The sequence below is a fragment of the Kitasatospora sp. NPDC056184 genome (assembly GCF_042268405.1).
GTDB lineage: Bacteria > Actinomycetota > Actinomycetes > Streptomycetales > Streptomycetaceae > Kitasatospora.
This window is the reverse complement of sequence record NZ_JBHJUI010000003.1, coordinates 212,733-268,904: the sequence shown is the minus strand read 5'-3', so window position 1 is coordinate 268,904 and position 56,172 is coordinate 212,733. Positions and strand designations below refer to the sequence as shown.

Annotated in this window: 55 protein-coding genes (2 of these 55 running past the window's edge); 40 read left to right on the top strand and 15 right to left on the bottom strand. The window is 73.6% G+C overall.

Annotated elements, in window-relative coordinates:
• On the bottom strand, positions 1-1,235 hold the 5' portion of the coding sequence (locus ACFC0B_RS08920; RefSeq protein WP_376084027.1) for a DUF2252 domain-containing protein. Its footprint begins 94 nt before the window's first position; only the first 1,235 of its 1,329 coding nucleotides appear in the window; its start codon is at positions 1,233-1,235; its stop codon lies off the left edge, out of view.
• Between the two features lie 188 nt (positions 1,236-1,423).
• Here ACFC0B_RS08920 and dnaE point away from each other — a divergent pair, with 188 nt between their 5' ends.
• Positions 1,424-4,969: a DNA polymerase III subunit alpha gene (gene dnaE / locus ACFC0B_RS08915; protein WP_376084025.1), complete on the top strand. Its 3,546-nt coding sequence runs from the start codon at positions 1,424-1,426 to the stop codon at positions 4,967-4,969.
• A gap of 60 nt (positions 4,970-5,029) precedes the next feature.
• Here the strand turns inward: dnaE and ACFC0B_RS08910 are convergent, their stop codons facing one another.
• Positions 5,030-5,917, bottom strand: a complete 888-nt coding sequence (locus ACFC0B_RS08910; protein ID WP_376084023.1) for a LysR substrate-binding domain-containing protein — start codon at positions 5,915-5,917, stop codon at positions 5,030-5,032.
• A gap of 72 nt (positions 5,918-5,989) precedes the next feature.
• Here ACFC0B_RS08910 and ACFC0B_RS08905 point away from each other — a divergent pair, with 72 nt between their 5' ends.
• The 6 genes from ACFC0B_RS08905 (at position 5,990) to ACFC0B_RS08880 (ending at position 12,317) form a co-directional block, all read left to right on the top strand.
• Positions 5,990-6,880: a dihydrodipicolinate synthase family protein gene (locus tag ACFC0B_RS08905; protein ID WP_376084021.1), complete on the top strand. Its 891-nt coding sequence runs from the start codon at positions 5,990-5,992 to the stop codon at positions 6,878-6,880.
• A 151-nt stretch (positions 6,881-7,031) separates the two neighbouring features.
• On the top strand, positions 7,032-8,060 hold the full coding sequence (locus ACFC0B_RS08900) for an aspartate-semialdehyde dehydrogenase (protein WP_376084020.1): 1,029 nt from the start codon (positions 7,032-7,034) through the stop codon (positions 8,058-8,060).
• 252 nt (positions 8,061-8,312) lie between these two features.
• Positions 8,313-9,584, top strand: coding sequence for an NYN domain-containing protein (locus ACFC0B_RS08895; protein ID WP_376084018.1), 1,272 nt, complete (start codon positions 8,313-8,315; stop codon positions 9,582-9,584).
• A gap of 79 nt (positions 9,585-9,663) precedes the next feature.
• Positions 9,664-10,662 (top strand): ABC transporter ATP-binding protein, encoded by a 999-nt coding sequence (locus ACFC0B_RS08890; protein WP_376084016.1) that lies wholly within the window; start codon positions 9,664-9,666, stop codon positions 10,660-10,662.
• Positions 10,659-11,471 carry an ABC transporter permease gene (locus ACFC0B_RS08885; RefSeq protein WP_376084014.1) on the top strand — a complete coding sequence of 271 codons (813 nt, stop codon included), beginning with the start codon at positions 10,659-10,661 and terminating at the stop codon, positions 11,469-11,471. The genes ACFC0B_RS08890 and ACFC0B_RS08885 overlap by 4 nt, the downstream gene beginning before the upstream one ends.
• 81 nt (positions 11,472-11,552) lie before the next feature.
• A complete protein-coding gene (locus ACFC0B_RS08880) occupies positions 11,553-12,317 on the top strand; it encodes a hypothetical protein (RefSeq protein WP_376084012.1) in 765 nt (254 codons plus the stop codon).
• 64 nt (positions 12,318-12,381) lie between these two features.
• On the opposite strand, the gene ybaK is transcribed toward ACFC0B_RS08880, so the two are convergent.
• From ybaK to ACFC0B_RS08865, 3 genes are all read right to left on the bottom strand, one after another.
• The gene (ybaK, locus tag ACFC0B_RS08875; RefSeq protein WP_376084010.1) at positions 12,382-12,876 is read right to left on the bottom strand and encodes a Cys-tRNA(Pro) deacylase; all 495 of its coding nucleotides are present in this window, start codon (positions 12,874-12,876) and stop codon (positions 12,382-12,384) included.
• Between the two features lie 25 nt (positions 12,877-12,901).
• Entirely contained in the window at positions 12,902-13,630 is a 729-nt protein-coding gene (locus ACFC0B_RS08870) for an LON peptidase substrate-binding domain-containing protein (RefSeq protein ID WP_376084008.1), read from the bottom strand.
• Between the two features lie 66 nt (positions 13,631-13,696).
• Positions 13,697-15,277, bottom strand: a complete 1,581-nt coding sequence (locus tag ACFC0B_RS08865; protein WP_376084006.1) for an oxidoreductase — start codon at positions 15,275-15,277, stop codon at positions 13,697-13,699.
• A gap of 103 nt (positions 15,278-15,380) precedes the next feature.
• Between ACFC0B_RS08865 and hisD the strand changes: the two genes are divergently transcribed.
• The 8 genes from hisD to hisF are packed head-to-tail and all read left to right on the top strand — an operon-like array spanning position 15,381 to position 21,152.
• A complete protein-coding gene (gene hisD, locus ACFC0B_RS08860) occupies positions 15,381-16,688 on the top strand; it encodes a histidinol dehydrogenase (RefSeq protein ID WP_376084005.1) in 1,308 nt (435 codons plus the stop codon).
• Positions 16,685-17,785, top strand: a complete 1,101-nt coding sequence (locus tag ACFC0B_RS08855) for a histidinol-phosphate transaminase (protein ID WP_376084003.1) — start codon at positions 16,685-16,687, stop codon at positions 17,783-17,785. The genes hisD and ACFC0B_RS08855 overlap by 4 nt, the downstream gene beginning before the upstream one ends.
• 5 nt (positions 17,786-17,790) lie before the next feature.
• On the top strand, positions 17,791-18,384 hold the full coding sequence (hisB, locus tag ACFC0B_RS08850) for an imidazoleglycerol-phosphate dehydratase HisB (RefSeq protein ID WP_376084002.1): 594 nt from the start codon (positions 17,791-17,793) through the stop codon (positions 18,382-18,384).
• Entirely contained in the window at positions 18,381-18,533 is a 153-nt protein-coding gene (locus tag ACFC0B_RS08845) for a hypothetical protein (RefSeq protein WP_376084000.1), read from the top strand. The genes hisB and ACFC0B_RS08845 overlap by 4 nt, the downstream gene beginning before the upstream one ends.
• Before the next feature lie 33 nt (positions 18,534-18,566).
• Positions 18,567-19,202: an imidazole glycerol phosphate synthase subunit HisH gene (hisH, locus tag ACFC0B_RS08840; RefSeq protein WP_376083998.1), complete on the top strand. Its 636-nt coding sequence runs from the start codon at positions 18,567-18,569 to the stop codon at positions 19,200-19,202.
• A 20-nt stretch (positions 19,203-19,222) separates the two neighbouring features.
• Positions 19,223-19,948, top strand: a complete 726-nt coding sequence (gene priA / locus ACFC0B_RS08835) for a bifunctional 1-(5-phosphoribosyl)-5-((5-phosphoribosylamino)methylideneamino)imidazole-4-carboxamide isomerase/phosphoribosylanthranilate isomerase PriA (protein WP_376083996.1) — start codon at positions 19,223-19,225, stop codon at positions 19,946-19,948.
• Positions 19,945-20,385, top strand: coding sequence for a Rid family hydrolase (locus tag ACFC0B_RS08830; protein WP_376083994.1), 441 nt, complete (start codon positions 19,945-19,947; stop codon positions 20,383-20,385). Before priA ends, ACFC0B_RS08830 begins: the two co-directional genes overlap by 4 nt.
• Complete coding sequence (gene hisF / locus ACFC0B_RS08825; protein WP_376083992.1) at positions 20,382-21,152, top strand: imidazole glycerol phosphate synthase subunit HisF; 771 nt, start codon at positions 20,382-20,384, stop codon at positions 21,150-21,152. Before ACFC0B_RS08830 ends, hisF begins: the two co-directional genes overlap by 4 nt.
• On the opposite strand, the gene ACFC0B_RS08820 is transcribed toward hisF, so the two are convergent.
• The 4 genes from ACFC0B_RS08820 to ACFC0B_RS08805 form a co-directional block, all read right to left on the bottom strand.
• Entirely contained in the window at positions 21,112-21,879 is a 768-nt protein-coding gene (locus tag ACFC0B_RS08820; protein WP_376083990.1) for a Crp/Fnr family transcriptional regulator, read from the bottom strand. The two genes, hisF and ACFC0B_RS08820, sit on opposite strands and share 41 nt — an antisense overlap.
• Before the next feature lie 58 nt (positions 21,880-21,937).
• Positions 21,938-22,723, bottom strand: a complete 786-nt coding sequence (locus tag ACFC0B_RS08815) for a VOC family protein (protein ID WP_376083988.1) — start codon at positions 22,721-22,723, stop codon at positions 21,938-21,940.
• Positions 22,724-22,846: 123 nt separating this feature from the next.
• Positions 22,847-23,485, bottom strand: coding sequence for a TIGR03085 family metal-binding protein (locus tag ACFC0B_RS08810; RefSeq protein ID WP_376083986.1), 639 nt, complete (start codon positions 23,483-23,485; stop codon positions 22,847-22,849).
• 29 nt (positions 23,486-23,514) lie between these two features.
• Positions 23,515-24,147, bottom strand: a complete 633-nt coding sequence (locus ACFC0B_RS08805) for a hypothetical protein (protein ID WP_376083985.1) — start codon at positions 24,145-24,147, stop codon at positions 23,515-23,517.
• 167 nt (positions 24,148-24,314) lie between these two features.
• Between ACFC0B_RS08805 and hisI the strand changes: the two genes are divergently transcribed.
• The 20 genes from hisI (at position 24,315) to ACFC0B_RS08705 (ending at position 46,148) form a co-directional block, all read left to right on the top strand.
• Positions 24,315-24,686, top strand: coding sequence for a phosphoribosyl-AMP cyclohydrolase (hisI, locus tag ACFC0B_RS08800; protein ID WP_376083983.1), 372 nt, complete (start codon positions 24,315-24,317; stop codon positions 24,684-24,686).
• Between the two features lie 96 nt (positions 24,687-24,782).
• Positions 24,783-26,297: an anthranilate synthase component I gene (locus ACFC0B_RS08795; protein ID WP_376083982.1), complete on the top strand. Its 1,515-nt coding sequence runs from the start codon at positions 24,783-24,785 to the stop codon at positions 26,295-26,297.
• A gap of 53 nt (positions 26,298-26,350) precedes the next feature.
• A complete protein-coding gene (locus ACFC0B_RS08790) occupies positions 26,351-26,797 on the top strand; it encodes a hypothetical protein (protein ID WP_376083980.1) in 447 nt (148 codons plus the stop codon).
• Between the two features lie 20 nt (positions 26,798-26,817).
• On the top strand, positions 26,818-27,456 hold the full coding sequence (locus ACFC0B_RS08785; RefSeq protein ID WP_376083978.1) for a TIGR02234 family membrane protein: 639 nt from the start codon (positions 26,818-26,820) through the stop codon (positions 27,454-27,456).
• Positions 27,457-27,618: 162 nt separating this feature from the next.
• Entirely contained in the window at positions 27,619-27,867 is a 249-nt protein-coding gene (locus tag ACFC0B_RS08780; RefSeq protein WP_376083976.1) for an HGxxPAAW family protein, read from the top strand.
• Positions 27,868-27,953: 86 nt separating this feature from the next.
• Complete coding sequence (locus ACFC0B_RS08775) at positions 27,954-28,400, top strand: DUF2752 domain-containing protein (RefSeq protein WP_376083975.1); 447 nt, start codon at positions 27,954-27,956, stop codon at positions 28,398-28,400.
• A gap of 189 nt (positions 28,401-28,589) precedes the next feature.
• Positions 28,590-29,396 carry an indole-3-glycerol phosphate synthase TrpC gene (gene trpC, locus ACFC0B_RS08770; RefSeq protein ID WP_376083973.1) on the top strand — a complete coding sequence of 269 codons (807 nt, stop codon included), beginning with the start codon at positions 28,590-28,592 and terminating at the stop codon, positions 29,394-29,396.
• Between the two features lie 10 nt (positions 29,397-29,406).
• A complete protein-coding gene (trpM, locus tag ACFC0B_RS08765) occupies positions 29,407-29,556 on the top strand; it encodes a tryptophan biosynthesis modulator TrpM (RefSeq protein WP_376083971.1) in 150 nt (49 codons plus the stop codon).
• 55 nt (positions 29,557-29,611) lie between these two features.
• A complete protein-coding gene (trpB, locus tag ACFC0B_RS08760) occupies positions 29,612-30,871 on the top strand; it encodes a tryptophan synthase subunit beta (RefSeq protein WP_376083970.1) in 1,260 nt (419 codons plus the stop codon).
• A 2-nt stretch (positions 30,872-30,873) separates the two neighbouring features.
• Entirely contained in the window at positions 30,874-31,683 is an 810-nt protein-coding gene (gene trpA / locus ACFC0B_RS08755; protein WP_376083968.1) for a tryptophan synthase subunit alpha, read from the top strand.
• A 219-nt stretch (positions 31,684-31,902) separates the two neighbouring features.
• Positions 31,903-32,211, top strand: a complete 309-nt coding sequence (locus tag ACFC0B_RS08750; RefSeq protein ID WP_376083966.1) for a hypothetical protein — start codon at positions 31,903-31,905, stop codon at positions 32,209-32,211.
• Between the two features lie 88 nt (positions 32,212-32,299).
• Complete coding sequence (locus ACFC0B_RS08745; RefSeq protein WP_376083964.1) at positions 32,300-32,791, top strand: MauE/DoxX family redox-associated membrane protein; 492 nt, start codon at positions 32,300-32,302, stop codon at positions 32,789-32,791.
• Between the two features lie 67 nt (positions 32,792-32,858).
• A complete protein-coding gene (locus ACFC0B_RS08740; protein ID WP_376083962.1) occupies positions 32,859-33,722 on the top strand; it encodes a DsbA family protein in 864 nt (287 codons plus the stop codon).
• 164 nt (positions 33,723-33,886) lie between these two features.
• A complete protein-coding gene (lgt, locus tag ACFC0B_RS08735) occupies positions 33,887-34,891 on the top strand; it encodes a prolipoprotein diacylglyceryl transferase (protein WP_376083960.1) in 1,005 nt (334 codons plus the stop codon).
• A gap of 169 nt (positions 34,892-35,060) precedes the next feature.
• Positions 35,061-35,783 (top strand): VIT1/CCC1 transporter family protein, encoded by a 723-nt coding sequence (locus tag ACFC0B_RS08730; RefSeq protein WP_376084383.1) that lies wholly within the window; start codon positions 35,061-35,063, stop codon positions 35,781-35,783.
• Between the two features lie 449 nt (positions 35,784-36,232).
• Positions 36,233-40,834: a glutamate synthase large subunit gene (gene gltB / locus ACFC0B_RS08725; protein ID WP_376084381.1), complete on the top strand. Its 4,602-nt coding sequence runs from the start codon at positions 36,233-36,235 to the stop codon at positions 40,832-40,834.
• Positions 40,827-42,287: a glutamate synthase subunit beta gene (locus ACFC0B_RS08720; RefSeq protein ID WP_376083958.1), complete on the top strand. Its 1,461-nt coding sequence runs from the start codon at positions 40,827-40,829 to the stop codon at positions 42,285-42,287. The genes gltB and ACFC0B_RS08720 overlap by 8 nt, the downstream gene beginning before the upstream one ends.
• 449 nt (positions 42,288-42,736) lie before the next feature.
• Entirely contained in the window at positions 42,737-43,603 is an 867-nt protein-coding gene (locus tag ACFC0B_RS08715; protein ID WP_376083956.1) for a helix-turn-helix domain-containing protein, read from the top strand.
• A gap of 88 nt (positions 43,604-43,691) precedes the next feature.
• A complete protein-coding gene (locus ACFC0B_RS08710; RefSeq protein WP_376083954.1) occupies positions 43,692-45,149 on the top strand; it encodes an aldehyde dehydrogenase family protein in 1,458 nt (485 codons plus the stop codon).
• A 144-nt stretch (positions 45,150-45,293) separates the two neighbouring features.
• Complete coding sequence (locus tag ACFC0B_RS08705) at positions 45,294-46,148, top strand: SAM-dependent methyltransferase (protein ID WP_376083952.1); 855 nt, start codon at positions 45,294-45,296, stop codon at positions 46,146-46,148.
• Positions 46,149-46,164: 16 nt separating this feature from the next.
• Here ACFC0B_RS08705 and ACFC0B_RS08700 read toward each other — a convergent pair whose 3' ends face one another.
• Positions 46,165-46,719 (bottom strand): Uma2 family endonuclease, encoded by a 555-nt coding sequence (locus ACFC0B_RS08700; protein ID WP_376083950.1) that lies wholly within the window; start codon positions 46,717-46,719, stop codon positions 46,165-46,167.
• Between the two features lie 91 nt (positions 46,720-46,810).
• Here ACFC0B_RS08700 and ACFC0B_RS08695 point away from each other — a divergent pair, with 91 nt between their 5' ends.
• The 3 genes from ACFC0B_RS08695 (at position 46,811) to ACFC0B_RS08685 (ending at position 49,365) form a co-directional block, all read left to right on the top strand.
• The gene (locus tag ACFC0B_RS08695; protein WP_376084379.1) at positions 46,811-47,242 is read left to right on the top strand and encodes a MarR family winged helix-turn-helix transcriptional regulator; all 432 of its coding nucleotides are present in this window, start codon (positions 46,811-46,813) and stop codon (positions 47,240-47,242) included.
• Positions 47,243-47,330: 88 nt separating this feature from the next.
• Entirely contained in the window at positions 47,331-48,422 is a 1,092-nt protein-coding gene (locus tag ACFC0B_RS08690; protein WP_376083948.1) for an NAD(P)/FAD-dependent oxidoreductase, read from the top strand.
• Positions 48,423-48,450: 28 nt separating this feature from the next.
• The gene (locus tag ACFC0B_RS08685) at positions 48,451-49,365 is read left to right on the top strand and encodes an LLM class flavin-dependent oxidoreductase (protein WP_376083946.1); all 915 of its coding nucleotides are present in this window, start codon (positions 48,451-48,453) and stop codon (positions 49,363-49,365) included.
• Positions 49,366-49,444: 79 nt separating this feature from the next.
• Here the strand turns inward: ACFC0B_RS08685 and ACFC0B_RS08680 are convergent, their stop codons facing one another.
• On the bottom strand, positions 49,445-50,374 hold the full coding sequence (locus tag ACFC0B_RS08680) for an AraC family transcriptional regulator (RefSeq protein ID WP_376083944.1): 930 nt from the start codon (positions 50,372-50,374) through the stop codon (positions 49,445-49,447).
• 43 nt (positions 50,375-50,417) lie between these two features.
• Positions 50,418-51,344 (bottom strand): NADP-dependent oxidoreductase, encoded by a 927-nt coding sequence (locus ACFC0B_RS08675; protein ID WP_376083942.1) that lies wholly within the window; start codon positions 51,342-51,344, stop codon positions 50,418-50,420.
• Between the two features lie 193 nt (positions 51,345-51,537).
• On the opposite strand from ACFC0B_RS08675, the gene ACFC0B_RS08670 reads away from it, so the two are divergent.
• A complete protein-coding gene (locus ACFC0B_RS08670) occupies positions 51,538-52,374 on the top strand; it encodes a MerR family transcriptional regulator (RefSeq protein ID WP_376083940.1) in 837 nt (278 codons plus the stop codon).
• The gene (locus tag ACFC0B_RS08665) at positions 52,371-53,342 is read left to right on the top strand and encodes a BtrH N-terminal domain-containing protein (protein ID WP_376083938.1); all 972 of its coding nucleotides are present in this window, start codon (positions 52,371-52,373) and stop codon (positions 53,340-53,342) included. The genes ACFC0B_RS08670 and ACFC0B_RS08665 overlap by 4 nt, the downstream gene beginning before the upstream one ends.
• Positions 53,343-53,348: 6 nt before the next feature.
• Here ACFC0B_RS08665 and ACFC0B_RS08660 read toward each other — a convergent pair whose 3' ends face one another.
• From ACFC0B_RS08660 to ACFC0B_RS08650, 3 genes are all read right to left on the bottom strand, one after another.
• Positions 53,349-53,777: a hypothetical protein gene (locus ACFC0B_RS08660; protein WP_376083936.1), complete on the bottom strand. Its 429-nt coding sequence runs from the start codon at positions 53,775-53,777 to the stop codon at positions 53,349-53,351.
• Between the two features lie 85 nt (positions 53,778-53,862).
• On the bottom strand, positions 53,863-55,689 hold the full coding sequence (locus tag ACFC0B_RS08655; protein ID WP_376083934.1) for a bifunctional metallophosphatase/5'-nucleotidase: 1,827 nt from the start codon (positions 55,687-55,689) through the stop codon (positions 53,863-53,865).
• 198 nt (positions 55,690-55,887) lie between these two features.
• On the bottom strand, positions 55,888-56,172 hold the 3' end of the coding sequence (locus ACFC0B_RS08650; RefSeq protein ID WP_376084377.1) for a LuxR C-terminal-related transcriptional regulator. The gene runs 333 nt beyond the window's last position; only the last 285 of its 618 coding nucleotides appear in the window; its start codon lies off the right edge, out of view; the stop codon is at positions 55,888-55,890.

Sequence of the window (56,172 nt, the reverse complement as noted above, 5' to 3'; positions counted from 1 at the left end):
AGCATCGCCGTGAAGCCCGCCTCGTCGCGGGCTATCGCCTCGTGGATGGCGTGCTCGGTGGAGAACGGGACCAGGGTGTGGCCGCTGGAGGACTCGTCGGCGGCGGCGTGCATGGTGGCCGTCGCCCGGCCGAGGTACTCGGTGACCGCCAGGAGGTCGGGCAGCTCGTTGAGGTCGCGCCAGTCGAGGTCGGTGGCGTACGGGGACACCTCGGCGACCAGCTGGCCGCGGCCGCGCAGGGTGGTGTGGCCGAGCCAGGGGTCGCTGTGGGCCTGGAGGGCGCGCTGGGAGATCACCGTGCGGTGGCCCTCGTGCTCGAAGTAGCCGGCGATCGCGGGGTCGGTGACGTGGCGGGAGACGGCCGGGGTCTGGCCCTGCTTCATGTAGATGATCACGTCGTTCTCAAGGGCGTCGGTGTGGCCTTCGAGGAGGACGTTGTAGGAGGGGAGGCCGGCCGAGCCGATGCCGATGCCGCGGCGGCCGACCACGTCCTTCACCCGCAGGGCGGCCGGGCGCAGCCGGGAGGCGGGCGGCAGGGTGGCGAGGTACTCCTCGAAGGCGGCGAGGACCTCGGCCTTGGTGGGCTCGTCCAGTTCGATCGCCCCGCCGCCGAGGCGGAAGCGGCGGTCGTAGCCCTCGATCACGGTGTCGCCGTCCAGCAGGGAGACCCGGGTCCGGAGGCGGGCCCGCTGGAGGGTGGCCAGGATCGGCCCGTCGGCGGTGTCCAGGGTGTACGGGGCGGCGTCGCCGGAGGTGAGGTGGGAGGAGATCCGGTGGCGGTACGCGTCGGCGAAGGAGGTGACCAGTTCGGTGATGGTCGCGTCGGAGAGCGCTTTGGCGTAGCCGATCAGCGCGAGGGAGGCGGCGAGGCGCTGGACGTCCCAGGTGAAGGCGCCGACGTAGGCCTCGTCGAAGTCGTTGACGTTGAAGACGAGGCGGCCCTCGGCGTTGAGGTAGGTGCCGAAGTTCTCCGCGTGCAGGTCGCCGTGGATCCAGACCCGGCTGGTGCGCTCGTCGAGGAAGGGCTCGCCGAAGGAGGAGAACGGCGCGCTGGTGAGGTCCGCGTAGTAGAGGGCGGCGGTGCCCCGGTAGAACGCGAAGGCGGAGGCGGCCATCTTGCGGAACTTCACGCGGAAGGCCGCCGGGTCCTGGGCGAGCAGGTCGCCGAAGGCCGTGTCGAAGACTCCGAGTACGGTCTCGGCACGGTCGGTGACGGCGGGCTGTGAGTGGGACATGGGCGTTCCTTCGGGGCGCGGCGGGTGGCCGGGGACAGCTGTGTCCGGAGGCTAGAGTAGGAACGTGAACGTGTGAGTGCTGGTCCGGGCCCTGGTCGTGGCTCGGGCCGCATCTGTTTCCGGACACCCCTTGTGACCTGCGCGTTCGCCGGCCCACCTGTCTGCACCGAGTCTACGGAGGCCCCGCCTTGAGCGATCAGCCGTTCGCGCATCTGCACGTCCACACCGAGTACTCGATGCTGGACGGCGCCGCCCGGCTGAAGCAGATGTTCAAGGAGGTCGAACGGCTGGGGCAGACCCATGTCGCGATGACCGACCACGGCAACATGTACGGCGCGGCCGAGTTCCACAAGCAGGCCACCGCCGCCGGCATCACCCCGGTGATCGGCATCGAGGCGTACGTCGCCCCGGAGTCCCGCTCGAACACCAAGCGCATCCTGTGGGGCCAGCCGCACCAGAAGAAGGACGACGTCTCGGCGTCCGGTGCCTACACCCACAAGACCATCTGGGCCCGGAACAAGGAGGGCCTGCACAACCTCTTCAAGCTGACCTCGCGCTCGTACTCCGAGGGCTGGCTGGTCAAGTGGCCCCGGATGGACAAGGAGCTGATCTCCGACCTGTCCGGCGGCCTGATGGCCACCACCGGCTGCCCCTCCGGGGAGCTGCAGACCCGGCTGCGCCTGGGCCAGTTCGACGAGGCGCTGCGGTCGGCCGCCGAGTACCAGGAGATCTTCGGCAAGGAGAACTACTTCCTGGAGCTGATGGACCACGGCCTCGACATCGAGAAGCGGGTCCGCGACGGGCTGATCGAGATCGGGAAGAAGCTCGGCATCCCGCCGGTCGTCACCAACGACTCGCACTACACCACCGAGGCCGACGCCGGCGCCCACGACCTGCTGCTCTGCGTGCAGACCGGCAAGAACCTCTCCGACCCGGACCGCTTCCGGTTCGACGGCACCGGCTACTACATCAAGTCGGCCGCCGAGATGTACGCGCTGGACCAGTCGGACGCCTGGCAGGAGGGCTGCCGCAACAGCCAGCTGCTGGTGGCCTCGCGGGTCGACACCGAGGGCATGTTCCAGTTCCGCAACCTCATGCCGCGGTTCCCGATCCCGGAGGGCTTCGAGTCCGAGTCGGACTTCTTCAAGTCCAAGGTCTGGGAGGGCATGGACTGGCGCTTCCCGGACGGGTACGACGAGGAGCACAAGAAGCTCGCCGAGTACGAGATGGACACCATCATCCAGATGGGGTTCCCGGCGTACTTCCTCGTGGTCGCCGACTTCATCATGTGGGCGAAGAGCCAGGGCATCGCGGTGGGCCCGGGCCGTGGTTCGGCGGCCGGCTCGCTGGTCGCGTACGCCATGGGCATCACCGACCTCGACCCGATCCCGCACGGCCTGATCTTCGAGCGCTTCCTCAACCCCGAGCGCATCTCCATGCCCGATGTCGACATCGACTTCGACGAGCGCCGGCGCGGTGACGTGATCCGGTACGTGACGGAGAAGTGGGGATCCGACAAGGTCGCCATGATCGTCACCTACGGCACCATCAAGGCGAAGGCCGCCATCAAGGACTCCTCGCGCGTCCTCGGCTACCCGTACGCGATGGGCGACCGGATCACCAAGGCGATGCCGCCGGACGTCATGGGCAAGGGCATCCCGCTGTCCGGCATCACGGACAGCAGCCACCCGCGCTACAGCGAGGCCGGCGAGATCCGCGGGCTGTACGAGACCGACCCCGACGTGCGCAAGGTGATCGACACCGCGCGCGGCATCGAGGGCCTGATCCGCCAGCCCGGTGTGCACGCGGCCGGCGTCATCATGTCCGCCGAGCCGCTGACCGACCACATCCCGGTCTGGACCCGGCACACCGACGGCGTCACCATCACGCAGTTCGACTACCCCACCTGTGAGGGCCTCGGCCTTCTCAAGATGGACTTCCTCGGCCTGCGCAACCTGACGATCATGGACGACGCCGTCAAGGCGATCGAGAAGAACAAGGGCGTCAAGATCAATCTTCTTGAGCTGCCCCTGGACGACAAGCCGACCTACGAACTGCTGGCGCGCGGTGACACGCTCGGCGTCTTCCAGCTCGACGGCGGCCCCATGCGCTCGCTGCTGCGCCTGATGAAGCCCGACAACTTCGAGGACATTTCGGCGGTCCTGGCGCTCTACCGGCCGGGTCCGATGGGCGTCAACTCGCACACCAACTACGCGCTGCGCAAGAACGGGCAGCAGGAGATCACCCCGATCCACCCGGAGCTGGAGAAGCCCCTGGAGGAGGTGCTCCGGCCCACCTACGGCCTGATCGTCTACCAGGAGCAGGTGCAGAAGGCCGCGCAGATCCTGGCCGGCTACTCGCTCGGCCAGGCCGACCTGCTGCGCCGCGCCATGGGCAAGAAGAAGAAGGAGATCCTGGAGGCCGAGTTCGTCCCGTTCCAGAAGGGCTGCCGGGAGCGCGGCTACTCGGACGCGGCGATCCAGGCGGTCTGGGACGTCCTGGTCCCCTTCTCCGGCTACGCGTTCAACAAAGCGCACACGGCGGGCTACGGGCTCGTCTCCTACTGGACGGCGTACCTCAAGGCCAACTACCCGGCCGAGTACATGTCCGGCCTGCTGACCTCGGTGAAGGACGACAAGGACAAGTCGGCCGTCTACCTCAACGAGTGCCGCAAGATGGGCATCAACGTCCTGCCGCCGGACGTCAACGAGTCGGACGCGGACTTCACCCCGCACGGTGACACCACCGTCCGGTTCGGCCTGACCGCCATCCGCAACGTCGGCGGCCCGGTCGTCGAGTCGATGATCCGGACCCGGAAGACCAAGGGGAAGTTCTCCTCCTTCCCGGACTTCCTGGAGAAGGTGGAGTCGGTGGTCTGCAACAAGCGGACCGTCGAATCGCTGATCAAGGCCGGTTCCTTCGACTCGCTCGGGCACACCCGCAAGGGCCTCACCGCGCAGTTCGAGCCGATGATCGACAACGTCGTCGGCATCAAGCGCAAGGAGGCCGAGGGGCAGTTCGACCTCTTCGGCGGCGACGCGACGAGCGACGAGCCGAGCTTCGGGCTGGACGTGGTGTTCTCCGAGGACGAGTGGGAGAAGTCCTTCCTGCTCACCCAGGAGCGGGAGATGCTCGGCCTGTACGTCTCCTCGCACCCGCTGCACGGCATCGAGCACGTGCTCGCCGACAAGGCGGACTGCGCGGTCGCGGACCTCGCGGAGCGGCCGGACGGGACGATCGTCGTCATCGGCGGCATCATCTCGGGCCTCCAGCGGAAGATGACCAAGCAGGGCAACGCCTGGGCGATCGCGACCGTCGAGGACCTCGCGGGCTCGATCGACTGCATGTTCTTCCCGGCCAGCTACCAGCTGGTCTCCTCGCAGCTGGTCGAGGACGCGGTGGTGTTCGTCCGCGGCAAGCTGGACAAGCGGGAGGACGTGCCGCGGCTGATGGGCATGGAGCTGACGGTTCCGGACCTGTCGAACGCGCACGCCGACGCGCCGATCATCATCAACATCCCGACCGGGAAGGTGACGCCCCCGCTGGTGGCGCGGCTCGGCGAGGTGCTGAGCAGCCACCGGGGGACCACGGAGGTGCGGGTCCGGCTGGAGGCGCGGAGCAAGACGACGGTGCTGCGGCTCGACCGGCACCGGGTGAAGTCGGACCCGGCGCTGTTCGGGGACCTGAAGCAGCTGCTCGGCCCGAGCTGCCTCGCGGGCAACGGGGCCGGCTAGCGGATCCCCGCGGGGGCGCCCGTACCCGGCCTACGGCGGTCGGGTACGGGCGCTCCGCCGTCACACGGAGTTGCGCAGCGGGGCCGGCACGGCGGTGTGCAGGGCGGAGACGAAGGCGGAGATCGCCGGGTGGGCGCCGGCGCCCGCGCGGAAGGCGGTGCGGGTGCGGCGGTACATCGGCAGCCGGGTGAGGACGACCCCCGGCGGGGGCCGGTCGGTGCCGAGGTGGGGGACCAGCGCCACCCCCTGACCGGCCGCGACCAGGGCGAGCACGGTCGCGAAGTCGTCGATCTGGTGGCGGATCCGGGGCGCGAAGCCCGCGGCCTCGCAGGCCCGGACGGCCATGGTGTGGCACAGCGTGCCCGGCGGGGAGAGGATCCACGGCGCGGCCCGCTGGTCGGCGAGGCTGCCGGGGGCGCGGGCCGCCAGGTACATCGGCTCGGTGAAGATCGGCCGGGTCACCGCCAGGCCGGGCTCCGCGTCGGCGGGCACCAGGTCGTACTCGTGCACCAGGGCCACGTCCAGCTCGCCCGCGCGCAGCGCCGCCGCGACCGCCGCCGGGTCCACCTCGGTGACCATCGGCTCCAGGCCCGGGTGCCAGCCGGCCAGTTCGGCGAGGACGGCGGGGATGATCGCCCGGGCCGCCGACGGGTAGGTGCCGATCCGCAGCGGCCCGGCCAGCCCCTCGCGGGCGTGGGCGAGTTCGGCGTCCGCCTGTTCCAGCCGCTCCAGCACGGCCTCGGCGTGCCGGACCAGGTTGCGCCCGGCCGGGGTGAGGGTGACCCGGCGGCCGGTGCGTTCCAGCAGCGGGACGCCGGCCTCCTTCTCCAGGACGGACAGCTGCTGGGAGACCGCCGAAGGGCTGAAGCTGAGCGCCTCGGCGACGGCGGCGATGGTGCCGAGGTGGGCGAGTTCGCGCAGCAGGCGCAGGCGTCGGACGTCGAGCATCGGCTCAGCTTACGAGAAGCTTCGGAAACATGAACTGGACCTGCGGGATCGGCGGGCCGCAGGATCGTGGGCATGGAACTCAAGGGCATTTTCGTCCCGCTGGTCACGCCGTTCGCGGCCGACGGCTCGGTGGCGCTGGACGCGCTGGAGAAGCTGGCCGGCTCGGTGCTGGACGAGGGCGCGGCCGGGCTGGTGGCGCTCGGCACCACCGGCGAGCCGGCCGCGCTGACCGCGGACGAGCGGCGCGCGGTCACCGGGGTCTGCGCGGAGGTCTGCGCCGCGCGCGGCGTGCCGCTGCTGGTCGGCGCGGGCGGGCCGGGCACCGCCGCGGCGGCCGAGGAGCTGGCCGGGCCGGCCGGGCGGGTGCCGGGGGTGGCGGGCGCGCTGGTGACCGTGCCGTCCTTCGTCCGGCCGGGCGAGGCCGGGACGGTCGCGCACTTCCGGGCGCTGGCCGAGGCCAGCCCGGTGCCGCTGGTCGTCTACCACATCCCCTACCGGACCGGGCAGGCGCTGTCGGGCGCCGCGCTGCTGGAGCTGGCCGCGCTGCCGAACGTGGCGGGCGTCAAGTACGCCACCGGAGGGGTGGACCAGGCGGCGGTCGAGCTGCTGGCCGCCGCGCCGGCCGGGTTCTCGGTGCTGGGCGGGGACGACGCCGTGCTGGCGCCGCTGCTGGCGCTGGGCGCGGACGGCGGCATCCTGGCCTCCGCGCACCTGGCCACCGCGCGCTTCGTCGAGCTGGCCGAGGCCTGGCGGGCCGGGGACGCGGCGCGCGCCCGGGCGCTCGGCCACCGGCTGACCGGGCTGGCGGTGGCGGCCTTCGCGGCGCCGAACCCGGCGGTGGTCAAGGGCGTGCTGCACGCGCAGGGGCGGATCCCGACGCCGGACGTCCGGCTGCCGCTGCTGCCGGCCGGTCCGGCGGAGGTCGAGCGGGCGCTGGAACTCGTCAGTGGTCTGGACCACTGAGGACCACAGGATGGAATGCCGGCCGTCCGCCGCCGGTGACAAGGCATGATGGGCGGGGCGCGTCCGAGCGTTCGCGTCGCCCGCCCGGCGGGATGGGTCGGACGCGGCCGAGGTGCGGCTGTGAGCAGCAAGATCAACGAGGAGTAGTCGGATGAAGATCGGCATTGTCGGGGCCACCGGCCAGGTCGGCGGCGTGGTCCGCGAGATCCTGGCCCAGCGCGACCTCCCGGTGGAGCAGCTGCGGCTGTTCGCCTCGGCCCGCTCGGCCGGGCGCACCCTCCCCTGGAAGGGCACCGAGGTCACCGTCGAGGACGCGGCCACGGCCGACTACACCGGCCTGGACATCGTGATCTTCTCGGCCGGCGGCGCCACCTCCAAGGCGCTCGCCCCCAAGGCCGCCGCGGCCGGCGCCGTCGTCATCGACAACTCCTCCGCCTGGCGCCGCGACCCCGAGGTCCCGCTGGTCGTCTCCGAGGTCAACCCCGAGGCGATCGCCGACCGCCCCAAGGGCATCATCGCCAACCCGAACTGCACCACGATGGCCGCCATGCCCGTGCTGCGCCCGCTGCACGAGGAGGCCGGCCTCGCGGCCCTCGTCGTCTCCACCTACCAGGCCGTCTCCGGCAGCGGCGTGGCCGGCGTGGCCGAGCTCCAGGACCAGGCGGCCAAGGTCGTCGACGGCGCCGCCGCGCTCGCCCACGACGGCTCGGCGGTCGAGTTCCCCGAGCCCAAGGTCTACCGGCGCCCCATCGCCTTCAACGTCGTCCCGCTGGCCGGCTCGATCGTCGAGGACGGCTCCAACGAGACCGACGAGGAGCAGAAGCTCCGCCACGAGAGCCGCAAGATCCTCGGCATCCCCGAGCTGAAGGTGGCCGGCACCTGCGTGCGCGTCCCGGTCTTCTCCGGCCACTCGCTGCAGATCAACGCCCGCTTCGAGCGCCCGATCAGCCCCGAGCGCGCGGTCGAGCTGCTCAGCGGCGCCCCCGGCGTCGAGCTGAGCGAGATCCCCACCCCGCTCCAGGCCGCCGGCCGGGACCCGAGCTTCGTCGGCCGCGTCCGGGTCGACGAGACGGTGGAGAACGGCCTGTCGCTGTTCGTCTCCAACGACAACCTGCGCAAGGGCGCCGCGCTCAACGCCGTCCAGCTGGCCGAGCTGGTCGCCGCCGAGCTCAAGGGCTGACCGGCCGCAGGTGGCCCGAGGGCCCCCGTCCGGGACCGCGGTCCCGGACGGGGGCCCTCGGCGCCGGTGCCGGGAAAGCCCCGGACGGCCGGGGTTCGGCAGGTGGATCCGGGGGAAAAAGGTGACCCAACGATCGGGCGGTTGCGGGCACCCCCTCACCCCACTCCGCCCGGGCCGGGCGCACCGCGCCCACCCCGGCACCGTCGGCCCCGGCGGAGCCCCACCCCGAGGGCGAGCGGAAAGAGGTGCGCGATGGACCGCTGTGTCGTCCTGGTGGACGCCGGATACCTGCTGGGCGCCGCCGCGAGCCTGCTCGCCGGTGACCCCTCCCGTTCCAAGGTCACCGTCGACCACACCGCGCTGATCGCCGCCCTGCGCGAGCGGGCCGAGGCCGAGACCGGCCTGCCGCTGCTGCGGATCTACTGGTTCGACGCGGCGCCCGAACGCCGCCCGATGCCCGAGCACCGGCGGCTGCGCGTGCTGCCCCGGGTCACCGTGCGGCTGGGCGCGCTCACCCGGGCGGAGGGCCGCTGGGTGCAGAAGGGCGTCGACGCCGCGATGCACGCCGAGCTCTCCGAACTCGCCCGCAACCGGGCCTGCGCCGACGTGGTGCTGATCACCGGCGACGGCGACCTGCTGCCGGGCATGATGTCCGCCAAGGAGCACGGCGTCGTCGTCCACCTCTGGGCGCTGCAGGCCGCCGACGGCGACTTCAACCAGTCGGAGGACCTGGTCGGCGAGGCCGACGAGCGGCGGGTGCTGGACCGCGAGTGGATCGAGGGGTCGTTCAGCCTGCGCGACACCTCCAGCGTCTTCCCCGGCCCCGGCGCCCGGCACGACATCGCCAAGATCCTCGCCGCACCGCCCGCCGCGCCCCCCGCCACCCTGCCGGGGCCGCTGCCCGCCGCCCAGGTGCCGGGGCTCCCCGCCGCCGACGAGCCCCCGGCCGTCGCCGCCGCCGCGGTGGCCGTCCCCGCCGTCAACGGGCGCGCCCAGCCGGCCGCCGCCGGGCTCAAGGTCGTCCCCACCCCCAAGGACCTCGCCGGGCGCAGCGCCGACCGGCAGGCCGCCGTCGCCCAGCAGCCCGGCCAGCCGCAGAACGGCCCGGTGCTGCGCTGGTCCTCCGACCGGGGCTGGATCGACCGGCCGGTCGCCGAGCCCGCCGTCACCGCCGGCGACGGACTGCCCACCCTCGCCCAGCTCACCACCGCCGAACAGCGCTGGGCCGACCGCGAGGAGGACATCACCTCCATCGGCGGCGACGCCCACGAGGTCGGCCAGGTCTTCGCCCGCCGCTGGACCGACCGGCTCGGCGACGCCGAACGGCTGACCGTCCTGTGGCCCGGCTACCCGCGCATCCCGCACCGGGTCGACGGCGAGCTGCTGCGCTACGCGGCCCGCTTCGGGCTGCTCGCGCACAAGGACGACCAGATCGACGAGCACGACCGGTACGCCATCCGGGCGGGCTTCTGGAAGGAGCTGGCCGCCCGGGTGCCCGGCGGGGACCTGGTCGTCGACGACTGACCCGGCCGGGACCGGCCGGGGGCGCGGGGCGGGGACCCGTTGTCCGGTTCGCCCGGTGCACCGCGTAGAGTCCTCGGTCGTGAGTGAGACGGCCGGGCGGGCACCCCAGGAGACCTCGCCGTGCTGTGCCGTACGCGACCTGGTCCGGACGTACCGCGCCGGGCGCGGCGCCTCCGCCACCGCGATCCGGGCCAACGACGGCATCACCCTGACCGTCCGGCAGGGTGAGATCTTCGGCCTGCTCGGGCCCAACGGCGCGGGCAAGTCCACCCTGGTCCGCCAGCTCACCGGACTGCTGCGGCCCGACTCCGGCAGCATCGAGATCCTCGGCCACGACGTGGTGCGGCACCCCGAACGGGCCGCCCGGCTGCTCGGCTACCTCGGCCAGGAGTCCACCGCGCTCGACGAGCTGACCGTCGCCCTCGCCGCCGAGACCACCGGCCGGCTGCGCGGCCTGAGCCGGGCCGCGGCCCGCGCCGCCGCCGACGAGGTGATCACCGAACTCGCCCTGGAGCCGCTCGCCCACCGGCCGCTCGCCAAGCTCTCCGGCGGCCAGCGCCGGCTCGCCTGCTTCGCCGCCGCCCTGGTCGGCGACCGGCCGCTGCTCGTCCTCGACGAGCCCACCACCGGGATGGACCCGGTCGCCCGGCGCTCCGTCTGGTCGGCGGTCGAGCGCCGCCGGGCCGAGCGCTCCACCACCGTGCTGCTGGTCACCCACAACGTGATCGAGGCGGAGACCGTGCTGGACCGGGTCGCCGTGGTCGACGACGGCCGGGTGATCGCCTGCGACACCCCCGGCGGCCTCAAGGCGCTGGTCGACGGCGACGTCCGGCTCGACCTGGTCTGGCGGGACGAGGCGCCGCTGGCCGTCCCCGCGGTGGCGGCGCTCGCCGAACGGGCCGAGCGCACCGGCCGCCGCTGGACCGTGCGCACCACCCCCGAGCAGGCCCGCGAACTGGTCGCCGCCGTCACCACCGGCCCGGCCTTCGCCGCCCTGGACGACTTCACCCTGGCCACCCCGAGCCTTGAGGACGCCTACCTCAAGCTGGGCGGCCGCCACGGAGGACTGGCCAAGTGACGCTGCTCTCGGCACCGCCGCGGACCGCCCCGGCTACGGCCGGCGGGCCCGCCCCGCTCGCCCCCGCCGCCCGGCTGCTGCCGGCCCTGGCCGCCGTCTACCGGGCGCAGCTCGCCCGGGCCCGGGTGGCGCGGATCCCGCTGCTGTTCGTGGCCACCTTCCAGTCGCTGGGCATCCTGGTGATGATGCGCGGCGTCGTCGACACCGGGCAGACCTCGGCCGCGCAGTACGTGGTGTCCGGCTCCAGCGTGCTGGTGGTCGCCTTCGTCGCGCTCAACCTGCTCGCCCAGTACTTCGGCCGGCTGCGGGCCAGCGGCGGGCTGGACCACTACGCGACGCTGCCGGTGCCGGCCGCCTCGGTGGTGCTCGGCGCAGCCGCCGCGTTCGCCTCGTTCACCCTGCCCGGGACGCTGGTCACGGCCGGGGTCGGCGCGGTGATGTTCGGGCTGCCGCTCGGACAGCTGTGGGTGCTGCTCGCGGTGGTGCCGCTGGCCGGGGCGGCGCTCTCCGGGCTCGGGGCGGTCTGCGGGCTGCTCGCGCCCAAGCAGGAGATCGCCACCATGCTCGGGCAGCTGGGCATGTCGGCGGCGCTGCTGCTCGGCGTCCTGCCGGTGGACCACCTGCCGCAGCCGGTGCTGTGGCTGCGCGACCTGCTGCCGTCCACCTACGCGGTGGAGGCGTTCGCCCGGACGTTCCGGCCGTCGCCGGACTGGGCGGCGGTGGTCGGGGACCTCGCGGTGTGCGCGGGGGTGGGCGTGGTGTCGTTGGCCGCGGCCACCTGGGCGTACCGGCGGGCCACCCGGCGGTAGCCGTCGGACCCGGTCGGGGCCGCTCGTCCGGTCGGTGGGTGGCCGGGCCGCGGGGGCGGCGACCGTGAAACGATGGGGGGCGTGACCGTACCGAACACACCTCCGGATCCCGCGCGCGCCGACGGCACCGACGCCGTGGCGGACGCCGTCCCCGCGGACGCCGCGCCCGCTCCGTACGCCGCGCCCGATCCGCATGCCGCGCGTGATCCGTACGCGCTGCCGCCGGAGCCGGACCCGGCGGGCGCCGAGGCCCGGCCGGCGGCGCCGTCGGCCCAGCGGCTGCTGCCCGAGCTGAGGGTCGGGGCCGCCACGGTGCTGGCCTGCCTGGTGCTGGGGGTCGTGATGGGCCTGCTGTGGGCCTGGCTGGCGCCCAAGGTGCCGCTGGTGGTGGACGGCAACAAGATCCTCTACGCGGACCCGGAGGGGGAGCAGCGGGCCGGCGCCGACAGCGTGTTCGTGCTCATCGGGCTGGGGATGGGGATCCTGACGGCGCTGGGGGCGTTCCTGGTCACCCGCAAGCGCGGTGGCGGGATCGCGGTGGCGGTCGGACTGGCGGTCGGCGGACTGCTGGCCTCGGTCGGGGCGTGGGGGCTCGGGCGGTGGCTCGGACCGGGCCGCGACCTGGTCGCCGAGGCGCGGAAGGTCGGCAACGGCGGGCACTTCCAGGCGGACATCGACCTCGGGGCGTACGGGGCGGTGCTGGCGTGGCCGATGGCGGCGATGGTGCTGCTGCTGGCGCTGTCGGCGGCGTTCGGCAAGCGCGAGGAGGACCCGCCGCCGTACTGGGTGCCGGGGCCGCCCGCCGTGGACGCGGGGGCCGTGCCGCAGGACCGGCGCGAGGGCTGACGGCACGGGGCCGGCGCTCCCGAGGGGGCGCCGGCCCCGTGCGTCCGGGCCGTGCCCGCGCGGGTCAGCGGGCGATCGGGGCGGTGCGGGCGCCGGTGAGGGCGACGAGGTCGGCGGGGGAGAGTTCGACCTCGAGCCCGCGGCGGCCGCCGGAGACGAAGACGGTGGGGTGGGTGAGGGCACTGGCGTCGACGACCGTGCGCAGCGGGCGGCGCTGGCCGAGCGGTGAGATGCCGCCGAGGACGTAGCCGCTGCTGCGCTCGGCGGCGGCCGGGTCGGCCATCGCGGCCCGCTTGCCGCCGACCGCCGCGGCCAGGGCCTTGAGGTCGAGCTGGCCGGCCACCGGGACGACCCCGACGGTGAGGACGCCGTCGACGTCGGCGACCAGGGTCTTGAAGACCCGCTCGGCCGGCACGCCGAGCGCCTCGGCGGCCTCGCCGCCGTAGGAGGCGGCGGCCGGGTCGTGCTCGTAGGAGTGGACGGTGAACGGCACGGCGGCGGTCTCCAGGGCGACCGTCGCGGGCGTGCCCTGGCCGCCCTTCTTCGGCTTCTTGGCCACGGGGCTCCGCAATCGATGGGGTCGGTCAGTTCGGGCTGAAGGACTGGCGGGTGAGGTTGACCGCGGGCAGCGAGGGCAGCCAGCCGAGCACCGCCGTCTCGCGGCGCAGCAGGTCCAGCTCGGCGCGCAGCCGCTGGGCGTTGTCGGGGCAGGCGAGCAGCTGCTGCTTGAGCGGGACCTCCAGGACGGCGGCCGCGGCGACCAGGTAGGACAGCACCTGCGGGTCCTCGGGCAGCTCCGGGCGGCCGACGGTGCTGGCCTCGCGGGCGCCGGCGAGCCGGCGCTGGTAGGTGCGGAAGACCCGCTCGACCTCGGCGGCGAGGGCGCCGGAGCCCTCGCCGGTGCGCTCCTCGATGGGTTCGAGCTCGCCGACCAGGTACGGGCCGCCGACGTCGACGGACCGGAGCCAGAACCGGGTGGTGCCGGTGATCAGCAGCTCGTAGCGGCCGTCCGGCTGCGCCTTGACGGAGGTGACGTCGGCGACGCAGCCGATGTGGTGGAGCGCCTCCAGCGGGTCGCCGGTGGCGGTGCCGAGGCCGTCCAGCGGGCCGGCCGGGCCGTCCTCGGGGCGGACCGGGGCGACCTCGCGGCCGTCCTTGATGGCGAGCACGCCGAACCGGCGCGGCTGGTCCTCGGGGCCCTCCAGGAGGTCGGCGACGAGACGGCGGTAGCGCTCCTCGAAGACGTTGAGGGGCATCACCAGGCCCGGGTAGAGCACCGTGTTCAGCGGGAAGAGCGGAAGCCGTTCTGTCACGGCGGACAGCGTAGTTCCCCGGGCCCGCCGGGCCTTCACGGCCCTGGCGCCTGTTCGGGCCACGGGCTAGCCGCGCTGGAGCATCCGGCTGGCGCCGGCGGCGACCGTGGTGGCGAGCACCCAGCCGACCACGACCAGGCCGGAGGAGACCCACTGGGCGGTGCCGCCGGGGTTCCAGCCGCTCTGGCCGAGGTCGACGACCGGCAGCAGCTGGCCGAGCGCGTACAGCACCGGGTTCCAGTGCGGGCGCTCGTCGGCCTTGAGCGGCTGGAGCGGGTGGGCGGCGAAGTAGAGGCTGCCGAGCGCCCAGGCGAGCAGCAGCCAGAGCGCCGCCCGGCCGGGGCGGAAGCCGTAGCCGACGGTGGCGTCCTGGACCCGTCCCCAGATCCGGGCCGGCAGCGGGAGGGTCCGCCGGCGGCGGCGCTGCTTGGCGTAGAGCACGGCGCGGGCGTCGTCGTCGGCGCCGTCGCGGCGCAGCGCGGCGGCGAGCTGCTCGTAGGACTCGGGCTGGAAGTCCACCGAGGCGCTCTCCAGCCAGGCGATCCGCTGCTGGACGGTGAACGGCACGGCCGGGCGCAGGCACTCGTAGGTGAAGCCGGTGAGGCTGAGGTGCCTGCCCTGCGGCCAGGCGTCGGGGGCGTCGACGAGGTTGCCGATCCGGGCGCGGGAGAGCGCGACGGTGCCGGTGGGCGGGGTGCGGCAGGTGAACCGCAGCTCGGGGGTCTGGATCCGGCGCAGGGCCAGTTCGTCGTCCTCGCCGAGGTGGAACTCGGCGCCGGAGATCAGGCAGGCGTTCTCGAACCGGCCGTCGGAGAGCCGGACCCGGCCGTACGCGCGGAACGGCGTGCTGGCGGCGTTCGGCGGGATGGTCTGGCCGTAGCCGGAGCCGTAGTAGGACTGCGAGTCGGTCCAGCCGCGGTCGGCGGAGCTGCTGAGGTACAGCGTGTGGCCGACGGTGATGCGCGGGGCGTTGAGCGCGTTGGGGTTCTCCGGGACGGCCCGCAGCAGGGCGCCGCGCAGCGAGAAGCGGCCGCCGATCCGGGCGGTGCGCAGGCTGAGCTCGCCGACGGCCTCCAGCCGCTCGGCCTCGAAGTCCTGGTTGACGGCGAGGCCGTCGGCGGACAGCGCCCGGCCGAACCGGTCGCCGCCCAGGACGGCCTGGTTGAGCAGCAGGTCGGTGCCGATCCGGGCGTCGGTGAGCCGGACGCCCTGCGGGATGCGGCAGCGGGCCAGGTGGAGGTCCCCGGAGGTGACCAGCCGGGAGGCCTCCAGCCGGGGGACCAGGCAGCCGACCAGCCGCAGGGTGCCGGCCTCCGCCTCGGACATCAGGATCTTCTGGTCGAAGCGGCAGTCGTGCAGTTCGACGTAGTGGCCGATGGTGCCGCCGGCCAGCCGCAGCGGCCCGCTGATCAGGGCGCCGGTGAGCTTGAGCGAGGCGACCCGGCCGGGCACGGGGGCCGGCCCGTCGAGCAGCAGGCGGGAGAGCACCTCGACGCGTATCGTCCGCCCGGGGCCCCAGACGGCCTCGCCGAACGGGTCGTCCTCGGCGGCCTCGCCGCTGCGCAGGTCGTGGATCCGGCCGTGCCGGAACGCCTGCCAGAGCGCCTGCTCGACCGGCGTCCAGCCGTCCGGTGCCCGATCCGTCATGGTTCCCCCCGATTCCCCGCGGCCTCCCCCGGCCGTCTCGCCCTTCGTATCACGGACTGAAATGCGGGACCGCCGGTTCCGGCCACTCCTTACACTGGGTGGCGTGATCTCTCGAATCGATCTGCGCGGCTCGCTCGACGACCCGCGCGACCTGCTGCCCCGTGCCGACTTCGACGTCGCGGCCGCCCTGGAGAAGGTGCGCCCGATCGCCGAGGACGTGCATCATCGCGGGGTCGCGGCGCTGATCGACATCACCGAGCGCTTCGACGGCGTGCGGCTGGAGTCCACCCGGGTCCCGGCCGAGCAGCTCACCGAGGCCCTGGCGGAGCTGGACCCCGACGTGCGCGCCGCGCTGGAGGAGTCGATCCGCCGCGCCCGCGTCGTGCACGGCGACCAGCGCCGCGAGGGGCACACCACCCAGGTGGTGCCCGGCGGCACGGTGACCCAGCGCTGGGTGCCGGTGGACCGGGTCGGGCTGTACGTACCGGGCGGGCTGGCCGTCTACCCGTCCTCCGTTGTGATGAACGTGGTGCCGGCCCAGGAGGCGGGCGTGCCCGGCATCGCGGTGACCTCCCCGCCGCAGAAGGCCTTCGGCGGCCGGGTGCACCCGACCATCCTGGCGGCCTGCGCGCTGCTCGGGGTCACCGAGGTGTACGCGGTCGGCGGCGCCCAGGCGGTCGCCATGTTCGCGCTGGGCACCGAGGAGTGCGAGCCGGTGAACACGGTCACCGGCCCCGGCAACATCTACGTGGCCGCCGCCAAGCGCTACTTCGCCGGGCGGATCGGCATCGACTCCGAGGCCGGCCCGACCGAGATCGCCGTCCTCGCCGACGACAGCGCCGACCCGGTGGACGTCGCCGCCGACCTGATCAGCCAGGCCGAGCACGGCCCGACCTCGGGCTCGGTGCTGGTCACCGACTCGGTGGAGCTCGCCGACGCGGTCGAGGCCGAGCTGAAGACCCAGGTCGCCCGCACCCGGCACAGCGAGCGGGTGGCCGAGGCGCTCGGCGGCCGGCAGTCCGGCATCATCCTGGTCGACGACCTGGAGCAGGGCCTGGCCGTGGTCAACGCCTACGCGGCCGAGCACCTGGAGATCCAGACCCGGGACCCGCACGCGGTCGCCGCGAAGGTCCGCAACGCCGGCGCGATCTTCCTCGGCCGGTTCACCCCGGTCTCGCTCGGCGACTACGCCGCCGGCTCCAACCACGTGCTGCCCACCGGCGGCTGCGCCTGCCACTCCTCGGGCCTGTCCGTACAGACCTTCCTGCGCGGCGTGCAGGTCGTCGAGTACGACCGCGAGGCGCTGGCGGGCATCGCCAAGCACGTCGTCAACCTGGCGAACGCCGAGGACCTGCCCGGTCACGGCGACGCGATCAAGGCCCGATTCGACTGGAGTGTGCCGGGCACGTGACCACGATCGACGACCTCCCCGTCCGGGACGAGCTGCGCGGGCAGTCGCCCTACGGCGCCCCGCAGCTCGACGTCCCGGTCCAGCTGAACACCAACGAGAACCCGTACCCGCTCCCCGAGGAGCTGGTCGCCCGGATCGCCGAGCGGGTCGCCGAGGCCGCCCGCCACCTCAACCGCTACCCCGACCGGGACGCGGTCGAGCTGCGCGAGGGCCTGGCGGCGTACCTCACCCGCACCACCGGCCACGCCGTCGCCCGGGAGAACGTCTGGGCCGCCAACGGCTCCAACGAGGTGCTCCAGCAGCTGCTGCAGACCTTCGGCGGCCCCGGCCGCACCGCGCTCGGCTTCGAGCCCTCGTACTCGATGCACGCGCTGATCTCCCGCGGCACCGGCACCGGCTGGATCTCCGGCCCGCGCAACGCCGACTTCACCGTCGACCTGGACGCGGCCGTCGCGGCGATCGCCGAGCACCGCCCGCACGTGGTGTTCGTCTGCTCGCCGAACAACCCGACCGGCACCGCCGTCGGCGCCGACACCGTGCTGCGGCTCTACGAGGCCGCGCAGGCCGCCCGGCCCAGCCTGGTGGTGGTCGACGAGGCGTACGTCGAGTTCTCGCACCGCGCCTCGCTGCTGTCGCTGATCGAGGGCCGCCCCAACCTGGTGGTCTCGCGCACCATGTCCAAGGCCTTCGGCGCGGCCGGGCTGCGCCTGGGCTACCTGGCCGCCGACCCGGCGGTGGTGGACGCGGTGCAGCTGGTCCGCCTGCCGTACCACCTGTCGGCCGTCACCCAGGCCACCGCGCTGGCCTGCCTGGAGCACACCGACACCCTGCTCGGCTACGTCGGCCGGCTCAAGGAGGAGCGCGACCGGCTGGTCGGGGCGCTGCGCGGGCTCGGTCTGGAGGTGACCGACTCGGACGCCAACTTCGTCCAGTTCGGCCGCTTCGCCGACACCCACGCCGTCTGGCAGGCCATCCTCGACCAGGGCGTCCTGGTCCGTGACAACGGCGTCCCCGGGTGGCTGCGCGTCACCGCCGGCACCCCCGCCGAGAACGACGCCTTCCTGGACGCCGTCCGACTCGTGATCAAGGAGCTCTAACCCGAATGACCCGCATCGGACGCGTCGAGCGCACCACCAAGGAGACCTCCGTCCTGGTCGAGATAGACCTGGACGGCACCGGCAAGACCGACATCTCCACGGGCGTCGGCTTCTACGACCACATGCTCGACCAGCTCGGGCGCCACGGCCTCTTCGACCTCACCGTGAAGACCGACGGCGACCTGCACATCGACACCCACCACACCATCGAGGACACCGCCCTCGCGCTCGGCGCCGCCTTCAAGCAGGCGCTCGGCGACAAGGTCGGCATCTACCGGTTCGGCAACTGCACCGTGCCGCTGGACGAGTCGCTCGCCCAGGTGACCGTCGACCTCTCCGGCCGCCCCTACCTGGTGCACACCGAGCCGGAGCGCATGGCGCCGATGATCGGCACCTACGACACCACCATGACCCGGCACATCCTGGAGTCCTTCGTGGCCCAGGCGCAGATCGCCCTGCACGTCCACGTGCCGTACGGGCGCAACGCGCACCACATCGTGGAGTGCCAGTTCAAGGCGCTGGCCCGGGCCCTGCGCTACGCCGCCGAGCGCGACCCGCGCGCGGCCGGCATCCTCCCGTCGACCAAGGGTGCGCTGTGAGCAACTCCGCGATGATCCTCCTCTTCGTCGGGCTCTTCCTGGCCGGCGGCGTCATCTCGTTCTGGAAGCAGAAGCAGTCCAAGGGCGTGATCCTCGTGCTCGCCCTGGGCTCGCTGATGTGCCTGGGCTCCGGCCTCATGCGCCTGTAACCGTCGAGCGAACGAAAGACTGGACACCTGAACATGGGCAAGAACGTCGTGGTGCTCGACTACGGCTCGGGCAACCTCCGCTCGGCGCAGCGCGCCCTGGAGCGGACCGGGGCGAACGTCACCGTCACCTCCGACTACCAGGCCGCGATGGACGCCGACGGCCTGCTCGTCCCGGGCGTCGGCGCCTTCGAGGCCTGCATGCGCGGCCTGAAGTCGGTCCGCGGCGAGTGGATCATCGGGCGCCGGCTGGCCGGCGGCCGGCCGGTCATGGGCATCTGCGTGGGCATGCAGATCCTCTTCGAGAAGGGCGTCGAGCACGGCGTGGAGACCGCCGGCTGCGACGAGTGGCCGGGCACGGTGGAGCCGCTGGAGGCGCCGGTCGTGCCGCACATGGGCTGGAACACCGTGGACGCCCCCGAGGACAGCCGGATGTTCGCCGGCCTGGACGCGGACGCCCGCTTCTACTTCGTCCACTCCTACGCGGTGCGCAGCTGGGAGCTGGAGGCGCACAGCGCGCGGATCAACCCGCCGCTGGTCACCTGGGCCACCCACGGGCAGCCGTTCGTCGCGGCCGTCGAGAACGGCCCGCTGTGGGCCACCCAGTTCCACCCCGAGAAGTCCGGCGACGCCGGCGCCGCCCTGCTGACCAACTGGGTCAGCACCCTCTGACGACGGAAGAGTTGTAGATCATGAGCCGCCTCGAACTGCTGCCCGCCGTCGACGTCCGGGACGGCCAGGCCGTCCGTCTGGTCAAGGGCGCCTCCGGCACCGAGACCTCCTTCGGCGAGCCGCTCGCCGCCGCCCTCGCCTGGCAGAACGCCGGCGCCGAGTGGCTGCACCTGGTCGACCTCGACGCCGCCTTCGGCACCGGCTCCAACCGGGACCTGGTGCGCGAGGTCACCGGCACCCTGGACATCAAGGTCGAGCTGTCCGGAGGCATCCGCGACGACGCCTCGCTGGCCGCCGCCCTGGCCACCGGCTGCACCCGGGTCAACCTCGGCACCGCCGCGCTGGAGAGCCCCGAGTGGGTCGCCAAGGTCATCGCCGAGCACGGCGACCGGATCGCGGTCGGCCTGGACGTGGTCGGTACCACCCTGCGCGGCCGCGGCTGGACCAGCGACGGCGGCCAGCTCTTCGACGTGCTGGCCCGCCTGGACGCCGAGGGCTGCGCCCGCTACGTGGTCACCGACGTCAACCGGGACGGCACCCTGACCGGCCCGAACCTGCAGCTGCTGCGCGACGTGTGCGCCGCCACCGACAAGCCGGTGGTCGCCTCCGGCGGCGTCTCCTCGCTGGACGACCTGCGGGCGATCGCCGGCCTGGTCGGCGAGGGAGTCGAGGGCGCCATCGTCGGCAAGGCACTCTACGAGCAGAAGTTCACGCTCGGAGAGGCGCTGGAGGCGGTTTCGGGATGACGGAACGTCGGATCGTACGCGGCCGGGTCGGCGGGTTCTCGCACTGGGAGGAGGTCCTCGGCGCGTCGCAGGCGGTCGCCGCCGGGGACACCGTCCACGTCGCCGGAGCCCGGCCGCTGGTGGACGGCGTGCTGCACGGCGAGGGCGACCCGTACGAGCAGGCCCGGACCGCCTTCGGCAACGCCCTGGAGGCCCTGGCCGCGTACGGTCTGACGGCGGACGACGTGGTCCGCACCCGGGTGTACCTCACCCACGCCCGTGACATCGACGCGGCCGGCCGCGCCCACCAGGAGCTCTTCGGCGCGGTGCGCCCGGCGGCCGCCGTCGTGGTGGTGCAGAGCCTGGTCGACTCGCGGATCCTCGTCGAGATCGAACTCGACGCCCACCGCGCCGGACTCGCCGCAACCCTGGAAGCTCTGGAAGGCAATCAGCCGTGACCCTCGCAGTACGTGTCATCCCCTGCCTGGACGTCGACGCCGGCCGCGTGGTCAAGGGCGTCAACTTCCAGAACCTGCGCGACGCCGGGGACCCGGTCGAGATGGCCAAGCTCTACGACGCCGAGGGCGCCGACGAGCTGACCTTCCTCGACATCACCGCCTCCTCCGGCGACCGTGAGACCACCTACGACGTGGTGCGCCGCACCGCCGAGCAGGTGTTCATCCCGCTCACCGTCGGCGGCGGCGTCCGCGCCGTCGAGGACGTCGACAAGCTGCTGCGGGCCGGCGCCGACAAGGTCGGCGTCAACACCGCCGCCATCGTCCGCCCCGAGCTGGTCCGCGAGATCGCCCAGCGGTTCGGCCGCCAGGTGCTGGTGCTCTCGGTGGACGCCCGCCGCTGCCCCGAGGGCACCGAGACCGCCTCCGGCTTCGAGGTCACCACGCACGGCGGCCGCCAGGGCACCGGCCTGGACGCCGTCGAATGGGCCGGGCGCGCCGCCGAACTGGGCGCGGGCGAGATCCTGCTCAACTCGATGGACGCCGACGGCACCAAGGACGGCTACGACCTGGAGCTGATCAGGGCCGTGCGGGCGACCGTGTCGGTGCCGGTGATCGCCTCCGGCGGGGCCGGGAAGCTCGCCGACTTCGCCCCGGCGGTGGAGGCGGGCGCGGACGCGGTGCTGGCCGCCAGCGTCTTCCACTTCGGCGACCTGCGGATCGGCGAGGTCAAGGACGCGCTGCGGGAGGCCGGGCACCCGGTCCGCTGAGGTCCGCGGCGCCGTCGGCCAGCTCCAGCAGGCCGGGCAGCGAGAGCACGGTGGTGCTGCGCCGGCCCAGCCGGAGCAGGCCGAGGCCGGCCAGCTCGTGCAGGGCGTGGTGGACCCTCCGCTCGCCGGCCCCGGTCAGGGCGGCCAGCTCGGCCTGGGTCAGCCGCGGGCGGAGGGTGATGCCGACGCCGCGCGGGCCGGCGGTGCCGTACCGCCCGGCCAGGTCGGCGAGCTGACGGGCGAGCCGGTTCAGCACCGGCTCGGAGGCGAGGCCGACCAGTCGGCGGGTGGTGGCCCGGCCGCGGTGCACCAGGCAGCGGCTCAGCGCGATGCCGGCCGGGGCGTGGGTGCCCAGCCAGTGCAGCCACTCGGGCTGGGAGATCCGGCGCACGGTGACCGGTCCGGCCGCGGTCACGGTCGCCGAGCGGGGCTGCCCGTCGAGGGCGGCGGCCTCGCCGACCACGTCCCCGTAGGCCCGGACGTCCAGCAGGGCCGCCGCGCCGGCGGTGTCCTCGACGGTGGCCTTGGCGAAGCCGGTCAGCAGCAGGAGGACGAAGCCGCCGAGGTCCCGGTCGAGGATCAGCGTCTCGCCGTGGCCGTGCGCGCGCCGGGTGCCCAGCCGCAGGACGGCCCGCTCGGCGGCGAGCGCGGCGGGCGAGCCGTCGCGCCGCAGCTCGGCCAGCAGGGTGCCCTCGGGCCAGCCTCCGTCCGCTCCCGCGTGCTGCACGGCCTCACCCCCTGCGCCGTTCGTGAGGCTAGCGCAGGGGGTGGGGCGGCGGAAGCGGTCAGGACTCCTTCGGCGGCTCGCCCTTGATCAGGGCGAACGGGGCGCCGAACGGGTCGGCCAGCCAGGCGATCCGGCCGACGTCCGGGACGCTCTCCGGGCCCATCAGCACGGTGGCGCCGGCGCCGGTGGCCCGGGCGACCACGCCGTCCACGTCGGAGGCGCCGAAGTACGGCGTCCAGCTGGGCGGCTGGGCCTCGCCCATCACCGGGGCGATGCCGCCGAAGGCGGTGCCCCGCAGGTCGCCCTCGGCCGGGGAGAGCACCTTGTACGTCATGCCGGGCGCGGGGAAGTCCTCGGAGCGCCAGCCGAAGACCTTCCGGTAGAAGGCGAAGCCCGCGTCCACCGCGTCGGTGTGCAGCTCGGCCCAGATCAGCGCGCCGTCCTCGGAGACGACGTCCAGGCCGGTCACCGTGCCGGGCTGCCAGACCGCGAACCGGGCGCCCTGCGGGTCGGTCAGCTGGGCCATCCGCCCGGCGTCCATCACGTCGAAGGCCGGGACCCGCACGGTGCCGCCGGCCTGCTCGACGGCCTTGCCGGTGGCCTCGGCGTCGGGCGTGCGGAAGTACGCCGTCCAGGCGGACTGCGCGCCCTCCTCGGTGAGCGGGCCGACGGCCGCGGCCGTCCTTCCGTCCAGTTGGAGGAAGCCGTAGCCGCCGGCCTCCGGGCCCGCGGACCGGAAGGTCCAGCCGAAGACCGTCCCGTAGAAGGCGGCGGCGGCCGCCGGGTCCGGGCTGCCGAGGTCGATCCAGCAGGGGGAGCTGGCGGGGAAGTCGGTGGTGATCATGGTGTCGCGCCCCTTCGGGGGAGAGGGAGACGGTAACGACCGGCGGGGGGCCGGGCGGCGCCCCGCCCGGCCCTGCCACCTGCGAGTCTGCACCTCGCCACCGGTATCCGCAGCCGGGGGCTCCTACGGGATCGGCAGGACGTGGCGCAGCGCCTCGACGGCGTCCTCGGGGCCGTCCACAGTCAGCTCGGCGCGGGCGCCGCGGCCGAAGGCGAAGAGCACCAGCTCGCCCGGCTCGCCGGTGATCCGCACGGTCGGCAGGCCGGCGGGGCCGACGGTCAGGCTCCGGCCGTCCGGGCGGCTCAGCTCCAGCCGGACCGGGGAGCGGCGGCCCGCCTCCAGTCGGGCGATCAGCGGCAGCCGGCGCCAGAGCGCCTCCGCCCGGCCGGGCGGCACGGGCCGCGGCCCGGGGCCCTCGCCGGCCCGGGCGACGTCCTCGCCGTGCACGTAGTACTCGACGGTGTTGGCCGCCTCGTCCGCGCCGGGCAGTGAGAACAGCGAGAGCACCGGCGGGCCGGAGCGGAAGAGCCGGACCAGCTCCTCGTAGGGCCGGTCCGCGTACGACTCCTGCACCCGGTGGGTCCAGCCGGCCAGCGGGCCGATCCGGATGCCCGCGGCGGCGTCGGGCCGCCGCTCGCGGATCACCAGGTGGGCGGCGAGGTCCCGGGTGGACCACCCGGCGCAGAGGGTGGGCGCGTCCGGCCCGGCGGCGGCCAGCAGTTCGGCCAGGCGGTGGCGTTCGGCGAGGGCGTGGTTCGACATGCCCCCACCCTAGAGAGGTTGACGGCGGTTCAGCGCAGCCGGCCGGTGAGCTTGGTGGAGCCGGGCCGGTTGCTCGCCGTCAGGATGCAGGTGTAGTCGCGCCAGCCCTGCTGGTAGAAGGTGAAGTTCGGGCCCACCGGGTAGCCGTAGTACGGCCCGCCGCCGCCCTGCCGGGCCTCGGCGGCGGCCTGCGCGTCCTTGCAGCCGTCCCGCATCGCGTTGGCCACCTGGTAGTCGCCGGACAGGCCCTCCGGCAGCAGCTGGTCGGCGATCGCCTCGCCGTCGTGCTTCTCCTCGCAGGGGCGGGCCTCCGGCTTGGTGACCGTCTTGCTCAGCTGCGGGTGGTCGAGGCAGGCGCCGACCGGGAAGAAGGCGTACGGCACCGTCCTGGTGGGCGTCGGCGTGGGCGTGGGGGTCGGCGTCGGGGTCGGGGTGGGGGTCGGCGTGGCCGTGGTGGGGGAGGGCGGGGGCGGCTTGGGCGCCGGGTCGTCCTCGGGCCACAGCAGGACCGTCGCCACCACCGCGAGCAGGACCGCCAGCACCGCCGCGACGGCGATCAGCAGGCCCCGGGACGGGCGGGAGTCGGAGGTGCCCCCCGGGCGGGGGAGGTCGTCGTCGCCCGGCGGTTCGGCGGGCCCGGCGGCGCGCTGCTCGGAGGTCATGACCACGAGAATGGCGCAGACCGGGCCCACCCGGCAGGCGGTTGGAACAACTCGTTCGATCGGATGGTCTGTCCGGCCCGCGCCGCGCCCCTCGGCCGCCGCCCACCGGCGCGGTCGCGATCCGGACGGCGGCCCGGCCGGGCGGACCGGGCTGACACAATGGCCCCATGTCCACCACACCCGCCGCCCCCGGTTCCACCGCCCTGGCCGCCGACATCGCCGCCCGCCTCAAGCGCACCGAGGACGGCCTCCTCCCGGCGATCGCGCAGCAGTACGACACCGGTGAGGTGCTGATGCTGGGCTGGATGGACGACGAGGCACTGCACCGCACCCTCACCACCGGCCGCTGCACCTACTGGAGCCGCAGCCGCCGCGAGTACTGGGTGAAGGGCGACACCTCCGGCCACGTCCAGCGGGTCACGTCGGTCGCGCTGGACTGCGACGGCGACACCCTGCTGGTCAAGGTCGACCAGACCGGCGCGGCCTGCCACACCGGCGACCGCACCTGCTTCGACGCCGATGTGCTCCCGCTCGGCTGACCGACCGCTCGGCTGACCGCGTGCCCGGCTGACCGCGTGCCCGGCCGCCCGGCCGACCACCCCCTTCCGCCCCTCCGTCGTAAGGTGCCGCCCGTCATGGACCTCGAAGCCTTCCGCAAGCTCGCCGTCGACACCCGGGTCATCCCGGTCACCCGCAGGCTCCTCGCGGACGGCCTCACCCCGATCGGCCTCTACCGCAGCCTCGCCGACGAGCGCCCCGGCACCTTCCTGCTGGAGTCCGCCGAGCAGGGCCGCAGCTGGTCGCGCTACTCCTTCGTCGGCGTGCGCAGCGCCGCCACCCTGACCGCGGGGCCGGACGGCGCCGCCCGCTGGCTCGGCGCGCCTCCGGTCGGCATCCCCGCCACCGGCGACCCGTTGGAGGTGCTGCGCGCCGCGCTGCGGGCCCTGCACACCCCGCGCCACGCCGACGACGGCCTGCCGCCGCTCACCGGAGGCCTGGTCGGCTACCTCGGTTACGACGTGGTCCGCCGGCTGGAGAAGCTGCCCGACCTCAACCCGGACGACCTGGAACTGCCCGAGCTGACCCTGCTGCTCGCCACCGACCTGGCCGTGCTCGACCACGCCGACGGCACCGTGCTGCTGATCGCCAACGCGGTCAACCACAACGACCTGGCCAGCGGCGTGGACGAGGCCTACGCGGACGCCGTCGCCCGGCTCGACGCGATGGAGGCCGACCTGCTGAAGCCGGTCGACCCGGGCCTGGCCACCTTCACCCCGAGCGGCCCCGGCGAGGTCCGCTCGCCGTTCGGCGGGGAGCCCTACCGGGCCGCGGTGGAGGAGATCAAGGAGCGGATCCGGGCCGGCGAGGCGTTCCAGGTGGTGCCCTCGCAGCGGTTCGAGGCGCCCTGCCCGGCCTCCGCGCTCGACGTCTACCGCGTCCTGCGCACCACCAACCCGAGCCCGTACATGTACCTGTTCCGCTTCCCCGGCCCGGACGGCGGCGCCGAGGGCGGCTTCGACGTGGTCGGCTCCAGCCCGGAGGCGCTGGTCAAGGTCACCGACGGCGAGGCGATGCTGCACCCGATCGCCGGCACCCGGCACCGCGGCGCCACCCCGCACGAGGACGCCGAACTGGCCGCCGAACTGCTGGCCGACCCCAAGGAGCGGGCCGAGCACCTGATGCTGGTCGACCTCGGGCGCAACGACCTCGGGCGGGTCTGCGCGCCCGGCAGCGTCGAGGTCGTCGACTTCATGCAGATCGAGCGGTACAGCCACGTCATGCACATCGTCTCCACGGTGACCGGCAAGGTCGCCGAGGGGCGGACCGCCTTCGACGTGCTGACCGCGTGCTTCCCGGCCGGCACGCTGTCCGGGGCGCCCAAGCCGCGGGCGATGCGGATCATCGAGGAGCTGGAGCCCACCCGCCGCGGCCTGTACGGCGGCTGCGTCGGCTACCTGGACTTCGCCGGGGACTCCGACACCGCGATCGCCATCCGCACGGCGGTGCTGCGCGACGGCACCGCGTACGTCCAGGCCGGCGCCGGCGTGGTGGCCGACTCCGACCCGCACGGCGAGGACACCGAATGCCGCAACAAGGCCGCCGCCGTCCTGCGCGCGGTCGCCACGGCGAATACGCTGCGTAGGCCGTAGGACGCCGGCCCCCGCAGGGTCGCGGGGGCCGCGCAGCGGAAGGGACGAGCAGGATGCCGGACGCGCAGCGGCGGATCGTGACCGCCGCCAGGGAACAGCTGGTGCGGCAGCCGGGCGGCCACGGGGGCGTCCTCGCGGATGTGCGGCTGGACGGGCAGGCGGCCGCGCTCGTGCTGCTCGCCCCGGGCGCGGTGCCGGACCCCGCCGGGCACTACCGGGCGGTGGACGCACTGGTGGTGCTGGACGTGCTCCCGGCGCCGGAGCCCGCCGGGCGCCACCGGTTCCACGCCGCCGCGGGCGTCCCGCTGTACGTCGTGGTGGATCCGGGGCAGGGGTGCTGCACGGTGCACAGCCGCCCGCTGCCCGGCGTCGGGTACCGGGAGGCGGAGCGGGTGCCCTTCGGGAACGATCTCTTCCTGCCGCTGGGGGAGCGGACGCTGGTGCTGGAGACGGGCGATTTCCCCACCGAGCCGCCCACCCCGGGTGCGGCGGAGGGATGAGGGCGGGGGACACTGGAGCGGTGAGCGCTGAAGCCCCTACCGACACCGTGTCCGCCGACCCCGCCGCCGCCCCCGCGCCCGCCGCGGGGGCCGGGCGGCGCACGCTCGCGGTGATGCTGCTGCTCACCGCGCTGGGCGCGGTGCTGGTGCTGACCGCCGCCGGCCGGGTCTGGGCCGAGGGGATGGCGGGGACCCTGGAGGTCTCCGTCACCGGCGGGAGGATCTCCGAACTGCCCGCCGGGCTGGCGCTGGTGGCGCTGGCGGCGGCGGTCGCGGTGTTCGCGGTGCGCGGCGCCGGCCGGCTCGCGGTGGGGGCGCTGACCGTCCTGGCCGGGCTGGGCGCGGCGGCCTCCGCCGCGGCGGGCGCCGGGGACACCGCCGCGCTGGACTCCGAGGCGGCCCGCAAGCTCGCGCTGACCGGGTCGGCCGCGACCGGGGTCGGCCACACCGCCTGGCCCTGGGTGGCGCTGCTGGGCGGGCTGCTGCTCGCGCTGGCCGGACTGCTGACGGCCCGGTACGGGCGCGGCTGGCCGGCCATGGGCAGCCGCTACGAGGCGCCGACCGGCCGGGTGCCGGCGAAGCGGCGGGCGGCCGCCGCGGACAGCCCGGCGGACCTGTGGAAGGCGCTGGACCGGGGCGAGGACCCGACGGCGGGCTGACCTGCCGCCCGGGTCCGCGCGGCACTGTGACGCGATAGACCCGCCACCCCCTTTGGGGCGCCGGTGTGTGGCCCGGCACAATGGAGACGTCAATGGGACACGTCAACCCGTGAGGGGCCGAGCAGGCCCGGTCGGGCCCCGAGAGTGTAGGAGCACCATCCGATGGCAGCAGCAGCACACGGCCACAACCCCGCCGCCTGGACCGGCGTGACCATCGCCTTCATCGGCTTCGGCATCGCGGGCGTTGCGATGATCCTGCCGTCGGTGCTGCTCACGGTGGCCGGCCTGGCGGTCGTCCTGATCGGCGGCGTGGTCGGCAAGGCCATGTCGATGGCGGGCATGGGCAAGCAGCCCAGCACCATGGTGTACACCCCCGAGGAGCAGGCCGCGCTGGCCGCCGCCGCGGCCTGACCGACCGGCACCTCGCGCGAACGGCGGCCCACGGGCCGCCGTTTCGCTTCTCCCGCGCGGCCGCCGGGGCGGGCACAATCAGGGGCGTGAACGCCGCCCCCGCCCCCACCGCCGCCGCCCGGCCCTCCGCGCCGCGCCGGCTGGTGCCGCCGCTGGCCGCAGTCGCCGCCGTGGCCCTCCCCGCCGGGTACGTCGCCGCGGTGGACCCGAACGCCCCCGGGCACTACCCCGACTGCCCCTTCCTGGCGGCCACCGGCTGGTGGTGCCCCGGCTGCGGCGGGCTGCGCTGCGTGCACGCGCTGACCCACGGGGACCTCAGCGGCGCGCTGCACGACAACGCGGTGGCCGTGCTGCTGTTCGCCGTGCTGGGGGTGCTCTGGGCGCGCTGGCTCTGGGCGGCGGTGCGCGCCCTGCCCGGGCCCCGGCTCGTGCTGGGGGCCCGCCGCTGGGTGCTGGTGGGGCTGCTCGTCCTGGTCTTCACGGTGGTCCGCAACCTGCCGATCGGCGCCGGTCTGGCCCCGCCGCCGGTCTGACCGGCGCGGTGGCGACGGTGTGAAGCCGCAGCTCGCGGCGGTGCCCGGGGGTCCGTTCCGTGAGACGCGCGCCGGGCGGATGCGCTGTGCGCTCCCCCTTGCCGATACCATCGAAGGGCCGGAGGCCTCCTGGCCGTCCGGCTCCTCGCTAGCAGAACCAGGACTAGCAGACATGATGGGGGCGCCCGAGTGAGTGTGCTCGACTCGATCGTCGAAGGGGTCCGCGAGGACCTCGCCGAGCGGCAGGCCCGGGTCTCGCTGGACGAGCTCAAGGAGCTCGCCGCCAAGGCCCCGGACGCCAAGGACGGCGTGGCGGCCCTGCGCGGTGACGGCATCCGGGTGATCTGCGAGGTCAAGCGCTCCAGCCCGTCCAAGGGCGCGCTGGCCACGATCGCGGACCCGGCGTCGCTGGCGATCGACTACGCGGCCGGCGGTGCCGCCGCGATCAGCGTGCTGACCGAACAGCGCCGCTTCGGCGGGTCGCTGGCGGACCTCGACGCCGTCCGGGCCGCGGTGGAGACCCCGCTGCTCCGCAAGGACTTCATCGTCACCGCCTACCAGCTGTGGGAGGCCCGCGCGCACGGCGCGGACCTGGCGCTGCTGATCGTCGCGGCCCTCGAACAGCCGGCCCTGGTGTCGCTGATCGAGCGGGCCGAGTCGATCGGCCTCACCCCGCTGGTCGAGGTGCACGACGAGGAGGAGATCAAGCGCGCGGTGGACGCCGGCGCGCGGATCATCGGCGTCAACGCCCGCAACCTCAAGACCCTTGAGGTGGACCGCAACACCTTCGGCAACGTCGTCCACGCCATCCCGGACGGCATCGTCAAGGTCGCCGAGTCCGGCGTGCGGGGCCCGCTGGACGTGATCTCCTACGCCAACCTGGGCGCGGACGCGGTGCTGGTCGGCGAGTCGCTGGTGACCGGCAAGGACCCGCGGGCCGCGGTGGCCGACCTGGTCGCGGCCGGCGCCCACCCGGCGATCCGGCACAAGGACTGATCCCGCCGCCATGAAGATCGCCACCCGTCTCGCTCCCGGCTGCCGCCCGCGCGGCTGCCGCGCGCCCGCACGCCGGGTGCTGGGGCGGCGGGTGCGGTACGTCATCGGCTGCGAGCCCGGGCAGGTGCCGGGGCGGCGATGGCGCGGGACGTCCGGCTGAGCCCAGCCGACAGACGTCACCGTCAACCGTCGTCATCTTCCCGAGGGACTTCACCATGTCCGAACGGTCCGACAAGGACTACCTGCCCGGCGCCGAGGTGCCGGACGCGCGCGGCTACTTCGGCGCGTACGGCGGCCGCTTCATCCCGGAGGCGCTGGTCGCCGCCGTGGAGCAGGTCGCCGAGGAGTACGAGAAGGCCAAGGCCGACCCGGCCTTCGCCGCCGAGCTCGACGCGCTGCTCAAGGACTACACCGGCCGCCCCAGCCCGCTGACCGACGTCCGGCGGTTCTCCGCCGAGGCGGGCGGCGCGCGCGTCCTGCTCAAGCGCGAGGACCTCAACCACACCGGCTCGCACAAGATCAACAACGTGCTGGGCCAGGCCCTGCTCACCCGGCGGATGGGCAAGACCCGGATCATCGCCGAGACCGGCGCCGGCCAGCACGGCGTGGCCACCGCCACCGCCTGCGCGCTGTTCGGCTTCGACTGCACCATCTACATGGGCGAGGTCGACACCCAGCGCCAGGCCCTGAACGTCGCCCGGATGCGGATGCTCGGCGCCGAGGTGGTGGCCGTGAAGTCCGGCAGCCGCACCCTCAAGGACGCCATCAACGAGGCGTTCCGCGACTGGGTCGCCAACGTCGACTCGACCCACTACCTGTTCGGGACCGTGGCCGGCCCGCACCCCTTCCCGATGATGGTCCGCGACTTCCACCGGGTCATCGGCGTGGAGGCGCGCGAGCAGGTCCTGGAGCGCACCGGGCGGCTGCCCGACGCCGTCGTCGCCTGCGTCGGCGGCGGCTCCAACGCGATGGGCATCTTCCACGAGTTCATCCCGGAGGCCGGGGTGCGCCTGATCGGCTGCGAGGCGGCCGGCGAGGGCGCCGAGACCCCGCGGCACGCGGCCACCCTCACCAAGGGCGACCCGGGCGTGCTGCACGGCTCGCGCACCTACGTCCTGCAGGACGAGGACGGCCAGACCATCGAGTCGCACTCGATCTCGGCCGGCCTCGACTACCCGGGCGTCGGCCCGGAGCACGCCTGGCTGAAGGACACCGGCCGGGCCGAGTACCGACCGGTCACCGACGACGCCGCCATGCAGGCGCTGCGGCTGCTGTCCCGCACCGAGGGCATCATCCCGGCCATCGAGAGCGCGCACGCGCTGGCCGGCGCCCTGGAGCTGGGCCGCGAGCTCGGGCCCGAGGCCACCATCCTGGTCTCGCTCTCCGGGCGCGGCGACAAGGACATGCACACCGCCGCCGAGTACTTCGGCCTCTACGACGAGCCGGGCGCCGGCTCCGCCCACGGGGGTAAGTGACCATGGCTTCGAAGCTCAGTGGCATCCTGGCCGCCGCCAAGGCGGAGGACCGCGCCGCGCTGATCGGCTACCTGCCGGCCGGCTTCCCGTCGGTGGACGGCGGCGTGCGGGCGGTCAACGCGCTGATCGAGGGCGGCTGCGACGTCGTCGAGGTCGGCCTGCCGCACTCCGACCCGGTGCTGGACGGTCCGACCATCCAGACCGCCGACGACATCGCGCTGCGGGCCGGCGTGCGGATCAAGGACGTGCTGCGCACCGTCCAGGAGGTCGCCGCCGCGCACCCCGCCGCGGCGGTGCTGGTGATGACCTACTGGAACCCGGTGGACCGGTACGGCGTCGAGCGGTTCGCCGCCGACCTGGCCGCGGCCGGCGGGGCGGGCTGCATCCTGCCGGACCTGCCGGTGGAGGAGTCCGAGGAGTGGCGCAAGGCGGCCGGGGAGCACGGTCTGGACACCGTGTTCGTGGTCGCGCCGAGCAGCCGGGACAAGCGGCTGGCCGAGGTCACGGCGGCCGGCAGCGGCTTCGTGTACGCGGCCGCGGTGATGGGCGTGACCGGCAGCCGGGCGCAGGTCGGCGAGCTGGCCGAGGACCTGGTCGCCCGGACCAGGGCCGCCACCGAGCTGCCGGTCTGCGTCGGCCTCGGGGTGTCCACCCGCGAGCAGGCCGCGCAGGTGGCCGGGTTCGCGGACGGTGTGATCGTCGGCTCGGCCTTCGTGCAGCGGATCCTGGACGCCGACGGGGACGAGCAGGCCGCGCTGGCGGCGGTGCGCACCCTGGCCGGCGAGCTGGCGCAGGGCGTCCGCCGGCGGTAGGACCTCCTGTCGCCCGACGTCCCGACGGCCCGTCACCCCTCCGGGGGCGGCGGGCCGTCGCCGTCCCCGGACCCGTTCGACCCGTCCGGTCAGCCCGCCGACCCGAACGGGTGAACAGTGGCGGGCACGCGCACCAGCCGGCGGTTGGGCGGCGTTGAGTGGAGGGAGGAGTGCACGAGCGACGTGCCCGCGGGCCAAGCGAGCGGAAGGGGTCGGCCGATGCCCGGTCTTCAGCGAGCCGTGCTGCTGCGGGCGGCCGCGGCCGCGCTGGCGCTCGGCGCCGCGCTCGGGGCCCAGTGCGCGGTCGGCCCGGCGCTGGCCAAGCGGGGGGTGGAGCGGGCCGAGCGGGACGCCTTCGTGTGCGCGGAGGCGGTCCGGATGGAGGCCGCGGCGCGGACCGGCCGTGCGGAGGCGCCCGGTCCGCCGGACCTCGCCGACCCGGACCGGGCCGCCGCCGGCCGCTACGACCTCGACCGCTACGACCTGGGGTGGCCGCCCGGTTGCGACCCCGACCACCCTTTAGGGTGAAACGGCATCGGAGTGGACTGGCCTTCACTCCTTCGGCTTAACTCCGAAAACCGGAGAAACCCGGCGTCCGCATCGGCGTTCACAGGGCGTGACGGTGTTTCCCGAGGGGATGGTCCGGCCGGCCGGGCCGGTGGCGGAGTGGATCGGCACGGCCGCCCGGCTGGGCCTGGTCGTGGTCTGGGGCTGGGCCGGGCTGGCGAAGATCGCCGACCCCGCGGAGGCCGCCCAGGCGGTGCGTGCGTACGAGATCCTGCCCGAGTCCCTGGTCAAACCGGTGGGCCACGGGCTGCCCTTCCTGGAGCTGGCGCTCGCCCTGCTGCTGGTGGCCGGCCTGGGCGTGCGCCTGGTCGCGGCCGTGTCGGCGGTGCTGCTGCTCGCCTTCGTCGGCGGGATCGCCTCCGCCTGGGCGCGCGGCATCTCGATCGACTGCGGGTGCTTCGGCGGCGGCGGGGCGGTCGACGCCTCGCAGACCGAGTACCTGCAGGAGATCCTGCGCGACACCGGGTTCCTGCTGCTGGCCGGCTGGCTGATCCTGCGGCCCCGCACGAAGTTCTCCGCGGACGGCCGGCTGGCCGGCTGAACACCCGGTCCGCCGACCCGCCCCGCCCACCGCACCCCGACCCCCCGAACCTGGAATTCCAAGGCTGATGAGCGAGAAGAACCGAGAAGACAAGCGCACCGCCCGTGAGCGGATGCTGGCGGAACGGGCCGAGGACGAGGTCCGCGGCCGGCGGCGGAGGAAGCTGATCATCGGCGGCGTGGCCCTCGCGGTGATCGCCGCCGCCGTGGTCACCGGCGTGGTGGTGCAGGACCAGCGCTCCACCCCGGAGACCCCCAACGCCGCCCCGGCCGGCACGATCGGGGACAAGAACCTGATCGTCCCGGTGGGCTCGGACAACGCGCCCTCCGTCCTCACCGTCTACGAGGACCCGCGCTGCCCCGCCTGCGGCATCTTCGAGCGGGAGTTCTCGCCCACCATCAGCCAGCTGGAGGACGCCGGCAAGATCTTCACCAACTACCACATCGTCTCGTTCATCGACCGGGCCGTGCCGGGCAAGGGCTCCAAGTACGCCGCCAACGCGCTGGGCTGCGCCCAGGACGCCGGGCACTTCCGCGACTACCACGACGTCCTCTACCGCAACCAGCCGGACGAGACCAACGACGCCTTCGGGAACAAGGCGACCCTGATCAACCTCGCCAAGCAGGTCGACGGCCTGGTCACGCCGGCCTTCGAGGCCTGCGTCAACGACCTGGAGTTCAGCGACTGGGTGTCGGCCGTGCAGCAGGACTTCGACAAGTCCAACTTCAAGTCCACGCCGACGGTGCTGCTCAACGGGCAGCCGATCTACCCGAAGTTCAACAACGAGGAGATCACTCCGGCCAACCTGGTGGCGTGGGTGGACGCCGCGAACCAGGGCAAGCCGCTGGGCACCCCGGGCACCCACGGCCAGTCGCCGGCGCCCACCAGCACCGCCTCCGAGTCGAACAACCCCTCGCCCAACGCCGGCTGAACCGGCCGCGTACGCTGCGGGGTGGCTGCCGCCCCCTCCCCGTCCGGAGGGGGCGGCGAGCGCCGCTCCGGGGCCCGTCCCGGGCCCGCGCAGCGATCTGTGCCCGACTGTGACCCGCCGGGGTGCCCTGGACGGGCCGCCGACCCTGTAGCGTCGGAGCTGCCATGGATATCGCCTACATTCCCAGCCCGTCGCGGGGTGTCCTGTACCTCGGACCGATCCCGCTGCGCGCCTACGCCTTCTGCATCATCCTCGGTGTCGTCGTGGCCGTCTGGCTCGGCAGCAAGCGCTGGGTCGCCCGGGGCGGTGGCCGACACACCGTCGGGGACATCGCCGTCTGGGCCGTGCCGTTCGGCCTGGTCGGCGGTCGGCTGTACCACGTGATCACCGACCACCAGCTGTACTTCGGCGAGGGGAAGAACCCCTGGAACGCCTTCAAGATCTGGGAGGGCGGCCTCGGCATCTGGGGCGCGATCGCGCTGGGCGCGGTCGGCGCCTGGATCGGCGCCCGCCGCCGCGGCGTCCCGCTGCCCGCCTACGCGGACGCGATCGCCCCGGGCATCGTGCTCGCCCAGGCGCTCGGCCGCTGGGGCAACTGGTTCAACCAGGAGCTGTACGGCCGGGAGACCACCCTGCCGTGGGGCCTGGAGATCACCAGGACGCTGCCCGACGGCCAGGTGGTCACCACGATCCACCACCCGACCTTCCTCTACGAGTCGCTCTGGTGCGTGGGCGTCGCCGTGCTGGTGATCTGGGCGGACAAGCGGTTCACCCTGGGCCACGGGCGGGCCTTCGCGCTGTACGTGGCCGGGTACACGGCGGGCCGGTTCTGGACCGAGTGGCTGCGGGTCGACGAGGCGCACCACATCCTGGGCCTGCGGCTGAACGACTGGGTGGCGATCGTCGTCTTCGTCGGCGCCGTGGCGTACTTCGTGATCGTCGGCAAGAAGCGGCCCGGCCGGGAGGACCCGGCGAGCATCGATCCGATGGCGCGCGCCGAGGCGGAGGCCGCGGCCGGGACCGGGACCTCGGGCGAGGAGCCGGGCGACCTGCCGAAGGGCGACGTGCCGAAGGGCGATCTGCCGAGGACGGAGCGGGACGGCAAGCCCGCCGACGGGCTCGCCGAGAAGCTCGACAAGCTGGAGAAGGGCGCCAAGCACCCCGCCTGACCTGCGCCGCCGCTCGCCACCGGCCGCCCTCCGCCCCGTGCGGAGGGCGGCCGGAGTCATGTTCGGACAGCCTTACTTTGCTGGAAATGCCCAGCTCAAGAGGGCTACGGTCATGCCGTAAGGCGATCGGACCAAGGGACGGAGGGGAACGGCCGTGACTGCGACCGCCCTGGAGCACGAGACCGGACAGCACCCCCGGATACCCGCCGCCGGGCACCACCGGGACGTCAACGGCGGCTGGCTGCGGCCGGCGGTGTTCGGGGCGATGGACGGCCTGGTCTCCAACTTCGCACTGATGACCGGCGTCGTCGGCGGCGCCGTCTCCACCAGCACCGTGGTGCTCACCGGCCTCGCCGGACTGGCGGCCGGCGCCTGCTCGATGGCGGCGGGCGAGTACACCTCGGTGGCCTCCCAGCGGGAGCTGGTGCAGGCCGAGATCGAGGCCGAGCGGCTGGAACTGCGCCGCAACCCGCACGGCGAGCTGGCCGAGCTGGCCCAGCTGTACATCGAGCGCGGGGTGGACCCGAAGCTGGCCCACGAGGTGGCGCGGCAGCTGTCCGCCGACCCGGAGCAGACGCTGGAGATCCACGCCCGGGAGGAGCTGGGCGTCGACCCCAACGACCTGCCCTCGCCGTGGGTGGCGGCCGGTTCCTCGTTCGTCTGCTTCGCGGTCGGCGCGCTGCTGCCGCTGCTGCCGTACCTGCTGGGCGCGACCTCGCTGCTGCCGGCGCTGCTGGTCGCGGCGGCCGGGCTGTTCGTCTGCGGCGCGGTGGTGGCCCGGGTGACGGCGCGCAGCTGGTGGTACAGCGGTCTGCGGCAGCTGGTGCTGGGCGGGGTGGCGGCCGGGGTGACCTATCTGCTGGGAGCGCTGATCGGCGGGCAGATCGGCTGACGGCCGGCCCGACCGAGGGGCCGGGCGGGGTCGCCGAGCGGTGTGCCGTTGCATTGTTATGCGCTCGAACGGGTGAGGTTGCACACACGGCGGCCCGGCCGCGCCTGGCCTTGTCTCGCGATGTGGGCTCATTGGCCGAAGAATCGCATCCGCGGATCGATTTCCGAGATGGAATCGCAGGCCGCTTTGATCGACTTCGATGACCGCGCGATGTCGCCCCTGTTTCAGGCGGTGGAGCGCCGGGCACAATCGTCGGGACGTGCGGTGTGGCACGTCCCCCCATCATCCCCGTGACCTGCGGATCCGTCCGCGATGTGGACGCAGATTTCCGCTTCCCGGGGTGTTCGGCATCATGTAACGTGCGTGCCTCAATCGCATCAGGGCCAACGTCGTCCCTACTGCATCAGTTTCGAAAGACGACGACGGGAGAGCCGATGCTGTCTGCATCCATGCACTCCGCCAACGAGCCCCAGGCCGGCGCCGCCCGCCCGCCGTACGCGCTCGTTCCGGATGCGCGACCTGCTGCTCAGGGCCTGTACGACCCGCGAAACGAGCACGACGCCTGTGGCGTCGGATTCGTCGCCACGCTGACCGGCACCGCCGACCACACCGTCGTCGAGCAGGCGCTGACCGTCCTGCGCAACCTGGAGCACCGCGGCGCCACCGGCGCCGAGCCGGACTCCGGTGACGGCGCGGGCATCCTCACCCAGATCCCGGACGCCTTCCTGCGCTCCAAGGTCGCCTTCGACCTCCCGGAGGCCGGCGCCTACGCGGTCGGCATCGCCTTCCTGCCCGACGCCGACGACCAGGACGCCGCCGCCGTCGCCCGGATCGAGGCGATCGCGGACGAGGAGGGCCTGACCGTCCTCGGCTGGCGCGACGTGCCGGTCACCCCCGACCTGCTGGGCGCCACCGCGCGCGGCGTCATGCCGCGCTTCCGCCAGCTCTTCCTGGCCGGCGAGGGCAAGGCCGGCATCGAGCTGGACCGGGTCGCCTTCGTGGTCCGCAAGCGCTCCGAGCGCGAGGCCGGGGTCTACTTCCCCTCGCTGTCCGCGCGCACCATCGTCTACAAGGGCATGCTGACCACCGGCCAGCTGGAGCCCTTCTTCCCCGACCTGTCGGACCGGCTCTACGCCTCCGCGCTCGGCCTGGTGCACTCGCGCTTCTCCACCAACACCTTCCCGAGCTGGCCGCTCGCCCACCCGTACCGGTTCGTCGCGCACAACGGCGAGATCAACACGGTCAAGGGCAACCGGAACTGGATGACCGCCCGGGAGTCCCAGCTCGCCACCGACCTCATCCCGGCCAACCGGGACGGGCGGGGCCTGGAGCGGATCTTCCCGATCTGCACCCCGGACCACTCCGACTCGGCCTCCTTCGACGAGGTCCTGGAGCTGCTCCACCTCGGCGGCCGCTCGCTGCCGCACGCCGTGCTGATGATGATCCCGGAGGCGTGGGAGAACCACGCCACCATGGACCCGGCCCGCCGCGCCTTCTACCAGTACCACTCCAACCTGATGGAGCCCTGGGACGGCCCGGCCTGCGTCACCTTCACCGACGGCACGCAGATCGGCGCCGTGCTGGACCGCAACGGCCTGCGCCCCGCCCGCTACTGGGTCACCGAGGACGGCCTGGTGGTCCTCTCCTCCGAGGTCGGCGTGCTCGACATCGAGCAGACCCGGGTGGTCAAGAAGGGCCGGCTGCAGCCCGGCCGGATGTTCCTCGTCGACACCGCGGAGCACCGCATCGTCGAGGACGAGGAGGTCAAGTCGGCGCTGGCCGCCGAGCACCCCTACGAGGAGTGGGTCGGGGCCGGGCAGATCCAGCTCGCCAAGCTCCCCGAGCGCGAGCACATCGCGCACACCCACGCCTCGGTCACCCGCCGCCAGCAGACCTTCGGCTACACCGAGGAGGAGCTGCGGGTCATCCTGGCGCCGATGGCGAAGACCGGCGCCGAGGCGCTCGGCTCGATGGGCACCGACTCGCCGATCGCCGCGCTCAGCGAGAAGCCGCGCCTGCTGTTCGACTACTTCGTGCAGCTCTTCGCGCAGGTCACCAACCCGCCGCTGGACGCCATCCGCGAGGAACTGGTCACCTCGCTGCTGTCCAACCTCGGCCCCGAGGGCAACCTGCTGGCCGCCGAGGCCGCCGCCTGCCGCTCGGTCGGCATCACCTTCCCGGTGATCGACAACGACGAGCTGGCCAAGCTCGTCCACGTCAACGCGGACGGCGACCAGCCCGGCCTCAAGGCCGTCACGCTGTCCGGCCTGTACACGGTCGCCGGCGGCGGCGAGGCGCTGGCCGCCCGGCTCACCGCGATCGCCGCCGAGGCCGACGCGGCGATCGCCGACGGCACCCGGATCATCGTGCTCTCCGACCGGCACTCGGACGCCGAGCACGCCCCGATCCCCTCGCTGCTGCTCACCTCGGCGATCCACCACCACCTCATCCGCACCAAGCAGCGCACCCGGGTGTCGCTGCTGGTCGAGGCGGGCGACGTCCGCGAGGTGCACCACGTCGCGCTGCTGATCGGCTACGGCGCCGGCGCGGTCAACCCGTACCTGGCCATGGAGTCGGTCGAGGACCTGGTCGCGCAGGGCACCTTCCTGACCGCGATCGAGCCCGAGAAGGCGATCAAGAACCTGATCAAGGCGCTCGGCAAGGGCGTGCTCAAGGTGATGTCCAAGATGGGCATCTCCACCGTCGCCTCCTACCGCGGCGCGCAGGTCTTCGAGGCGATCGGCCTCTCCCGCGAGCTGGTGGACGGCTACTTCGCCGGCACCACCACCAAGCTCGGCGGCATCGGCCTGGACGAGATCGCCAAGGAGACCGCCGCCCGGCACGCCAAGGCCTACCCGGCCTCCGGCATCCCGGCCGCGCACCGCGCGCTGGAGATCGGCGGCGAGTACCAGTGGCGCCGCGAGGGCGAGCCGCACCTGTTCGACCCGGACACCGTCTTCCGGCTGCAGCACTCCACCCGCAACCGCCGGTACGACGTCTTCAAGCAGTACACGGACCGGGTGAACGAGCAGTCCGAGCGCCTGATGACGCTGCGCGGCCTGTTCCGGCTGGACGCGCTCGGCCGCACCCCGGTGCCGGTCGAGGAGGTCGAGCCGGTCTCCGAGATCGTCAAGCGGTTCTCCACCGGCGCCATGTCGTACGGCTCGATCTCCCGCGAGGCGCACGAGACCCTGGCGATCGCGATGAACCGCCTCGGCGGCAAGTCCAACACCGGCGAGGGCGGCGAGGACCCGGACCGCCTCCACGACCCGGAGCGCCGCTCGGCGATCAAGCAGGTCGCCTCCGGCCGGTTCGGCGTCACCTCCGAGTACCTGGTCAACGCCGACGACATCCAGATCAAGATGGCCCAGGGCGCCAAGCCCGGCGAGGGCGGCCAGCTGCCCGGCCACAAGGTGTACCCGTGGGTCGCCAAGACCCGGCACTCCACCCCGGGTGTCGGCCTGATCTCGCCGCCGCCGCACCACGACATCTACTCGATCGAGGACCTGGCGCAGCTGATCCACGACCTCAAGAACGCCAACCCCGAGGCCCGCATCCACGTGAAGCTGGTCTCCGAGGTCGGCGTCGGCACGGTCGCGGCCGGCGTCTCCAAGGCGCACGCGGACGTCGTGCTGGTCTCCGGCCACGACGGCGGCACCGGCGCCTCGCCGCTCACCTCGCTCAAGCACGCGGGCGGCCCCTGGGAGCTCGGCCTCGCCGAGACCCAGCAGACCCTGCTGCTCAACGGCCTGCGCGACCGGATCGTGGTGCAGACCGACGGCCAGCTGAAGACCGGCCGCGACGTCGTCATCGCCGCCCTGCTGGGCGCCGAGGAGTTCGGCTTCGCGACCGCCCCGCTGGTGGTCTCCGGCTGCATCATGATGCGCGTCTGCCACCTGGACACCTGCCCGGTCGGCGTCGCCACCCAGAACCCGGTGCTGCGCGAGCGGTTCTCCGGCAAGCCGGAGTTCGTCGTCAACTTCTTCGAGTTCATCGCCGAGGAGGTCCGGGAGCTCCTGGCCTCGCTGGGCTTCCGCTCGATCGAGGAGGCCGTCGGCCACGCCGAGCACATCGACGCCGAGGCCGCGATCGGCCACTGGAAGGCCGCCGGGCTCGACCTGGCCCCGCTGTTCCACGTGCCCGAGCTGCCCGAGGGCGCGGCCCTGCACCGCACCACCACGCAGGACCACGCGCTGGACAAGGCGCTGGACAACCAGCTGATCGACCTGGCCCAGGACGCCCTGGAGAACGGCGACGCCGTCCGCATCCAGCTGCCGATCCGCAACGTCAACCGGACCGTCGGCACCATGCTCGGCCACCACGTGACCAAGCGGTACCGCGGCGAGGGCCTGCCGGAGGGGACCATCGACGTCACCTTCACCGGCTCGGCCGGGCAGTCCTTCGGCGCCTTCGTGCCGCGCGGCGTCACGCTGCGCCTGGAGGGCGACGCCAACGACTACGTCGGCAAGGGCCTGTCCGGCGGCGTGATCGTGGTCCGCCCGGCCCGCGACGCGGCGGCGATCGGCAACGACGCGCAGAACCACGTCATCGCCGGCAACACCATCGGCTACGGCGCCACCGCCGGCCGGATCCACCTGCGGGGCAAGGCCGGCGAGCGGTTCGCCGTCCGCAACTCCGGGGCGACCCTGGTCGTCGAGGGCGTGGGCGACCACGGCCTGGAGTACATGACCGGCGGCCGGGTGGTCGTCCTCGGCGAGACCGGGCGCAACCTGGCGGCCGGCATGTCCGGCGGCATCGCCTACGTGCTGGACCTGCGCCCGGCCAACGTCAACAGCGGAATGGTGGGCATCGAGGCCCCCGACGCCGCGGCCCGGGAATGGCTGCGCGAGACCGTGCAGCAGCACTACGAGGAGACCGGCTCCACCGTCGCCGCCGAACTCCTGGCGGACTGGGGCAGCGGGGTCTCCCGCTTCTCCACGATCATGCCGACCGACTACAAGGCCGTGCTCGCCGCCAAGGACGCCGCTGAGCGCGATGGCCTCTCCGAGGCCGAGACCACTCGCAAGATGATGGAGGCGGCACGTGGCTGACCCCAAGGGCTTCCTGACCACGCCCAAGCAGCTGGCCGAGCGGCGTCCGGTGGACGTGCGCCTGCGCGACTGGAACGAGGTCTACGTCGAGCGCAGCCTGCTGCCGATCATCACCAAGCAGGCCGGTCGCTGCATGGACTGCGGCATCCCGTTCTGCCACAACGGCTGCCCGCTCGGGAACCTCATCCCCGAGTGGAACGACCTCGCCTACCGGGACGACTGGACGGGCGCGATCGAGCGGCTGCACGCGACCAACAACTTCCCGGAGTTCACCGGGCGGCTCTGCCCGGCGCCCTGCGAGTCGGCGTGCGTGCTCGGCATCAACCAGGACGCGGTGACCATCAAGAACGTCGAGGTCACCATCATCGACAAGGCCTGGGACCGCGGCGGGGTCACCCCGCAGGTGCCGGAGCGGCTGTCCGGCAAGACGGTCGCCGTGGTCGGCTCCGGGCCGGCCGGCCTGGCCGCCGCCCAGCAGCTCACCCGGGCCGGGCACACCGTGGTGGTGTACGAGCGGGCCGACCGGATCGGCGGCCTGCTGCGCTACGGCATCCCCGAGTTCAAGATGGAGAAGCGCCACATCAACCGCCGCGTCGAGCAGATGCGCGCGGAGGGCACCCGGTTCCGCACCGGCGTGCACGTCGGCGAGGACATCACCGGGCAGCAGCTGCGCGAGCGCTTCGACGCGGTGGTCGTCGCGGCCGGCGCCACCACCGCCCGCGACCTGCCGGTGCCCGGGCGCGAGCTCAAGGGCGTCCACCAGGCCATGGAGTACCTGCCGCTGGCCAACAAGGTGCAGGAGGGCGACTTCGTGGAGTCGCCGATCAGCGCCAAGGGCAAGCACGTGGTGGTCATCGGCGGCGGCGACACCGGCGCGGACTGCGTCGGCACCGCGCACCGGCAGGGGGCGGCCTCCGTCACCCAGCTGGAGATCATGCCGCGGCCCGGCGAGGACCGGCCGGCCAACCAGCCGTGGCCGACCATGCCGATGACCTACAAGGTCACCTCGGCGCACGAGGAGGGCGGCGAGCGGGTCTACTCCGTCTCCACCACCCACTTCAGCGGCGACGAGGAGGGCAACGTCCAGGAGCTGCACCTCGTCGAGGTGCGGTTCGAGAACGGGAAGTTCGAGCAGGTGCCGGGCACCGAGCGGGCCGTCCCGGCGCAGCTGGTCACCCTGGCGATGGGCTTCACCGGGACGGACGTGCGGAACGGCCTGGTGGAGCAGCTGGGCGTGGACCTCGACGCACGCGGTAATGTGGCTCGCGACGGCCGCTTCGCCACCAACGTCGATGGCGTCTACGTCTGCGGCGACGCCGGACGAGGCCAGTCGCTGATCGTCTGGGCCATCGCGGAGGGCCGCTCGGCCGCCGCGGCGGTCGACACGTACCTGGGCGGCAAGACTCCGCTGCCCGCCCCGATCCGGCCGACGGACCGCCCCCTGGTGGTCTGATCCGGTCCAGGTAGCCCGGCGCCGCATCGCCGGGTCGTACCGAGCCGCACCCCGTCAGCGTCGCCGGGCCACCGCGGTCCATGGCGCCTGCCCACATCCCCGACCAGTTTGGGGGCAGGCGCCTTTCGCGTTCCCCGGGTCCGGGCGCGCCGGGCGCCGGGCGGGGCGGCGTCGACCGGCGGCGGTGTCGGCCACCTCGCACCGGTGCGGGGCGTCCGGCGGGGGTTGGGGATGTCCATGGCGACGGCGGGGGACTAGAGTGCGTTCGGGGAGCTACGGGGTGGCTACCGCGCGTATCCGGATGCCGGTCGTCCGGGCGGCCCCGCCGAGGGTGTGCGGGTGTCCGGTGACTCCGCGGAGGGCGTTCCGAGGACTGTTGTTTGTCGGTCCCTGATGGAAGACTGCGGCCGACGGCCGGGGGGCTGCGCGAGGTGCGGAGGGTTGAGGCGATGGGTGCGACTCAGGCGGGTGGTGGTGCCACCGTGCGGCGTCTGCTGCTGGGGTCGCAACTGCGAAGGCTGCGGGAGGCCCGCGGCGTCAGCCGGGAGGAGGCCGGGTACTCGATCCGGGCCTCCGAGTCGAAGATCAGCCGGATGGAACTCGGCCGGGTCGGCTTCAAGGAGCGCGACGTCGCCGACCTGCTGACGCTGTACGGGGTCGACGCGGAGCCGGAGCGGGCCTCGGTGCTGGGGCTGGTGCGGGCGGCCAACGCGACGTCCTGGTGGCACGGCTACGGGGACGTCCTGCCGGGCTGGTTCCAGAACTACCTGGGCCTGGAGGAGGCCGCCACCGAGATCCGCAGCTACGAGGTGCAGTTCGTCCACGGGCTGCTGCAGACCGCCGACTACGCGCGGGCCGTGATCACCCACGGCGGGCACGTCACCGAGCCGGCCGAGATCGAGCGGCGGGTGGAGGTGCGGCTCAAGCGCCAGGAGGTGCTGACCGCCGAGCGGGCGCCGCGGCTGGTCGCGGTCCTGGACGAGGCCGTGCTGCGCCGCCCCTGGGGCGGGCCGGAGCTGATGCGGGCGCAGGTCGACCGGCTGCTGGAGCTGACCGAACTGCCGAACGTCGAGCTCCAGGTGATGCCGCTGGGCTTCGGCGGGCTGCGCGCGGAGGGCGGGGCGTTCTCGGTGCTGGCCTTCGACGAGCAGGAACTGCCGGACATCGTGTACCTGGAGCAGTTCACCACCGCCCTCTACCTGGACAAGCCGGCGGAGGTCGCCGAGTACGCGGGCGCGATGGACGGTCTGGTGGCGGACAGCCTCTCCCCCGAGCGGACACGAGAACTTCTTCGCTCCGTACGCCAAGAGCTCTGACGGATAAGTACGATGAGCCCCGATCAGATCTGATCGTGAACGACCGCGAACGAGGTTCGTGCGTTCCCGTAGGCATGAGAGGGATCAGATGTCGTACCTTTCCGAGTTGGCGCTGCAGTACATCGACGGCGAGTGGCGCGAGGGCAGCGGCTCCTGGGACATCGTCGACGTCGATCCCTTCACCGGTGACAAGATCGCCGCCATCACCGTCGCCACCGTCGAGGAGGTCGACCAGGCCTACCGGGCGGCGGCGCAGGCGCAGAAGGACTGGGCGGCCACCAACCCGTACACCCGCCGGCTGGTCTTCGAGCGCGCGCTGCGGATCCTGGAGGACCGCGAGCAGGAGATCACCCGGGACATCATGACCGAGCTCGGCGGCACCGCCGTCAAGGCCTGGTTCGAGCTGTCGCTCACCAAGGACATGCTGCGCGAGGCGATGCAACTGTCGCTGCGTGCGGAGGGCCGGCTGCTGCCCTCGCCGGTGGACGGCAAGGAGAACCGGCTCTACCGGCTGCCGGTCGGCGTCGTCGGGGTGATCAGCCCGTTCAACTTCCCGCTGTTCCTGTCGATGAAGGCGGTCGCCCCGGCGCTGGCGCTCGGCAACGGCGTGGTGCTCAAGCCGCACCAGGAGACCCCGGTGGTCGGCGGCACCCTGATCGCCAAGATCTTCGAGGAGGCGGGCCTGCCGGCCGGCCTGCTGAACGTGGTGGTCACCGACATCGCCGAGATCGGCGACGCGTTCATCGAGCACCCGGTCCCCAAGGTGATCTCCTTCACCGGCTCCGACAAGGTCGGCCGGCACGTCGCCACCGTCGCCGCCTCGCACTTCAAGCGCACCGTGCTGGAGCTGGGCGGCAACAGCGCGCTGATCGTGCTGGACGACGCCGACCTCGACTACGCGGTGGACGCGGCCGTGTTCAGCCGCTTCGTGCACCAGGGGCAGGTCTGCATGGCCGCCAACCGGGTGCTGGTCGACCGCGCCGTCGCCGAGGAGTTCACCCGCAAGTTCGTCGCCAAGGTCGCCACCCTCAAGGTCGGCGACCCCCGGGACCCGGCCACCCACATCGGCCCGCTGATCAACCCCGTCCAGGCCGACGCCCTCACCGCGCAGGTCGACCAGGCGATCGCCGCCGGCGCCACCGCGCTGCTGCGCGGCACCACCACCGGCAGCCTGATGGAGCCCGTGGTGCTCGGGAACCTGCCGGCCGACGCGCCGATCCTGCGGCACGAGCTGTTCGGGCCGGTCGTGCTGGTCGTGCCGTTCGACGGCGAGGACGAGGCGGTGCGGATCGCCAACGACACGCCGTTCGGGCTCAGCGGCGCCGTGCACACCGCCGACGTGGAGCGCGGCGTGCGGGTCGCGCAGCGGATCGAGACCGGCATGATCCACGTCAACGACGGGACCATCGCGGACGAGCCGGTGGTGCCCTTCGGCGGCGAGAAGAACTCGGGCGTGGGCCGGCTGAACGGCGACGCGACGGTCGACGCGTTCACCACGGTGAAGTGGATCTCGATCCAGCACGGGCGCAGCCGCTTCCCGTTCTGACGCGGACCCGGCCGTCCCCCGACCTCGGAGGGGACGGCCGGGTTCCGGTTCGGGGCCGGGGCTGCCCTATGCTGCGCCCTGTCGGATCGTGTGGGGACTGTGTTCGACGGTGTGTGACCGGAACGGACCGAAGGGGTGGCAGTGGTGACCGGGTTTCAGGAGATCGGCCGGGAGTGGCTCGTCGGGGGCGACAGTGACGAGGCTCGGCCGCCCGCCGACCTGCGTCCCGAGATCCCGCACCCCGCGCGGATGTACGACTACTACATCGGCGGCAAGGACAACTTCCCGGCCGACCGCGAGGCCGCGGAGCGGGTGCTCGCCATCAGCCCGATGGTGCGGCTCAGCGCGCTGGCCAACCGGGCCTTCCTCGGCCGCGCGGTGCGCCACCTCGCCGGCGAGGGCATCCGGCAGTTCGTCGACATCGGCACCGGCATCCCCAGCGCCGGGAACACCCACGAGGTCGCCCAGCAGGTGCGGCCGGACGCACGGGTGGTCTACCTCGACAACGACCCGATCGTGCTGGTGCACGGCCGCGCCCTGCTGAGCGGCACCACCCCGGAGAGCACCTCGGTGGTCCAGGCCGACCTGCGCGACCCGGCCGCGATCCTGGCCACCCCCGAGGTCCGGCGGGCGCTCGACTCCGGCGAGCCGGTGGCGCTGCTGCTCGTCGCCGTCCTGCACTTCATCGACGAGGAGGACGACCCGTACGGCATCGTGCGGACCCTGGTGGACGCCCTGCCGTCCGGCAGCCGCCTCGTCCTCTCCCACGGCACCCTGGACTTCACCCCGACCGCCGACGCCGGCCGCGGCGCCGCCGTCTACCGCAGCGCCTCCGCCCAGCTGACCATGCGCAGCCGCGCGCAGGTGCTGCGCTTCTTCGACGGCCTGCACTTCGCCGACCCCGGCCTGGTCACCGCCCCGCTCTGGCGCCCCGACAGCCCCGAGCAGGCCACCGACTCCCAGATCGGCATCTGGGCCGCCGTCGCCGAGAAGCCCTAGGCTGCGCGCGGAGGCCCTAGGCGGGGTAGCGGAGCAGCTCGGCGGTCCCGAGCTCGAAGGAGAACGGTGCCGGGATCGGCACGCCGTCGCCGAACTTCCCGGTCCACCGCCGGTGGTACGTGGCGCCGCCGGGCTCGGAGTGGAGGGTGAGGGTGCCCTCGCGCGGGTCGATCACCAGGTAGAGCGGGATCGCCATCTGCGGGTAGTCGCGGACCTTTCCGACCAGGTCGTTCTCCGGGTTGGAGGGGGAGACGACCTCGACCGCGATCGCGGCCAGCTCGGCGGGGACCTGGTTGCCGCCGAGCTCGACGGTGTCGAGCGGGATGTAGGTCAGGTCCGGGTTGCGGAGTTTGCCGGTGTGGGGCGAGGCGAGATCGGTGTTCTCGCTGGGCATCAGCTCGGCCGGGCAGTGGGCGTCGAACTGGCGGCGGACGACCAGCAGGTTGCGCTGGTGGACGGTGGTCGGGGTGGCCGTGACGACGATCAGGTCGCCGGACACCTCGACCTTCCAGCCCTCGGGTGGGGTGAGCCCCCGCGCGTAGTCCGTCAGGTGCGCTCGGGATGACGTCATGCGGGCATTCTGGACCAGCGGTAGTTCGTGGGGCGAATTGTCTGGTATTCGCTGTTAGGCTGAATGGGTGGACACGAGCAAGGGTGGCGGGATCGGGGTTGTCGGGGCTCTGGTGCGGGCGGCGTTCCTGGTGGACGCGGTGTACGCCGAGTCGGCGCGCGAGCACGGGCTGACGCCGCAGCAGGGGCAGTTGCTGTGCGTGCTGATGGGGCGGTCGTACGTGATGGGGGAGCTCGGGGGGCTGTTGCGGCTGGCCAAGTCGAGCCTGACCGGGCTGGTGGACCGCAGTGAGCGCAACGGGCTGGTGCGGCGCGAGAGTTGCGCGGCGGACGCGCGGGCGGTGCGGGTCGCGCTGACGGCGGAGGGGGCGGTGCTGGCGGAGCGGTTCCACGCCGAGACCTGCCGGCGGATCGACGAACTGCCCGGCGGGCTCTCCGGCGAGGAGCGGGAGGCGCTGGCCGGGCTGCTCGGGCGGGTGGTGCTGGACAACGAGGCGCCGCCGGTCTTCGGCGAGCCGGGCTGATCCCGCGGAAAGGGTTGCAGTTCGCGAAACGAACTAATATGTTCGTAGCGCGAACTGCAACTCTTTTCTGCTCTGGGGGCAAGAGAACATGAGTCGTACCGTTGTCGTGGTCGGTGGGGGCTACGGGGGGTCCGCGGTCGCCAAGGCGCTGGACGCCGAGGCCGACGTCGTCCTCATCGACCCGCGCGACGCCTTCGTCAACTCCGCCGGATCGCTGCGGGCGCTGGCCCGGCCGGACTGGGCGGGCGCCATCTTCTTCGGGTACGAGACCCTGCTCGCGCGCGGCGAGGTGATCCGCGACCGGGTGGTCTCCGCCGACCCGGGCGGCGTCACCCTCGCCTCCGGGCGGCGGATCGAGGCCGACTACCTGGTGCTCGCCACCGGCTCCAGCTACGCCTACCCCGCCAAGCCGGCTTCCGACTCCCGGACCGAGGCGCTCGACCAGTTGCGCGCCACCCACGAGGAACTCGCCGGCGCGGACCGGGTGCTGATCACCGGCGCCGGGCCGGTCGGCCTGGAGCTGGCCGGGGAGATCAAGGAGGTCTGGCCGGAGAAGCAGGTGACCCTCCTCGACCCGGCCGACCGGCTGGTGCCCGCCCTGCTGCCCGAGCTGCGCGAGGAACTCCACCGCCAGCTGGACGCGTTGGGCGTCACCGTACGGCTCGGCGCGCGCCTGGCCGCCGACCCCGCCGTCGCACCGGGCCGGGCGGGTACCTTCACCGTCGCGCTGGAGAGCGGGGAGGAGGTCACCGCCGACCTCTGGTTCCGCGCCCACGGCGTGCGGATCAACAGCGACTACCTCGCCGACGGCCGGCTCGTCGAGCGCACCGCGCAGGGGCAGGTCCGGGTCGGCGACACGCTCGCCGTGGACGCCCACCCGCACGTCTACGCGATCGGCGACCTCACCGCCATCGAGGAGCCGAAGATGGCCGGCGTCGCGCTCCAGCACGCCGAGGTGGTCGCCAGGAACATCGCCGCCCAGCTGCGCGGCGAGCCCGCCGAGGCGCACTACCGGCCGACGGCCCACCCGTTCATGCTGGTGCCGCTGGGCCCGCGCGGCGGGGTCGGCCAACTGCCCGGCCCCGACGGGCCGGTGCTGGCCCTGGCCGAGACCGTGGTGGAGTACAAGGGCGCCGACCTGTTCACCGGCCGGTTCGCCGAGCTCTTCAACGTCGCCTGAGAAGCCGCAACGAGTGAGGGAGCACACGATGGGAACCGAGAGCGGGAGCGTCGTCTTCGGATTCGGCGCGCCGGGAGACCTGGCCGACACCGGACGGCTGCTGAGCGTGGTCCGCCAGGCCGACCGGGACGGCCTGGACCACTTCTCGCTGTCCGACCACCCCTACTTCGGCGGGCGGGTCGACGCCTACGCCGCGCTCGGGTTCCTGCTCGGGCGCACCGAGCGGATCAGCGGCCTCGCCAACGTCACCAACCTGCCGGTCCGGCCCGCGCCGCTGCTGGCCCGGGCGGTCACCTCGCTCTCGGCGCTCTCCGGCGGGCGGGTGGTGCTCGGCATGGGCGCCGGCGGGCTCTGGGACCGGATCACCGACCTGGGCGTGGAGCGGCTCGCCCCGGGCGAGGCGGTGGAGGCCTTCGAGGAGGCGATCGTCCTGGTCAAGCGGCTGTCCGGGGGCGGCGAGCCGGTCACCCACGAGGGCCGGTACTACCGGGTCCGGGAGATCGAGCCCGCGCCGGTGGCCGCCCCACCGGTGTGGACGGGCTCCAACGGCCCCAAGTCGCTGGCCGTCACCGGGCGGGTCGCCGACGGCTGGATCCCCGGCTACGCGGCGGACTGGCTCAGTGAGCGCTACCGCAGCTCGCGGCCGGTCGTCGACGAGGCGGCCGCCGCCGTCGGACGCGACCCGCGCGAGATCCGCACCGTCTACAACCTCCCGGGCCGGATCACCGACCGCCCGCTCGCCGGGACCCGGGACGGCGAACGGACCTGGCTCGGCGGCTCGGTGGACCAGTGGGTGGACGAGCTGACCGGCGCGGTGCTGGAGCACGGCGCGTCCGGCTTCACCCTCTTCGCCGCCGACCAGGGCTCGCCGGACCCGCTCACCCTCGGCCGCTGGGCGAACGAGATCGCCCCGGCGGTCCGCGAGGCGGTCGCCAAGGGGTGAGGGCGGGCCCGCGCCGGGGGAGCGGAGCGGGAGGCCGGCCGGCGACGGTGCGCCGCGCGACGAGTGGGCCGACGGCCGCTCAGGCGGCCCGGGCGTCACGGCGGTAGCCGCCGGGGGCCAGGCCGAACTCCCGCTTGAACGCCTTCGCGAAGGCGTACTCCGAGCCGTAGCCGGTCCGCGCGGCGACGGTGGTCAGCGGGGCCTCCGACTCGCGCAGCAGCCGGGCCGCGGTGGTCATCCGCCAGCGGGTCAGATAGGCCATCGGCGGCTCGCCGACCAGGGTGGTGAAACGGCGGGCGAACGCCGCCCGGGAGAGCCCGGCCCGGGTGGCGAGCGACTCCACCGTCCACGCCGCCGACGGCGCCTCGTGGATCGCGGTGAGCGCCGGGGCCACCGCCGAGTCGCCGAGCGCCGCGGCCCAGCCGGCCGCGGTGGCGGGCGGCTGCTCCTCGAACCACGCCCGCAGGATGTACAGCAGCAGCGAGTCGATCAGCGCCGGGACGATGCCGGTCGAACCGAGCCGCGGGTTCTCCAGCTCGGCGCCGAGCAGCTGGACGGCCGCGCTCAGCTCCGGGTGCCGGCCGTGCCGGGTCTGCAGGTGGACGATCTCCGGCAGCTGCCGCACCAGCGGGTGTGGGCGGGCCTGGTCGAGGTGGTAGTTGCCGCACAGCAGGCTGGTGCGCGGCCCGTCCCCGCCGATCGCGACGGTGCCGATCGGCAGGGACGGCCGGAAGTCCGAGGGCTGCTCGGGGACGGCCGGGGTGCCCGGCTGGTCGGCGAGGATGTGGCCGCGGCCGTCCCGCAGGAACACCACGTCCCCCGGGCTGAGCGCGATCGGCGCGGCCCCCTCCTCCAGTGGCACCAGCCAGCACGTCCCGTACAGCACCACGTGGAACCCGGCGCCGGCGACCGGGGGCAGCCGCAGCCCCCACGGGGCCCGCCCCTCGGTGCGGACGGAGGCGGGCTGCCCCGTGCGCATCGAACTCAGTGCCTCGGTCAGGATGTCCACGGGCCCTCCCCGCTCGTCGTTTCCCCGGCCACCCTACGGAACGTCAGCCGACGGTCAGGACGATCTTGCCCTGGGTGCGGCCGGTGCCGATCAGCTCGTGCGCCTTCGCGGCCTCCTCCAGCGGGAAGGTCTCGGCGATGTGCGGACGGATCCGGCCCTCGTCCACCAGCCGGGCGATCGCCTCCAGCGAGGCGTAGTCCGGCTCCACCGAGACGCCCGCGAACCGCCGCCCGGCGGCCTCGACCTCGGCGGCCAGCTCGGTGTTCCAGTGCTCCATGATCGAGACCAGCACGCCGCCCTCGGGCAGCACCGCCAGCGAGGCGGTGCCCTGCGAGGAGGAGTCGAACACCACGTCCACCTGCCCGACCCGCTCCAGGAAGCCCTCCTCCCGGTGGTCGAGCACCTCGTCGGCGCCCAGCGAACGCAGGAACGCGTGCTTCGGCTCGCTCGCCAGCGCGACCACGTGCGCGCCGCGCGCCTTGGCGATCTGCACCGCGAGGTGGCCGACACCGCCCGCCGCCCGGTGGATCAGCACCCGCTGCCCCTCGGCCAGCCGCGCCGCGTCCACCAGGCCCTGCCAGGCGGTCAGCGCGGCCAGCGGCAGGGCGGCGGCCTCCACGTGGCTCAGCGAGGCGGGCTTGCGGGCCACCTGGCGGGAGGGCACCGCGACGTACTCGGCGTAGCCGGTCGCGGCCCGCGGGAAGAACGGCATCCCGAACACCTCGTCGCCGGCCTTGAACCGGGCGCCCGGGCCGGCCTGCTCGACCACGCCGGAGACGTCCCAGCCGACCCCGTACGGGGGCTCGCCGAGCAGCGGGTAGGCGCCCGAACGGACCGCCGCGTCCACCGGGTTGACGCCGCTGGCGTGGACGCGGACCAGGACCTCGCCGCCGAGCGGGGCGGGCCGCTCGGTCTCGACGACCTCCAGGACCTCGGGGCCGCCGAAGGACTTCTGGATCACTGCGCGCATGGGACTGCTCCTTCTCGGATTCTTCTCGGCCGACCGTGCTCCCGGCGACGTGATCAACGGTAGGCAGGCCCCGCGCGCGGCTGAATATCCTGCTGTCTCGGGAAGATGTCCCAGCGTCTCGCGGGCCGGCCGCCCGGGCCGGACGGCGGACCGCGGTGGACCCTCCCACGGGGGGAGGGTCCACGATGGGGCCGTGCGCGACCCAGACGACGTCCCGCGGGACGACCACCTCACCATCGGGCGCTTCGCCCGCCTGTGCCGGCTGAGCGTCAAACAGCTCCGCCACTACGACGACACCGGCCTGCTGCCCCCGGCCCGGGTCGACCCGGCCACCGGCTACCGCTACTACGCCCCCGGGCAGGCCCGCGACGCGCTCACCGTCGCCCTGCTGCGCGAACTCGACGTGCCGCTCGCGGTGATCGCCGCGACCCTGGCGGCCGCCGAGCCGGAACGGGCCCGCCTGCTGTGCGCCGAACGCGACCGGGTCGCCGAGCGGATCACCCGCGACCGGGCCCGCCTGGAGCTGCTGGAGCGCCTCGCGGCCGGCGGCGGCCTGCCCGGCTACGAGATCACCCTCGCACCGGAGCCGGAGCGGCGGCTCGCCGTCGTGCGGGCGGTGGCCGGGCCGGGTGAGCTGGCGGAGCGGATCGGCGGGTGCGTCGGCCGGCTGCTGGCCGGTCTGGACGGCACGCCGTGGCGGCCCCCGCTGTGGGGTCTCTTCCCGCTGGACCTCGCGGAGGGCATGCGGATCGCCGTCGGCGCCGAGACGCCGGGGGCGGACGCGCCGCCGGCCGGGCTGGACCGGGAGGTGCTGCCCGGCGGGCCCGCGGTGGCGACGGTGCACCACGGCCCGTACGCCCAACTTCCGCTCGCCTACCACGCCTTGCTGGCCGCCGTGCACGAGCGCGGGCTGCGGCCGCTGGCGCCGGTGCGGGAGGCGTACCTGGTCGGGCCGGGCGAGGCCCCGGCGGAGGAGTGGACGACCCGGCTGGTGGTCCGGGTCGAGGAGCGGACGGAGGAGGCGGCATGACGGAGCCGCGCGGAGGGAAGCACTGCGAGACGACGGCGCTGGACGTGCTGCTGCGCCACGAGGGCGTCGAGCTGTCCGAGCCGATGCTGTTCGGGCTCGGGGCCGGGCTGTCGTTCATCTACTGGGACGGCAAGGGGATGGACTTCCCGTTCCTCGGCGGCCGGGTCAAGCCCTTCGAGCTGACCCGGACGCTGGCCACCCGGCTCGGCCTGGAGCTGGAGGTCCGGGAGACCGGATCCGCCGGCCGGGCCTGGCGGAACGTCGCCGCGGAGCTGGACGCCGGCCGCCCGGTCGGGCTCCAACTGGACAGCTACCACCTGGAGTACTTCACCTCCAAGGTGCACTTCGGCGGGCACGTGGTCGCGATGGAGGGCTACGACGCGACCGACGCGCACCTGGTGGACACCGCCCAGCAGGGCGGCGCGGTCACCACCAGCCTGGCCTCGCTCGCGGCGGCGCGCGCCGAGCGCGGCCCGATGACCGCCCGCCACCGCTCCTTCACGCTCGCCCGGCGCGGTGGACTCCCGGACGTCCGGGCCGCGCTGGTTCCCGCGCTGGCCGACTGCGCGGCGTCCTTCCTGCACCCGCCGATCGCCAACCTCGGACACCGCGGCATCGCCAAGGCCGCCGCCCTGGTGCCGGGCTGGCTCGCCCGGGCCGACGATCCGGGCCGCCGACTGCCGCAGGCCGCACGGATGATGGAGCTGGCCGGGACCGGCGGCGCGCTGTTCCGCAACCTCTACCGGGACTTCCTCGGCGAGTGCGCCGGGCTGCTCGACGACGCCCGGGTGCGGACCGCCCGCGACCGGTACGCCGAGGCCGCGGCGGGCTGGGCCGAGGTGGCCGAACTGGTCGCCGGGGCGGGGGAGTCCGGGGAGGCGGCGCCGCTGGAGCGGGCCGGCCGGCTGCTGGAGGAGCTGGCGCGGATCGAGCGCTCGGCGATGGAGGAGCTGGCGGCCCTGGGGTAGCGGGCCTCAGCGCCCGGCGGCCAGGTCGCCGATCCGGACGAGCGGGCGTCCGGAGCGCCGGCAGTGCCACCAGGCCTGCGCCCCCGTGGCGGCGGGCACCAGCGGGTGGGTGTGGCCGGGGCAGGCCGGCCACTGGACGAACTCGTGGCCGGTCAGGTGGTCCTGCACCTGCTCGGCGACGTACGCGGTGAGCGGGCCGGGCGGGAGGTAGGGGTCCGTCTCGCGGGTGAACAGCAGGCCCCGGGCGGCCCCCAGGCCGAGGAGGAAGCCGGTGTAGTGCTCCTCGGAGAGCTCCCAGCGGACGCCGGCCGGGAGCCGGTCGCCGGCGGGCAGGTGCCGCAGGTCCCGGCCGACCCGGGCACACGGGTCGTGGAACTCGGCCGGCACGTCTGCCGGGGCAGGTCCGTCCAGGGGCCAGGCGGCGATGGTCCGCATGCGGCCGGCCTAGCCGTCCAGGGGACCGGCCCCGGGGCGTGCGCCCCGGGGCCGGTCGGTGGTGCCGTTGGAGCGGGCGGTCGGGTCAGAAGACCGGCTGGCCGGCCCGGACCAGGCGCCAGGACTCGGTGAAGAAGTCCGCCGGGTCGATGACGCCCTTCTCCTTCACCCAGGCGATCATCGCGTTGCGGATCTCGTCCGAGTTGGCCCACAGCTTCTGGGCGGCCGCGACGTGCGGGAAGTTGCCGCCGCCGTTGGCGCGGTAGTTGTTGACCGCGAGGACGAACTGGGCGTTCGGGTCGATCGGCTTGCCCTCGAAGGAGAGGTTGACGATCCGCGAGCCGACCGGCTGGGCGATGTCGATGTCGTACGAGACGCCGTACACCGCGTCGTAGTTGTAGTCCGGGGTGTTCTGCGCGTTGGTCAGCGCGGCCTTGTCGACCGGCGCGCCCGGGGCCAGCTGGGCGTAGTACTTCGCCGAGAACTCCAGGTAGTCCTTGATCTGGGCGCCCGTCAGGATGCGGGCCTCCAGGGTGTTCTCGTAGATGTACAGGCCGGCCGCGTCGCGCAGCTTGACCTGGCCGGACGGGATCTTCGCGGTGCGGTTGAACGGGGCGGCCTGGGCCAGCACCGGCAGCTTGGCGTACTGGCCGCCGGCCAGCGCGGCGCGGACGACCTCGGCCTGGACCCGGCCGATGAGGTCGATGATCGGGGTGTCCTTGAACGGCGCCTCGGCGATGGACAGCTCGATCTTGGCGGTGCCGATGACCTGGTTGACGTAGGCGACGACCTTCTTGTGCTGGTCGGTCATCAGGTCGACGATCTCCGGGTCCTCCGGGACGGTGTTGGAGTTCAGCACCCGGGAGGAGAGCGAGACGACCTTCCACGCGCCCTTGTCGAACTCGACCTCGAAGTCGAAGCAGGTCAGGCGCTGGCCCCAGCACAGCGGCTCGGAGAGCACGACGGTCCTGCCGGTCTCCTTGTTGACGACCAGGCGCTGCGGGATCTCCTTGTGCGCGTGGCCCACCAGGACGGCGTCGATGCCCGGCACCTGCTCGGCCAGCGCCACCGAGGCGTTCTCCGGCCAGGGCAGCTGGTCGCCGTAGGAGGTGGCCTCGTCCGTGCCGGAGTGGCAGGCGACCACGACGACGTCCGCGCCGGCCGCCTTGACCTTCGGCACCCAGGTCCTCGCGGTCTCGACGATGCCCGGGAAGGTCATCTTGCCCGCGACGTTGGCCTTGTCCCAGATCGCGATGCCCGGGTTGGTCAGGCCGACGATGCCGACCTTGAGCGCCGGGCCGTTGTCCAGCTTCAGCTTGCGGATGACGTACGGCGGGAAGGCCGGCTTGTCGTTGCGGGCGTTCAGCGCGTTGGCGCCCAGCAGCGGGAAGTCCAGCTGCTCCTCGTAGGCGCGCAGGGTGTCGATGCCGTAGTTGAACTCGTGGTTGCCGAGCGCGGCGGCCGTGTACTCCATGGTGTTCATGGCGAGCGCCATCGGGTGCTCGGGCGCGGTGTCGGCCTCGGTGGCGATCGGCTCGACCCGGGCGTAGTAGTACGTCAGCTGGGTGCCCTGGATGGTGTCACCGGCGTCGATGAGCAGGCAGCGGTCCCAGCCCTTCTCCTCGCGCACCTGCTTGGCGAGCGTGGAGATCTTGGCCAGGCCGACCTCGTTGTGCGCCTTGTCGGCGTAGACCGCGTCCGTGAAGTAGTCCCAGTTGAGCACCCGGCCGTGCAGGTCGGTGGTGCCCATCACGGTGAAGGCCTGGCGCTTGGTGCGGCCCTTGGCGCGGGCCCCGTCCGGTCCGGCCGCCGCGGCGGGGGTGGCGGCGGCGAGGGCGGCGCTGCTCGCGAGGGCGGCGCCGGCGGCGGTGGCGGCGGACCGGGTGACGAAGTCACGGCGGTTCAGGGGCATTGGAGGACTCTCCCGGGTGGGGACTGCGAACGGACCGTCATGAGTGACGCGCGTAGAGGAACGCGCGTAGAAGTCTGCCCTGCGGTCACTCCGATGGATAGACCCCGGACCTTTCCAGCAGGTGAGATCTTGGCGACCCGTTCATGACGCGGGCGGGCAGGTGCTGCACGCGCACCTGCCCGCCCGTCGCGCCGGATCCTAGATGTACCCCTCGCGGACCGCGTGGGCCACCGCGTGCGCCCGGTTGCGCAGTTGCAGACGGGTGGTCAGACCGTGCAGCACGTTCTTGACCGTCCGCTCCGAGTACGACAGCCGGGCCGCGATCTCCCCGGTGTCCCACCCCTCCGCGACCAGCCGCAGCACGTCCGACTCCCGCTCCGACAGACCCGTCGGGGCCTGCCCCGGCATGCCCTGCACGGACCGCTGCAACCGGCCCACCTGGGCGATCAGCCGGCCCTGCAGATCCGCCGGCAGGTCACCGTC

Bases quoted from the DNA above. Each gene is read 5' to 3' on its own strand.
- trpM (WP_376083971.1), top strand. From the start codon at position 29,407: ATGAAGATCGCCACCCGTCTCGCTCCCGGCTGCCGCCCGCGCGGCTGC.
- hisB (WP_376084002.1), top strand. From the start codon at position 17,791: ATGACCCGCATCGGACGCGTCGAGCGCACCACCAAGGAGACCTCCGTC.
- ACFC0B_RS08905 (WP_376084021.1), top strand. From the start codon at position 5,990: ATGGAACTCAAGGGCATTTTCGTCCCGCTGGTCACGCCGTTCGCGGCC.
- ACFC0B_RS08780 (WP_376083976.1), top strand. From the start codon at position 27,619: ATGGCAGCAGCAGCACACGGCCACAACCCCGCCGCCTGGACCGGCGTG.
- ACFC0B_RS08795 (WP_376083982.1), top strand. From the start codon at position 24,783: ATGGACCTCGAAGCCTTCCGCAAGCTCGCCGTCGACACCCGGGTCATC.
- ACFC0B_RS08810 (WP_376083986.1), bottom strand. From the start codon at position 23,485: ATGTCGAACCACGCCCTCGCCGAACGCCACCGCCTGGCCGAACTGCTG.
- ACFC0B_RS08690 (WP_376083948.1), top strand. From the start codon at position 47,331: ATGAGTCGTACCGTTGTCGTGGTCGGTGGGGGCTACGGGGGGTCCGCG.
- ACFC0B_RS08805 (WP_376083985.1), bottom strand. From the start codon at position 24,147: ATGACCTCCGAGCAGCGCGCCGCCGGGCCCGCCGAACCGCCGGGCGAC.
- ACFC0B_RS08655 (WP_376083934.1), bottom strand. From the start codon at position 55,689: ATGCCCCTGAACCGCCGTGACTTCGTCACCCGGTCCGCCGCCACCGCC.
- priA (WP_376083996.1), top strand. From the start codon at position 19,223: ATGAGCCGCCTCGAACTGCTGCCCGCCGTCGACGTCCGGGACGGCCAG.
- ACFC0B_RS08895 (WP_376084018.1), top strand. From the start codon at position 8,313: ATGGACCGCTGTGTCGTCCTGGTGGACGCCGGATACCTGCTGGGCGCC.
- ACFC0B_RS08815 (WP_376083988.1), bottom strand. From the start codon at position 22,723: ATGATCACCACCGACTTCCCCGCCAGCTCCCCCTGCTGGATCGACCTC.
- hisI (WP_376083983.1), top strand. From the start codon at position 24,315: ATGTCCACCACACCCGCCGCCCCCGGTTCCACCGCCCTGGCCGCCGAC.
- ACFC0B_RS08675 (WP_376083942.1), bottom strand. From the start codon at position 51,344: ATGCGCGCAGTGATCCAGAAGTCCTTCGGCGGCCCCGAGGTCCTGGAG.
- ACFC0B_RS08900 (WP_376084020.1), top strand. From the start codon at position 7,032: ATGAAGATCGGCATTGTCGGGGCCACCGGCCAGGTCGGCGGCGTGGTC.
- ACFC0B_RS08700 (WP_376083950.1), bottom strand. From the start codon at position 46,719: ATGACGTCATCCCGAGCGCACCTGACGGACTACGCGCGGGGGCTCACC.
- ACFC0B_RS08665 (WP_376083938.1), top strand. From the start codon at position 52,371: ATGACGGAGCCGCGCGGAGGGAAGCACTGCGAGACGACGGCGCTGGAC.
- ACFC0B_RS08910 (WP_376084023.1), bottom strand. From the start codon at position 5,917: ATGCTCGACGTCCGACGCCTGCGCCTGCTGCGCGAACTCGCCCACCTC.
- ACFC0B_RS08865 (WP_376084006.1), bottom strand. From the start codon at position 15,277: ATGACGGATCGGGCACCGGACGGCTGGACGCCGGTCGAGCAGGCGCTC.
- hisH (WP_376083998.1), top strand. From the start codon at position 18,567: ATGGGCAAGAACGTCGTGGTGCTCGACTACGGCTCGGGCAACCTCCGC.
- trpB (WP_376083970.1), top strand. From the start codon at position 29,612: ATGTCCGAACGGTCCGACAAGGACTACCTGCCCGGCGCCGAGGTGCCG.
- ACFC0B_RS08685 (WP_376083946.1), top strand. From the start codon at position 48,451: ATGGGAACCGAGAGCGGGAGCGTCGTCTTCGGATTCGGCGCGCCGGGA.
- gltB (WP_376084381.1), top strand. From the start codon at position 36,233: ATGCACTCCGCCAACGAGCCCCAGGCCGGCGCCGCCCGCCCGCCGTAC.
- ACFC0B_RS08830 (WP_376083994.1), top strand. From the start codon at position 19,945: ATGACGGAACGTCGGATCGTACGCGGCCGGGTCGGCGGGTTCTCGCAC.
- lgt (WP_376083960.1), top strand. From the start codon at position 33,887: ATGGATATCGCCTACATTCCCAGCCCGTCGCGGGGTGTCCTGTACCTC.
- ACFC0B_RS08750 (WP_376083966.1), top strand. From the start codon at position 31,903: ATGCCCGGTCTTCAGCGAGCCGTGCTGCTGCGGGCGGCCGCGGCCGCG.
- ACFC0B_RS08715 (WP_376083956.1), top strand. From the start codon at position 42,737: ATGGGTGCGACTCAGGCGGGTGGTGGTGCCACCGTGCGGCGTCTGCTG.
- ACFC0B_RS08710 (WP_376083954.1), top strand. From the start codon at position 43,692: ATGTCGTACCTTTCCGAGTTGGCGCTGCAGTACATCGACGGCGAGTGG.
- trpA (WP_376083968.1), top strand. From the start codon at position 30,874: ATGGCTTCGAAGCTCAGTGGCATCCTGGCCGCCGCCAAGGCGGAGGAC.
- ACFC0B_RS08790 (WP_376083980.1), top strand. From the start codon at position 26,351: ATGCCGGACGCGCAGCGGCGGATCGTGACCGCCGCCAGGGAACAGCTG.
- ACFC0B_RS08660 (WP_376083936.1), bottom strand. From the start codon at position 53,777: ATGCGGACCATCGCCGCCTGGCCCCTGGACGGACCTGCCCCGGCAGAC.
- ACFC0B_RS08740 (WP_376083962.1), top strand. From the start codon at position 32,859: ATGAGCGAGAAGAACCGAGAAGACAAGCGCACCGCCCGTGAGCGGATG.